Origin of the sequence: Spiroplasma endosymbiont of Melanargia galathea, assembly GCF_964031075.1 — a bacterium.
Lineage (GTDB): Bacteria > Bacillota_I > Bacilli_A > Mycoplasmatales > Mycoplasmataceae > Spiroplasma_A > Spiroplasma_A apis.
The window spans coordinates 980,411-1,038,081 of the sequence record NZ_OZ035000.1 but is presented as its reverse complement, the minus strand read 5'-3'; the positions used below and the strand labels follow the sequence as shown (position 1 = coordinate 1,038,081).

The following is a 57,671-nucleotide window of genomic DNA, read 5'->3' as shown; positions in this document are numbered from 1 at the left end:
TAATGCCATAACTATAGGAACAATTAGTAATTTTAAAGAAAGCGATGTAATTGATGATTCACATGTTTTAATTGATAACTTTATCTTTGTTAAAAAAGGTAAACGACGTTATTTCAGCATCAAGTTACATTAATGAGGTGTTTGATGAATATTCAAAAAATTATTAAGCAAACTATTGAAGATATTGCAAATTATTATAATAATGAGTGTTTTCATAAACACAAAATATACTCCCAAAAGATAGATATAGATACTAAAAAGATAGAGGATTTATCAAATGAATCTATCGATAGCAAACAATTGGAAGATTGTTTGCAAGAAATTATTTCAAAAATATATGAGTTGAGACAATTAAATCAACAACAACTTACAAATGATGGGTTCGATGTAAAAATCTTTGCAAAAAACGAAATACTATTAACATCAGCTTCTAACTCATTTGAAACTGTTAGTAAAGTCTTAAATGAAATTGAATATTTAAAAACTCCCTTAGATTTGCGCAAGCCAAATGATATTAATGAAAAATTTATTGTCAGAAAAATCCACTCAGTTGCTCTAAATTTGTTGACAAAATATGAGAATTTACCAAATAGATTAAAACGTAGTGCGCACTTAGATAGCATAATACGCTCCACCTGTAAAATAACAAAAACAGAAGATTTGAAATTAATTGAGAATTATTCTAAAAAAATTTTAAATAAACACAATGAGATATTAAACTTAGACTATTTCGTTATTATTGATAGTTTATGTGAAGAATACGGATGGATTCATGATGTTGTGAGACTTTCAAAATTAAATTCTTACGTTGTTGGAATGTTGGTTAATGTCGATATATATAGTAACCTATTAAGATGTTCATTATACACTCCTGATAAAGATTAAAGGATAGAAAAAAGTTGCTATTGTTAAGCAACTTTTTTATTTTTTAGATTTTGCTTTCATTTGATTTAGAGATTTAAAATAAGACTTTTTGAATGGGTAATAAATGGTTCCTAAGCTCAGCTTATTTAGTATATCTTTCTTTATGTTTTTTTGATACAACTCATTCTTTGATGAATCAGGGTTATTATAATACGTATAAACTACATGATCTAAGATATCAGCAAAACGTACAACATCTGTTAGTTTACTCGATAAATAATATGTGGTGATATTGAATGGTTTTTCAATGAAATTAGTTTTCAGTAAGTTTTCTAACTGATTTAGGTCTGTTTTTTTTAAGTTACGTTCGTCCATTAAAATAAAAATGTCTCGACAGTAACTTTCAAAATTATAATACTTTGAGAAAAAGTGAATAATGTTGTTTACGAAAAAATCGTATGCCAACATTTCACTAACTGTAAAATGCTCATTTAATTCATTTCTCGACACAACTGAGAATATTGGCTTTATTGCGTCGCCCACTTCTTTAAACACTTTATTGATTAATTCTATGGTTGCCATTTCTTCAAGTTTATTGCCTTTAATTTCAAACTCCTTAGGTATATTATATTTTTGCCGTATCTCACTTTCTGCTTTCTTAATCTTTGATTTCACAAACTCTTTATCTGTATAAATGAACCCACCTACAACAAAATAGTTTCCGACATCGTTTTTATTAAGCTTACCACTCTCATCTAGTGCTAAATAGATTTTCTCTGATAATATATTTGTCATTTCTGGTCACAACTTTCAAAACCCATAATAAAAAAACTATGGTTACTTTTATATATTATAATATTAAAGTAAACAATGAAACGAGGAATTAAAAATGAATTGAGCAAATAGAATTACAATGATCAGGATTTGTTTGATACCGATAATAATAACATTGATGTTACTTACTTCATTTGAAAACACAACACCATTCTACAATGTTTTTAGTAATTATATACAATTAGGAAATTATAAGTTACCTTATGCATATTTGATAGCAGGAGTGTTATTCATAATCGCTAGTCTTACTGATGCACTTGATGGATATATAGCAAGAAAATATAAACAAGTAACAAACTTTGGGAAATTTTTTGACACAATTGCCGATAAGTTACTTACAAACTCTGTGCTTATAGTTTTTGCTTGTGCATCGATCTTACCTATTTGAATGGTAATCATCCTTATTGCTAGAGATTTTATAATAGATGTTGTTAGACAAATATTAGCTAGTTCTAACTATGTTATGGCTGCTAATAAATTAGGAAAATATAAAGCCGCAGTAGAAATGATTTCTTTATCTTCACTTTTTTTTGTAGGTTATAAAATGTTTGATGGAGTTCGCATGGGTACTGGAAAGTTTGATGAGTTTGGATGAATAAATCAACTTCTTATGATACCAATGTATATCGCAACAATTTTATCGATAGTATCAGCTATTAATTATATTTATCTAAATAGAAAAACCCTATTCGATAGAACAGGAAAAGACAATGAAAAAAAATAAAAAAGACTTTAGTAACGAATATGCCTTAGTAACAGGCGCAAGCAGGGGTCTTGGTTTAGAATATTGTAAAGAACTTTTGAGGATTGGTTATAACTTAGTTTGCGTATCACGAAATACTGATAGTCTTAATGATTTGAAGACATCTTTTCCTAATCAAGAAATAGTAACCTACAATTTAGACTTATCTAAATGAGAAAACAACGAGATATTATGCGAAAATGTGAAAAATAAAAACATTACAGTTTTAATCAATAACGCTGGAGTTGGTAAATCTGGAAACTTCTTGGAAGGAAGTTTTGAAAAAGATGAGCAGATGCTATCTTTGAATATTTACTCTTTACAATACTTAACTAGGTTTTTTGTAAAAAAATTTAAAGAAAATGATAGGGGAATAATTTTGAACATTGGATCTATTATTGCCTGACATACTCCTGGTCCTTATTTTGCAACATACTATGCTACCAAAAGCTATGTATATAGTATGAGTGTTGCATTAGATTACGAGTTAAAAAGAAGTAAGTCAAATGTCAGAGTAAAAGTCATAACACCCGGTATTTTGAACACAAGTTTTTTAGTAAGTAAGTTCAATGATAAAGAAGGAAGTAGTTATGAAAAGGGTGCTAACGTAGTAAAATTTGCGAAAAAAAGCCTGAAGATTGGGTTACGTAAGAAAGGTAAATCAGCGATACTAGTCGGAGTAAAAGACAAAGTATCTGTATTTTTTGTACGTAAATTATGAAGAAAATTAGTACTTTGATTCATCTACAACTATCAAAAAAAACGACTTTAGGAATTCATCTAAACAAACCCTAGTTAAATTAAAAAACGCCAAATCTATTTGGCGTTTTTTATAATTTACTTAGTAACAAATTTGAGCAACTTACTACTATTTAATTAACCTATTGTATCATTCAACAATTAGTGATTCATTTATTTCTTGGTTTAGTTCATTTCGCTCTGGAAGTCTTACAAAAGTACCTGACATTTTTGTTTTGTCAAATTTAACGAAGTCCACAGTTGCAACATTACTTGCAAGCGCCTCGACAATTTTATCATTCTTTTGCATTTTATCTTTTACTGAAATGATTTCTCCTGGTTTAACAATATATGAAGGAATATCTAACTTCTTATTATTTACTAAAATATGACCGTGAGTTACTAGTTGTCTAGCCCCTTGTCTAGTTAATGACAATCCCATTCTATAAACAATATTATCTAACCTTGATTCTAACATTTGTAAGAAATTTGTACCGGTAATACCACTTATTTTTTTAGCTTTAGCATATGTATTTCTAAACTGTCTTTCAGTTAAACCATACATGAATTTTACTTTTTGTTTTTCTTGCATTTGTTGTCCATAACCAGACAACTTAGTTCTTCTTCCTCCGTGTTGACCTGGTGCTGTAGCTCTTTTCTTACCTTTTGAGAACTCTTTCCCAGTTTCAAGAATTGAAAAACCGTATCTTCTTGATTTTTTGAATATTGATCCTGTATATCTTGACATTATTTGTCCCTTTCTTTATTTATATATTATGGAAAACCTTTGTAAAGATAAGCTCCATTAAAGGAAGTCAATGATTCGCCCTTATCTGCAAGGGTTACATTTATAAAATCGTGATTTCATAGACTAAGAACTTTAATATGCTTATTTGCAGATTAACCAAAAATTATTATATCTCATTTTTTTAATATAAGGGAGAATAAATCGAAAATAATATCTCTATTTTTCAATGTGCTATAATTAATTTGATTTTAAGGAGGTAGTTTAATGTTTTTGGGTTGAGACTTAAATAATTTGCAAGGCAACTTACCTAACATAGTGTGTTTATCTGTGTTTTTTTTAGCGTTTATAATTGTTAATCTTGTAATGATATTCTTATTTATTTATAAAAAAATTATGCAAACTATCGCTAAAACTCTTGACCTTGTCGATGATATTAAGAAATCACCTTTAAAACTAAACTTGCGTCGAATATCTATTATATTTGAAGAAACAGGGAATTTCGAAAGTGAATTCATGATTTGGAGAACAAAATTCGAGTTGATATATGAAAAAGAACTTCAAAAAACTTTAAAAGCTTTTGGTGAGTTGATTAAGGATAAAAAAAACACTAGACCTTTACTGAAAAATTTTAAAAAGTTTAGTTATATTTGCGAAAAAATGGAATTTATTAATAAAACAATACACGAATTATTCATTGAAACAAGAGATGCTATTGAAATTGAATATATTCAGAGAGATTCATTGGCATTTCAAAGAGAGTTATTTACTAAATTGAAAGAAGAGCTAATAATCCTACAATTTTCTGATATAGATCTAGAAAAAGAAATGTTGAATGAAACTTTAAGTAAGATTGAGCAACTATTTCAAAATTTTTATATTTGTATAGATGATGGAGACTATAAAAAAAGTTGAGATTGTCTTTATAAAATCGAATCCGCATTAATATTTTTGATTGAACTATTAGATGTAATACCATATATTTTATCAACAATAACTACTGTAATACCAGAAATGATGTTAGAGTTAAAAAATAAACATATAACTTTTGGCAATAATTATCGTAAGTCAAATAAAAATGCTGAAAATTATGCAAAACTAGAGGCTAGTGTTGATGCTCTAAGAATAAAAATAAACAAAAATATTAAGAGACTTTTATATAAAAAAGCAATTAAGAATCTTAACAAAGCCTTTAATTATGTTGAAGAATTTAGAATATCTGTGGAGTACGAAGATGATTTGAAACGATTCTTCGAGGAAAATGCTGAAAATATAAGAGAGAATTTTGAACTTATTAATAAAGCATCAAGAGCAATTGAAAAAGCATTCAAAAATGTCAATATTTCATCTAAAACACAATCAAAAGAAAAGTTAGATTTCGAAGAAACTAGAGCACAGTTCATTAAAACAAAAGAAAAAAGTGACTTAATATTTTCTAAACTTGATGTTGCAAAAAATGATGGGCGCGCTGTTGATTTTTTAGAAATTAAAGATAGTTTACTAGATGTAATGCAACAAGCATTAAAAGATATAGAAAAACTTGAAAAATCAGCTAAAGATGCAGAAAAACAAAATACTAACATCGATTCAGTTTACAACCAAGTCATATTTATGCAATCAATACTAAGTCAATGTGAAGTTAAAATAAATCAATATAAATCTATAATGGAACTTAATAAGTTTACAGAGCCAATCAATCAACTATACAAAGAAATAGAATATCTAACAAAAGAAAATCTCTTGAAGATAAAAACAGTTGAGGAAAAAGAGAGAGTAAATAATTATATAAATTTACAACTTGGTAAGGCGTGAGAAATTGCTTCTTCAATAAACGACACTATATTTTTAGATTTTATTTCTCAAGAAATAATAATTTATTTAGAAAGATTTGTTGGGTTAGACAAAAAGATTGATAAAGTTATTAAAGAATGCGAAATGTTATTCCATAATAGAGAGTTAGAACAACTACTTGGTTACTCCTTAAATATTTTAGGAAAAATCAAAGTTGCAAGGAGATAAAATGAAAAATATACTTGTAAGATATGGAGAGTTAACTTTAAAAGGGAATAACAAAAATATATTCATAAATAAGCTGATTCAAAATATTAAATTCAAATTGAAACCATATAAAGACATCTTAGAATATAAAAAAGATCACAACAGTTTAACAATAAAAGTAAATGACGATAGCTTTTTAGAAACAATTTGTGAGTCTTTGACAAAAGTATTTGGAATTTATTCAATATCAGTTGCTGAAATCGTAGAAAGAGATGTTAACAAGGTCTTAGAATATACTTTAAAAGTTGCTCAATCATTCAATAAGGGCACATTCAAGGTAGAAGTTGATCGAAAAGATAAGTTCTTTGAACTTGGCTCAACAGAAATGAAACTAAAAATTGCGGCTAATATTTTAAAAAATTGTGCGGGTTTGAAAGTAGATGTTCATAATCCTGATTTAAAAATAACTGTTATCATTAAACAAGACGGTATTTATATATTTACTTCTAGACAGAATGGTATAAAAGGACTACCAGTTGGGATTGGTGGAAAAGCAATATCATTATTAAGTGGCGGAATAGATTCACCAGTAGCAAGCTATTTGGTTATGAAAAGAGGTATGGTTGTAGATTTTCTACACTTTATGACACCCCCTCATACATCTGTTAAAGCTTTAGAGAAAGTGTTTACACTCGCAAAAAAGCTCCAAACTTTTAACCACTCTAGTTTTATGTTGTATGTTTGCGATTTTTCAATGATTTTACGCGAGCTAATGCATATAAAAGATGAATCTTATAGGATAACTATAATGAGAAGAGTTTTTGTTCGAATTGCAAATAAGTTAGCAACTCAAATTAAGGCCAAAGCCATTATAACAGGGGACAATCTTGGTCAGGTTGCTTCACAAACTATTGAGTCCATCAACACAATTAACGAGACCTCAAATTTAACTATATTGAGACCCTTACTAACATTTGATAAAGAAGAAATAATACATCTTGCAAAACAAATTGGTACTTATGAAACATCAATTTTACCTTTCGATGATGTTTGTTCAATGTACGTCCCTAATAAACCTGTTACAAAACCAAAAGCATACATTGCAAGAGAACAGGAAAAAGATATATTATTAGATGAACTAATTGAATATACTATTAGCAAATTTATTAAATATTATTATTTTAAGGATGGTGAAATGATTGAAAAAGTTGAACAAAATCAAAGAAAAGAAAATTAAGGGTGAGAATAAGTTCGGGGTGTTCAATGGAAACGTTATTAATAGTGAAACTATAGGATACGACCCAGAGTTTACTATTGAAGAATATCGAGATGATTCAATAACAATTACAGAAGTTAAAGAAAAAGATGTAAAACACAAGAAAATCGAAATCAACCCTTCCAAGATTAAAAAAAAAGCAAATGTATGAATATTTAAAGTTATTTCTTATATAGTTATATTGCTTATTATTGTAGGTATGATTACTTGATTAGTTATTGAAAAGGTGTAGAATGAGTTTAAAGGGAGTATTTTTATGGATGACTTAATTAGATTTATCATGAGAATTTTGTATTACGTTTTTATTTTTTGAATTGTGAATCTTATTTTTAATGGATCAGCACGAAGAGAACAAAAATACAGAAAAAATAGTGAAGGACATAATAACTTCGACGAAGGTTTTCAAAATCAAGAAGAATGATCTAACAGGGGTTCGAGAAGTTCAAATAGTTCACACCATACAGGTAGTACATCATTGATTGACGAAGCTTACGTTGTTTTTGGATTAACAAGAAAAGCTTCTGATGCAGAAATCAAAAAAAAATATCGTGAACTAGCAAACAAATATCATCCAGATAAGAATCCCAACGACATTGAAGCACAAGCGGAGATGACTAAAATCAACAATGCCTACGAAATAATTACAGAAAGTAGAAAAACACAAAAACATTAAATCAATTGATGGTAACAAACATTGATTGATTTTTTTTATAAAAATTTGTGTAAAATCAAATTAAAGAGGTGTCTTAAGGGTGGGTTATTTAAATTTATTAAATATTCAAAGTTGTTACAATTTTTTAGAGTCAACCATAAGACCCCATGACTACGTCGAATTTTTGAAGAACCAAAATTTTAATTTTGGTTTCTTAGCAGATTATAATGTTATGTATGGTATTCCTGAGTTCGAAGAACAATGTAGAGCTAATAACATAAAACCAATAATAGGAGTTAGCTTTACAATTTCTTTTGGTCAAATCATCGTTTATGCAAAAAACAACGAAGGTTATAAAAGTATTTCTACCTTTTCTTCTTACGTACAAAGTTTTGATAAGTTAGACATTGATCAAACTGAGAAAAAGTTTTTTCAAACTTTAAAAAATAATGTAGTTGTAGTTTTTGTGCCAACGGTCGAATTTATTGATAACTATATAAATAAATTAAAAGATCATTTTGGTAAAGAATCTTTATTTTTCGGTGTGGACAGTTCTAATCACCATTTTTTAAAAAATGAGGAAAATGTTATTTTCGCACAAGAGGTGAACTTCTTGTATGATTCTGAATACCAAACCTTTTTGTCATTAAAGGCAATTGCATCTGGTGAGCTATTAACCGATGTAAAAAATACTAAAAAAACATTTTATTTAAAACAGGAAAGCATTGCAAACTTCATTGACATAAAAAAACATTTGAGTAGCTTAGATAAAATTGTTAATCAAGTAGAAAACCATGTAAGTAATGACAATAGGAAACATTTTTTAAGTTACCCAAATTCTAAAAAAATACCTTCTGATAATTATCTTAGATTGATATGTGAAGAAGCTTTCGAAAATTATCAACAACAAATAGACTCTAAAAATATTTATATCGATAGGCTTGATATGGAACTTGAAGTCATAAAAAAAATGGGCTTCGCAGATTATTTTTTAATTGTCGCTGACTTTGTCGCTGAAGCTAAAAGAAAAAATATATTAGTAGGACCCGGTAGAGGTTCTGCTGCAGGTAGCTTAGTCGCTTTTTTATTAGGTATCACAGATTTGGATCCTTTGAAATGGGGTTTGCTATTTGAACGTTTTTTAAATATTGAAAGGATAACTCTTCCAGATATTGATATAGATTTCCAAGATGACAGAAGAGAAGAAGTTCTGGATTATTTATTTGAAAAATACGGAAAAGACCATTTCTCAACAATAGTAACTTTTCAAACAATAGGAATAAAAAACGCCATTAGAGATTGTGGAAGGGTTTTCAACGTGCCTATTGAAGAGGTCTCTCAAATGACAAAGCAAATAAGTGACAGGAATGTTAAAGATTTACAATTGGCATTAGATAGTTCGGAGACACTTAGAAAGTATAAAGAAAAATACCCACACATCTTTGAAGTCGTTAGTAAAATTATAGGACTGCCAAGGCAAACTGGTACACACGCTGCTGGAGTTGTGTTTTCTGATACTAAATTATCTGAGGTTGTACCGACGAAGTTGGGAATGAACGGAATAACACAAACTCAGTACTCAATGAGTTATTTAGAAGAAATCGGATTAATTAAAACTGATATCTTAGGTTTAAGAAACTTGTCGATTATTCAAGAAGTTTTAAAAAATATCAAAGAATCTAAAAACAAAGTTATTGAATTGAATAAAATACCAGAAAACGACTTAGAAACTTTTGCTCTTCTGAGAGGAGGAGATACTAGCGGGATATTCCAACTTGAGTCTGAAGGAATGACGGATGTTTTAAAAAAAATGAAAGTAAACTCTATTGATGATATCGCTTTAACTAGTGCATTATTTAGACCCGGTCCACAAGAGAACATTCCAACTTTCATAAAAAGAAAAAACAACATAGAAAATAATTATATTATTGAAGAAAGCTTAAAAGAAATACTAGAAAGCACTTATGGAATAATTGTATATCAAGAACAAGTTATGCAAATATTGAAAAAAGTGGCTAATTTGAGTTTGAGTAAAGCAGATATAATTAGACGAGCAATGAGCAAAAAAGATCATAAGTTAATGGATGCTTTTAAAAATGAATTTATAGAAAAGGCCGTTAATAATAATTACTCCATGGAAAAAGCAATTGAACTTTGAAATTATATTGAAAAATTTGCTGAGTATGGTTTCAATAAGTCTCACGCGGTAGCATATGCAAAAATTAGTTATTGAATGGCATACCTAAAAACTCACTACAAAGCAGAATTTTATTGTGCTTTGCTTAACGGAGTTATTAGAAATGAGATAAAGACTTTCCAATATATAAATGAATTAAAAGCCTCAGGATTTTTTGTTTCGCATCCCAATATTAAAAATCCAAATAGTGTTTATTATTTTAAAGACAACAAAGTTATGATGCCGTTATCAGTAATAAAACACATTGGACCTGAATTTATGCGTAATTTAAAAAAAATATACACCGAAAGTAAGAAGGCTTTTGATAGTTTAATATCTTTACTCTCTTATTTGAAAAAATATAATGCAATTGGAGATCAAAAGTATAACGCTCTTGTGTACTCTGGGGCTTTTGACACTTATGGGTACTCTCGTAAAGACTTAATATCTCAAAAAGAAATGATTTTAAATTTGAGTGATGTATACGGAGAGTTAGGAGACCCTAGTATAACCTTAGATATTGAAAAAAGAAAAGATAATCCAGAAGAGATAATCTCATATGAAAAAGAATACCTAGGTTTTTACATTTCTTCACATCCTCTTTCTATCTTGCGAAACAAGTTAAAAAATAAAGAAAAACTTCGACTTCTTAGTTCGCTAAGGGGTACTCCTGTCGTTTGTGAAACCCTAGTTATTCTAGGTAAAATGATTACAAAAAAAGATAAAAATGGAAATGAAATGTGTTTTGTTAATATTGAAGATGAATCATCAGAGATGTTATTGACCATATTCGCTTCTAGTTTCGAAACTTTAAAAGGAAAAATCAAAGAAGGACAAACCGTTATATTAAGAATTAAGACCCAGTTTTTTAATAACAAGTCTAGTGCTGTATTTCAGGATTTGATTAAAATTTTCTAAATTAATTTTTACTACACATAGGGTTTTACTTTTTTGCTATTATTAAAATGAACGGTGGATAATTATGAAGAAAAAAATTTTATTAGTCGATGGAAATGCTCTAATATTTAGAGCATTTTATAGTCAGTATGGTAGAACACCATTGAGTACAAAAGCAGGTATTCCAACTAATGCTGCTTACTCTTTTATTAATATGATATGTAACATTGCTGCAGAACATCAATATTTTGATATAAAAGTTGCTTTTGATAAAGGAAAAAAAACTTTTAGGCATGAAAAGCTAGAAACATATAAAGCAGGTAGACAAAAAACACCTCCCGAATTGGTTGCCCAATTCCCGATAGTTAGAGAGTTTTTAACTGAAGCTAAAATTGATTGATTTGAATTAGATAATTACGAAGCCGACGATATAATTGGGACAATTTCAAATAAATTAAAAAATGATGAAAATTATATAGTACACATATTGTCTAATGATCAAGATATGTATCAATTAATAGGTGATAATGTTTTTGTGTTGTCGCCTAAAACTGGTACTAGTAGTCTTTTTGTATATGACCAAGAGAAGTTAGTTGAAAAGTGAGGGATCTACCCACAACAAGTTACCGATTATAAAGGACTTAGAGGGGATAGTTCTGATAATATAAAAGGTGTTCTTGGCATAGGAGAAAAAACTGCTAAGGAGCTTTTACAAACATATAAAAACTTAGATGACATTTATCAAAATATCGATGATATCAAAGGAAGTAAACAAGCAAAATTATTAGAAGGTAAAGAAGATGCGTATTTATCAAAAGAAATAGCGACTATCAAGTTAGATATTGAATTAAATAACTTTCATATTAGAAAAACAGATATAGATTTCGATAATCTTAGAGCCTTTTTCATAAAATATGAAATGAACTCTTTGATTAAAAAACTTTGCAGTGAAGAAGTTAAGAATCCTGAAGTCTTAGAATATCAAATATTAACAAAATGAAATCCTAGTTATAGTGATGCAATAAATTATATTTATTTAGAAACTCTTGATCAAAATTATCATAATTCTGAGGTTATTGGAATGGGTATAGTGAATTCAAAAGGAAACTTTTTTTATATTTTTGGTGAATCTGAGGAAATAAACATATTCAATTGACAAGAAGATAAGTATGACGAAGACTTTAGAAGTTTTTTGAAAAAAAATAAATTTAAAACATATGATATAAAAAAGACAATTTATGCTTTAAATAACCTTGGTTATGATGCACAAGTAGATAACTTTATCTATGATATGATGCTGGCTTGTTATGTTTTAAATCCCAATGTAAAATCTAACTTTGAATCTCACCTTATGATGATTAATCCGGAAATCCAAATTGAATCTAGTGATGAAATTTTTGGTAAAGGTGTCAAACGAAGTAAAAACATAGATAAAGATATTAAAGCAAAATATTTAGTAACAAAAGCATCACACATAAAAGAAACCGAAAATAAAATCATACATACTCTAGAAGAGCTTGAACAATTGCGTTTATATGAAAATATTGAATTACCATTTTCTAAAGTATTGCTATCTATGGAACAAGAGGGTGTTTTAATCGACCGTGAAGAGTTGAAAAAACAAACAGAAGAAGTTCTTTTGCTTTTAAATAAAATTGAAGCAGAAGTGAAAGAAGAACTTAAAGATTATATTAGTGAAGACTTTAACTTAGCTAGTCCTAAACAGTTGAAAGAAGTCTTATTTGATAAAATGAAAATAAGAAACTCAAATAAGGGAAGTACTGATAAAGAGGCTTTAACTGACCTTATAAATGAACATCCGGTCGTTGAGAAAATATTAATATATAGGAAGTACTCAAAATTATATTCAACCTACCTTAAGGGGTTCGGAAAGTTTGTACACGAAAACAATAAAGTACATACAATATTTAATCAAACACTGACAAACACAGGTCGATTAAGTTCTTCTGATCCAAATCTTCAAAATATCTCGATCCGTGATGAAGAACAAAAGAATGTAAGAAAAATATTCATTTGCAAACCAGGATATAAGTACATAAGTTACGACTATTCACAAATAGAGTTGAGAGTACTTGCAGATGTCGCTAATGAACCAACACTTATAAAAGCATATGCGAATAACTTAGATATTCACGAATTGGCAGCTAGAAACATTTTTAATATAAATGCCGATGATAAAGTAACTGCGGACCAGCGAAGAGTAGCAAAAGTTTTCAATTTTGGTATCCTTTACGGTTTGACTGATTATGGTCTCTCTAAAGACCTTAAAATACCTTTGAAAGACGCAAAAGAATATATTCAAAAGTATAACGAATCTTTTTCTGAAGTCGATAATTTCAAAAAAAATACTTTAGAGTTTGCTATGGAACATGGTTATGTAAAAACAATGGCTAATAGAAGAAGATATATTTTAGAACTTAAAAATTCTAATCATATGATTAGAGAATTTGGGAAGAGAGCAGCTATTAATGCCCCAATACAAGGTACAGCCGCTGATATTCTGAAGATGGCGATGATTGGTGTTTTTAATGATCTTAATGGACTTGATGTAGATGCCAAAATGGTTGCTCAAATTCATGATGAGATAATCATTCTAGCAAGAGAAGAAACAATTGATACCGTAAATCAGATTGTAATTCGAAATATGAAGGAAGCTTACAATAATATATTAGAATTAGCAAATCACAAAAGAATATCACTTGTACCACTAGATGTTAATTACTCAATAGGAAACAATTGATACGAGCTTAAATAAAAGGAGGGTATTATGCCAGAGTTACCAGAAGTCGAAACTGTAGTTAGATTGTTAAGACAAAAAGTTAAAGGCGAAAAAATAGTAAATGCAAAAATTTTATACCCCAATTTATTAAAAACAGATATTTCTTTATCTGCTTTTGAATTCGATATAAAAAATAGAGTGATAGAAGATGTGTCAAGGATTGCTAAACATATTATATTTCATTTAGGGGACATGGTTTTGATAAGTCATCTTCGAATGGAAGGTAAATGATTTATTTACGATGATGAAGTAAATTATAATAAACATTTGGAAGCCATTTTCGAATTGGAAAGTGGAAAAAAAATGGCTTATTTTGATACAAGAAAATTTGGAACATTTCATTATCAACTTAAAGAAAGTTATAAGGAATTAAAACCCATTAGTAATGTTGGTCCCGACCCATTCAATCCAATAGTGGACGCGAATTTTTTAGTCAAAACTATTGGAAAATCAAATAAGTATATAAAAACAGCATTATTGGATCAGACAAAGTTATCAGGGATAGGTAATATTTATGCAGACGAAATACTTTTTAAAGCTAAAATACATCCTCTAAATCGAGCAACAAGTTTAAAGGCAAATAACTATGAAGATATATTGGTTGCATCAAAGGAAATATTAACTAAAGCAATCGAGCTGGGTGGTTCTACAATAGATTCTTATCAAATGGAAGACGGCATCGACGGTAAGTTTCAAAATGAACTAAAAGTTCATACGCGAAAAAATAAACCTTGCTATGTTTGTGGTACTACTATAGAAAAAATTAAAGTAAACGGTAGAGGTACATATTTTTGTAAAGTATGTCAATTAATGATTTAATATGTGGAAAACTTTAATAAACAAATACGCCTTGGTGTATTTTTGTTTGTCTTTCCCACAAATATTATATTTTTTATTAAAGTTTATCAAAATGATTCATAATAAGGAAATTTGATTTTATTATAAGAATATCAATGAATGAGGAGAAAGCTATGAAAGATTATAAATATAAAATTACACTAAAAAACCGAATAGATTCTTCTGATGATAAAATACTCTCTTATCTTTACCAACCAATAATAGGGTTAAATAGTATGGCTCTCTATAAGTTGCTAATTAATGAAGCAGAAATCAATCGAGAATTTAAATCTGTTTTATTAGAAGAGGAAAGATTATTGAAGCTTTGCGAAACTACAAGTGAAAAATTAATTAAGCAAATAAAGAAATTGGAAGCTACTGGCCTAATTGAAACTTTATACAATAAGCAAAAAAACCTAGCTTGTTTTAATATTTATTCACCTTTAGATGCAAAAGATTTTTTTCAAAACAGGTTATTTAACAACGCACTACTTATCAAAATCGGGGAAAAAAACTATGAGATTGCGAGATATATATTCAGAGATGAAGGTGATCCTTTAACTGAAAGCGGCTATGAAAATAAATCGTCAAAGTTTTTAGAGGTATTTTCAGAGTTTACTGAGGAGTCTAACTATCTTTCATTTAGTAAAATTAAAGTTAAACCAAGAAAATCAAATGTTTTATTGAAAGGTTTTAACTACGAAAATATTATTAAAGAAATGAAAAAGAATAAAATTTTTATATCTCCTACAGATGTCGAAAAGCAAAGGTCTATTGAAGATGTTTATGTTGCCTATAATATAACAATTTCTGAAATCATAAATACAATAAAAAAAATTTACAATGAAGAGATCATGGACTTTAGTTTGTCGGATTTTTATGAAGAGATTTCTAAACTTTATCTAGCTAAAAATAATAGTGAATTGTTTGTACCAAGTGATAATATTGAATTACAAACTAATAAAAAAATTAAGGAAATGGAAACTATTGAACCTTATGATTATTTAAGATTGTTGTTTGGAGATGAAAAAATATTTTCATCTAATGATGAAACTGTTATAAAAACTTTATTGGAAAAGTATAAGCTTAGAAACGGTGTAATTAATTGTTTGCTAGAGTTCTCGTATTATAAAAATAATAAAGATATAGTCGGTAATTATTTATTTAAAATTGCCTCTACTATGAATGAACGAAATATTAAAACCGCAGACAAAGCGATGGAGTTTTTAAAAGTAGCCCACAAAAAAACACCAACAAAAAAAGCAAACGAGTATTTAAGAAATGAAGAAATCATTTGACAAGAAGCGCAAACTAAAAAGACTTATGAAATAAATCTTGATGATAAAGTAGAAAACTCTATTTGAGGAGAAGTTTAAGATGGAACAACTTTCATTAGATTTATTAAAACAAGATAAACAACTCAAAAAACTTGTTGATAAGTATAATATCAGTGATAAGGTTTTAAGTGAAAATATGATTGTTCTTTCAAGATTTAAAAGGGACTTTGTTCTTTGCGAACCTAATCAACCATTGTCAATGTGTAAACAAAGCATCCCGGGTGTTCAACAAAAATTGTCTTTTTTAAATAATACATTCTATGTTACTAGTAAAAATTGTCAACACTGAGTTTTTGAAAATAAAGATTATAAGCTACAAAAAAATATTCTATACGCTGACTATGATTTTAAAGAAGTTCCAGAAACGATAGAAGAATTCTTGAACTCTGATAAAGCAAAAAATCTAGATGGTAATTTAGAAAAACTATTGATCAAATTAAACAAAACCAAAACCGAAAAAGGGTTTTATGTTTATGGAGAACCAGGTATTGGTAAGACATATATTATGAAATTATTAGCTAACACTTATGCTAAATTAGACAAAAAAGTAATTTTAGTCACAGTAAATAAACTAATTAAAAAAGTCAAAGAGACGTTCAAAAGTCTAGAGTCAAATGATTACAACAAGTTTTTTGATCAATGCTGTGATGTCGATGTGTTGATATTAGATGATATCGGTTCTGAGATTGTTAGTGATTGAAGTAGAGATGAGCTTTTATTTGGTTTATTAAATACTAGAATGGAAAATAAAAAACTTACTTTTTTTACATCAAATTTTTCAATACCAGAATTAGAAACACACTACTTAAATAAGAAAATTAGAGATCAAAGTTTAATGAAATTCGAAAAAATGAAAACCTTAAGGTTCACAGAAAGAATTAAAGGTCTATCATTTTGTGTACGTTTACATGGGTCTAACAAGAGGTACTAATGGAAAAACTTCCAATTTTGTATAAATAAATTAGAAAGTGTAGAAAATTTTTTTCATTAGTTTTTAAAAAGCCTTTTTAATGAGTATAAAATAATTAAGTGAAAGGAAACGATAAAAAATGAAAAAAATCGCTATAAACGGATTTGGTAGAATTGGTCGTCTTGCATTTAGACAATTATTTTTATCAGATAATATTGAAATCGTTGCAATCAACGACTTAACAAACGCTAACACACTAGCATACTTATTAGAATTTGACTCAGCACATGGTCAATTTATGCCTGGAAAAATCAAAGCTAAAGACGGGGCTATAATTGTGGATGGTAAAGAAATTAAAATTCTTGCTGAGAGAGATGCTAATAACTTACCATGAGGAGAAATGGGAATCGACCTAGTAGTAGAATGTACTGGTTTTTATGCAGATAAAGAAAAAGCAAAAGCACATATAAATGCTGGAGCTAAAAAAACAATTATCTCAGCACCAGCAACAGGAGATTTAAAAACTGTTGTATTCGGAGTAAACCACAAAACAATTACTGCAGATGATCAAATTGTCTCAGCAGCTTCATGTACAACTAACTGTTTGTCACCTGTTGCTAAAATTTTAGATGAAAAATTTGGTATTGTAAAAGGATTGATGAATACAATCCACGCTGTAACTAATGACCAAACATTATTAGATTTACCTCATGCAGATGTTCGTCGTGGACGTGCAGCTGGATGAAACATTGTGCCTTCTAAAACTGGAGCTGCAGCAGCAGTTGGTAAAGTGTTACCTTCTTTAAATGGTAAATTAGATGGATTGGCTCTACGTGTTCCTGTTATCACAGGTTCAATTGTTGACTTAACAGCTGAATTAAAAACTAACGTTACTGCAGAAGAAATCAACAAAGCTGTTGAAAGTGCAGTTACATCTGATGCAGAATTAGGTAAAGCATTACAATACAACACCCAACCAATCGTTTCACAAGATGTAATTTCATCAACATATGGATCAATTTTTGATGCAACTTTAACAAAAGTTATGGAAGTTGATGGAAAACAAATGGTTAAAGTGTTCGCGTGATATGACAACGAAAGTTCATTCACTTCACAATTTATCCGTACAATTAAATACATGTTATCATTGTAGACATTTAATTTGTATATTAACATATTTAACTTCGATAGTAATATTGGAGGTAAATATGTTTTTTTATTCAAAAAAAGATTTCATTAGTTATTTATTAAACTTAATGAGCAAACTTCAGAGTGAAATGCCAAATCTTAAGATTACTCAAATTCAAATTCAAAAAACTATTTATATTATCTATGCCTATTATTTACTTTACCGTACCCCTATATGTAACATAAACTTCGAAACTTGAAGATGGGGGCCCATAATTTATGAACTATGGAAAGAACAAACAAAGTATAAGGGTAATAATGTACCATTAGATTTTGATGAAAAATTATATGAAAAATATTTTGAGTTATGGAACAATGAAGTAAGAATCTGTGAAGTTATAATAAGATCTCTTATGAAGTTAAAGACTTGAGACATTGTAAAGATTTGTCATGAACAAACACCCTGAAAAAAGTTTTACAAACCTAACAGAAAAAACTTAATGAAAAACGAAGACATAATCAACTTTCATAAAGTGAGTAGTGACAATTTATTTTCCTATCTAAATTTTATTTTAATTAAGGAAAATTTGTTTTAAAATAATATGGTATTAAAGGAGAATTAATATGAAAAAAACATTAAGAGATATACAAGTGGAGGGTAAAACTGTCTTAGTTAGAGTAGACTTTAACGTTCCAATAAAAGACGGAGTTATCACAGACGATAATCGTATCAAAGCAGCAATGCCAACAATCAATTATCTAATAGAAAATAAAGCCAAAATTGTACTATTTTCACATCTAAGTAGAATTAAAGAAGAAGCGGATAAAAGCAAAAAATCACTAGCACCTGTAGCAAAAAGATTAAGTGAAATAGCAGGTAAACCAGTAAAGTTTGTTCCTGAAACAAGAGGGGCAGAACTTGAACAAGCTATAAAAAATTTAAATGAAAGTGATTTATTGTTATTCGAAAATACTCGTTTTGAAGACGTTAAGGACAACGAAGTTGTTAAGTATGAGTCTAAAAATAATGCAGAATTAGGTAAGTACTGAGCAAGTCTTGGAGACGTTTTTGTAAATGATGCATTTGGTACAGCTCACCGTGCACATGCTTCAAATGTAGGTGTAGCGTCTAATATTTCAGAGAGCTGTGTAGGATTTTTAGTACAAAAAGAATTAGAAATGTTAGGAAAAGGTATCGATTCACCAGAACATCCTTTTGTGGCTATAATTGGTGGTGCGAAAGTATCTGATAAAATTGGTGTAATTGATAATTTATTAACTAAAGCCGACAAAATTATTATTGGAGGGGGAATGGCTTACACATTCTTCAAAGCACAAGGCCACAATATCGGAAAATCATTATGTGAAGAGGATAAAGTTGCATTGGCAAAAGAGTATTTAGATAAAGCGAACGGAAAAATAGTTTTACCAATAGATTCTTCAAACTGCGAAGAATTTAAAGATATACAAGGAAGTGTTTCTGGAGTAGATCTACCAAACGATGTAATGGGACTTGACATTGGACCTAAATCTATAGAATTATTCCAAGATATTTTAAAAGATGCTAAAACAGTCGCTTGAAATGGACCGATGGGAGTATTTGAATTTGAAAACTATAAAAAAGGTACAGTTGGTGTTTGTGAAGCAATAGCTGGTTTAGAAAAATCATTTACCTTAATTGGTGGTGGTGATTCTGCAGCTGCAGCTATCCAACTTGGTTTTGCAGAGAAATTTACACATATTTCAACAGGGGGTGGAGCTTCTCTTGAATATATGGAAGGAAAGGTTCTACCAGGAGTTGAAGCAATTCAAAATAAATAAAGAAAAATAGTGAAAGTCACTATTTTTTTTATGTATACTAGAAAAGAATGGAATGCATGATATGAAAAGAAAAATGAGAACGATTGATAATAGCGGATGAATAACAAACTTTTTTTATTGAAACGATCACTTATACTTAGTTGATAGCAGTTTTTTAAATAAAAAAAGCTCACTTTATAGAATTGAGAAAAGTATATTTTTAGAAAACTTAAAAAACAAGCAAGACATTGACAGAGTATTTATGGGTAACCCAAATCCCTTATTATCAAATGCTATTATTGCTTGTTCTAGTGATGTTGAGATTATTGAGGAATATGATTACTATATTCAAAATTACTTATATTTTGAAGGTAAAGAAATCGTCAGTTATTTAATAAAAAATGAAGTGATAACTATGATATTAGGAACAAACACTAAATTTAGTAATTTTCAAATACTAGGTACTGATAATGGTACACTTCTAGGTAAAATAAATGATAAAGTTGCTATTACTAATCCTGATCTTGAGATCCTAAAAGAAGTTAATTTAAATGTAGACCAAATTCTAGTTTATGAAAATAATTACATCATTTTAAGCAATGGTGAGATAACCCTATGTAATAAAAATTTTGAAGTGTTAGATGTATTAGAAAAAGCTAATGAGTTTGTTTCTATTTTTTATATTAATAAAAACAATCTATTAATTTCCTACAAAGAAAGTAACATTACTAAAATTGTCAACTACAAAACAAAAAAAAGTATGATGTTTTTAGAGTTTTATATATTCAGGGCGCTGATTATCGATGATAATCTTTTAATTGCAAAGAAATTATTTGATAGTAATAATAATCAAACTTTAAATTTACCATTATCATTAATCTTTTAATTTTCATCTACCTTTAAGTATGAGAGTAAGTTTTTGATCATTGTAATTAGAATAACTTTATTTGAAAATAAATCAAATAAATGAATTTCTTTAAAAAAGTCTCTAATTACTTAGAGACTTTTTTATAACAGTGTTTCGAAACCCTTACATAAAATTATTTAATTTTATGTATAAAAAAAAGACTAACGTCTTTTTGATTTTATATAACTAATTTCTATTCATTTCGACTGAGTTTTGTTTTTCAGCAAGTTTTGAATAGTTATTGTATTCAACAACTCCTTGAGAATTTCAAATCCCTTTAATTGTTTTGAAAGCTGTGAAAATAACAAATGCCTGCATCATAATTGTAAGTGCCACATAAGCTGTGTTAAATAGTGATGCAAATATTCCTCTATTTCTATCAAATAAACTTCCGATAGCTGATAAAATGTTTATTATTGAAGCTAATATGATATATATTAAAGTTACTGTCGCAAATATTAGGTTCATTGTTGAGACAAAATTCATGAAGCCTCTTCTAAAACCTTTTTGTTCATATTTTTCAATAGCAACTGTTCCCATAAATAAACTTGTATTTAAAACCCCTCAAAATAGAATTAGTGCACTAATTCCTATGGTTGTGTAACCTATAATTTGATTTTGTTGGTTTTCTTGTATAATATTGAATCCGCTTTTTATTGAAATTTGTGTTAAAAACACAATCAATGCTGCGCCACCTGCTATTAGTGCACTTATACCATAACCTCTTGAAATAAATATTCTTGGTGTTATTGTTGATTTTATATCTATATTTGGTAATTTCATTAATATGTATGGCGTAATTAAACCACCAGCAGTTAATGAGAATAATATTAGTATGTATCTATTGTTTATAAATGTGATGTCATCTGTTGTTCTCACAAAATTGATAATAATTGAACAAAAAACAATGTTTGTTACAAGAACTAATGCGATTAATGCATATAGCGCAGCTGCAATAACTGCAGACATTTCATTTTGTCAACCAAGTCTCATGTAGTAAACCAATACTCCACATCCCAATACAGCTCCGATAATACCAAATATATTCGCTATTACTGTTAAAGTACGCAAACCTGATATGTTGTAATCTTTCATTAACTCACCTCCTTTGAAATATTATAATATTTATTCTTACTTATTTATAAGTTATTTATATTAATTCAAGAAGTTTCCTTGAAACTATGTGTGCTCCTAAATAATACCTTACATACGGAAAACTTGTTTCGTTAATTTTAGTGAAAAATAAAAAAATTTGCATAGCAAATTTTATTTATTATAATTTTTTAAAAGCATATAGAATGTACCTATTGCTTCATCTTTGCTTGTAATTGCACAATAGAAATAAGGATATATTGAAGGGTCAAGCTTAGTTAAAGGTGGTAGTTTAGAACCTTTACTAAATTTATCAGAGTTTTTATCATAATTTGCTTCGTAGATGTTTACTTCTTTATCGATTTTTTCCAAATTTATTTTCAACTTACTGTTGATATAATTTAATGTTTCTTGCAATATACCTCCAAAATTATCTTTAAACTTATCTATTATTTGTTCAGCATATCAAACTATACCCTCATATTTAAGGACAATTGGAGCTTCCATTTTTTCATCTGTGTGATCCATATAAATTTGTGTATCTATCTCGAAGGTCAATTTGTTTGTAAATAATTTTAAAAAATCTTTCAATCTATATGGACGATAATTAGGAAAAGAAGAAAGTTTGACACCTTTTACTTGGTTCGGTACCTGATTATTAGTTTTGAAATCTGCTCTTATTGAAAAATAATAAGCATCATCTAGACCTGAATCATCTTTATCGACATCCAAATATTGTCTCTCAACTTTTAAATTATCATCTTTAAGTAAATCATTAACCTTTTCAAACATTGTTTTTTGTTTTGGGTTTGTATCCAAATTAGAAATAAACGACTCAATATTTATTAATTTGTAGTCACTTCAACCTTTGTTTTTGAACTCTTGTTTTATTTTATTAATCAATGGCTCTAATGGTTCGTTATTCATATTATACGTACCTTTCCCATCTTTACTTATATCTAAATAAAAAGACGATAAATCATAACTATACTCATAAGTTTTTATTATTTTTTTTATTGGTCCTTGAGATTTATCTATTTTTGATAATTTAGTCATTTGTTTAGGAAGTAGTGAAGCAACACTGCTTGCAGATAGTGAAATAGTAGATACTAATGCGACAAATTTCTTCATAATTTCCTCCTACTTTAAGTAATATTATATTACTTTTACCTTTAAAAAACATTAAAAAAATTCTCTGTTTTTAAACAGAAGAATTTTTGTTTTTTATAATTGTGTCTTTTTCAAAAATTACAAATACTTTCTCGTATTCTTGTAACTTTTTGAGTTCTTCTTTGTTAGTGCTCAATAACTTCATTTGTTTTTTGTGATAAACAAAGTATAAGTATAAAGCTACTAGAATTATTGCAAACAAATAGACTAATTGGAAAGTGCTTGCAAGAACTGGTTGAATTAAGAATACTCCGTCCTTGTAAGGATTTGCAAGTGTTGAAAATAGATCGATAAAGTACATTACAATAATGAATGTCAACACTCCCATAGTTAAAATTCATCCAATATATTCTCAAATCTTAAGTTTGATTTTTTTCCTAAAGCCTTGAACAAGTACTACTGGAATAATCAAGTAATAAATACTTATAAGAACTATAGATGCGGCGCTCGCTAATGTTGCATAATCAAACGGTGTTGGCTTACCAGTTACACCTTGGATGATATCTGGAATAAATATAAATAAGACTGAAGTTAAAATTGAGATAATTATTGTAGTGATTACACCATTAATAGGTACATTTTCTCCATTTTCTTTTTCTAGTTTTTTAGGGATAAATCTTTGTTTAGCCAATGGTTCTAGAGTTGAACCACCGAATAGTGTTAATTGTAATGATGAATTAAATCTCATTAACAAGGTACAAGCTATTATCATTCAAACACCAAATTTTTTTATGATAACGTTATTTGATAAGTTATCGAATATTTGCAAATTAGGATTTCCTTTGAAGTCACCTGTGACTGCAAACATTATAATCAAAGTGAAAATAATGTAAAACAATGTTGTTGCTATTAGGATTATTATTATCGCTAATGGAACGTTTTTGCTTCTATTCTTGATATTTTTACCTGTAGTAATAAAAGTTTCTATGCCTCCATAAGCTAAGAAACAGGTTGTAAACGCACTACTGAAGTTTTTAAAACCTAATTTTATACCTGTTGTATGATTTAATAAACCATTATTTGGACTACTACCAAATAAATTTAGTCCACCAGCAACAAGTCCTAGAATCATCAATAAAAGAGTAAGTGTTCAAGTGATGTAACCAACAGCTACCCCAACAACCTTATATTTTCTGATTCCAAAAAAGATCACTGTTGAAGCAAATATAAATAGACCAAATGCTATTATGTCTAAGTATAAACTTCCTCAACTTCCTCAACTTCCTGTAAAGACCCCATTTTTAAAGCCTACTAAATCAACTGCACCACCATCAAAATTTTGTCTAACCATTGATACTAATAAATTCATACCAACAAGTGGTATAACTGAGTAATTTAACATACCCATCAATAGTCCTCAAAATTTACCAAAAGCAGTTCTAGCATATTGACTACCACCACCATTTGCTTGAGGGTGGACTTGAACTAATTTACCAAAAGCTCATGCACACATAAATGCTATAAGGCCTTCTAGAGCAAATATTCAGTAGATATGACCTCCAACACTATCTTTACCCAATATTGTTGTAAAGCTTGCAGTGAATGTTATTCCTGCAATAAAGCTAAAACCCATCCAAGTTATACTGAATAAGTTTAATTCCTTATTTTTGATTTTCATATTATTTAACCTCTATCTTCTTATTTAAAATCACCGGTATAATTAAAGGATTTCTTCTCTTATATCTGAAAATGAATGGTGATAATGATTCTTTGATAGCTTTTTTAATAGCTCCAAAAGTTGGTTTTGATGAACTTAAAACGTTTTGAACAGCTTGTGTAACGATATTTATTGATTCAGCAATAACATTTCCACTTTCTCTAACATAGAAACTTCCTCTAGAGACAATTCTTGGTGGTGCAGATAATCTATTTGCTTGTGAGTCAATAGATATTATAACTGCCATAAGTCCGTCACGACTTAGAATATTTCTTTCTCTAATAACATTACTTGCTTTTCCTGTCATATCTTTTCCATCAATAAATATTGCATCTGCAGGTATTCTTTTGCCTAATTCTGCAGTCCCATTATGTAATAAAATTTGATCCCCATTTGCAACAACAAACACATTATGTGGTTTGACATTTACTTTTGTAGCTGTTTCTCCGTGTGTTTTAAGCATTCTAAACTCACCATGCATTGGCATAAAACATCTTGGCTTCAACAATGTGAATAGTAATTTTTGCTCTTCTTGACTGGCATGACCTGATGTATGTATTTTTTGTTCACCATTATTCTCAATCACTATTGCTCCTATTTTTGTTAATTTATTAACAATATTTTCAACGTCTGCTCTATTTCCTGGTATTGGTGACGAAGACATAATTACTGTATCACCCGGTATCAATTTTATTGTTTGGTGTTCAAGACGTGCTATTCTAGATAGGGCAGCCATTGGTTCACCTTGGCTTCCGGTACAAAGAATCATAATTTGATTTTTTGGAAAATTGTCAATATCATTTGCTTTTATGAACATCTTATCGTTTATATTTAAGTGACCCATTTGTCGTATGATTTTGATTATTCTTTCTAAACTACGTCCAATAACTAATATTCTTCTCCCATATTTATTTGCTAATTCTATAATATGTTGAATACGGTGTACATTAGAAGCAAATGAAGCGATTATTATTCTTCCTTTAGCTTTTAAGAAATGGGCATCTATGTTTTGAATTACTTTTCTCTCACCCAAAGTGTAACCCTCAACTTCAGCGTTTGTTGAGTCTGACATCAGCAATTCTATTCCTTCATTACCTCAATTAGCCATTCTTTGTATATTGGCAGAATGACCTAAAGGTGTTCAGTCAAACTTATAATCACCAGTTGAGAAAATTGCTCCATTTGGTGTTGTAACGTGTATTCCGAATGCATCGGGAATTGAGTGGTTGACTGCTGCAAACTGAATTACAAAATTTTTAGTCGAGTACACATCATTTTCAACATACTCTCTAACAACAGTTTTATTTTGCAATTTGTGTTCTCTGATTCTATCTCTGATTAAAGCCGCAGCTAATTCTGGTGCATATATAACAGGTATATCAACTTGTTGTAGTAAATGTGGAATTCCACCAATGTGGTCTTCATGCCCGTGCGTGATAAATAATGCTTTTACTTTTATATTATTTTCCACTAAATAGCTATAATCGGGAATAACCGCACTTACGCCAAGTTGCGTTGCATCAGGAAATTTAACCCCTGCATCCAACATTATAATTTCATCATCATACTCTATACAATAAGTGTTTTTACCAACTTCTTCCAGCCCCCCTAAAGCGAATACCTTAGTCGGAAACGGTGCGTGTTCCATTTTTTTCTTATTAGGTGTTTTATTATCTGCTAATTTTTTTACTTCTATTTTTTTTTCTAGATCTGCTACGATGCTAGATGTTATCTTTTCTTTTTGTTCCATTTTTTCTCCTTCATTAAAAAATAACTAATTCAAATCATTACACACAAAAAAAATAAAATACTTATATTAACTTGTTTTATCTCAATTATTATGTGTTTAATGATTTATTAAGAATTCCGTTAGATTTATTTTAACAAAAATGCATTTTAAAACCTAAGTTTTTTAAAAAAAGTAAAAAAAGTGCAAAGCACTTTTATATAATTATTCACTCATCCTCAACGAAATCGGGATTGTTTTTATTAATTTTGTCATAGTAAAGTTCGCCTTGGTTGTGTTCTATCTCGTGTTGAAACACAATTGCGTGATAACCCCTTAAATCAAGTTCAACTTCTTTTTTTTGTAATCAATCGTAACCAGTAACTTTTATTTTATAATTTCTAGGTACATTTCCTTTTTTGTCTATATCAACGCTTAGGCATCCTTCGCCACCATTTAAACAGCATATTTGCTCACTTCTGGCTATTATTTTGGGGTTAACCATCGCAAATTCTTCAACTTCGTTATTTTGAATATCTCATTCAAAACGAGCAAAGAACATATTTGTATTACTCCCAATTTGAGGAGCAGCTAGCCCAACAGCTGGTCTTAAATAGTCTTCATTTGTCGGATTATTAAGTTCACGATCTTGTGAATATCTTACAAAATCAATCAATTTTTTCATTATAACTTCATTATCTTTAGATAATGGCAAATCCACATCAATAGATTTGTTCCTAATTACTTCTGGTTGTGTATCTTTTCATAACCATTTGTTAGATGGAATATCTTTTTGTAGCAAATCTTTATTTAAATCTAATTTCATAGTCCACTCCTAGTCAAAAATAATTATAACCTATTTTTATTTTTTGATAATAATCATTATAAATAAAGATATTTAGTATAATTATTTAATGATGGTGAAATTATGCATGTAATTAGTGGAAAATACAGAAGAAGAAAATTAAAAACACTTGAAGGGTTGAACACAAGACCAACTACAGCAAGAGTAAAAGAAGATATGTTCAATATCTTAGATAATTATTTTATTATGGATAATAAAATTAGTTTAGATTTATTTGGTGGTAGTGGCGCTCTTTCAATTGAAGGTTTATCACGCGGCATTAAATATGCATACATAAATGATCATTATAAACCGGCTTTAAAAGTTATCGAACAAAATTTGAAAGGCATTGATGCTAATAGTTATAAACTTTTGAATTTAGATTTTGTTGATTTAATGAAATATTTAAAAAAACAGTCAATAAAAGTGGATTTGATATATTTAGATCCTCCGTTTGCCAAAACCGAGTATTACTATACTTTCTTTGAGTTGGTTTTGCAAGATTCGATTTTAAATAATTATGGTATAGTCATTACAGAATCAGAAAACGAATTAGAATTAAATAAAATTGAATTATTAAAACTATTAAAGTTTAAGCAATACAAAAATAAATTTCTTTATGTATTTAGATTAGAAAAAGAGGGCATTAGCGATGAATAAAAAGGGTAAAATTATTATTTTATCAGGACCATCAGGTGTAGGTAAAGGGACGGTCAACAAGGCCATAAGTAAGGATAAGAGTCTAAATTTAGTACAATCTATATCAATGACAACACGTGCTCCAAGACCTGGAGAAATTGATGGTGTGGATTATTATTTTGTAGACAAAGAAACATTTGAGGATGCAATCCAACATAATGAGTTAATAGAATATGCGGAATTTATAGGTAATTTCTATGGAACGCCAAGAAAATCAGTTTATGAGAAAATCAAAAATGGGGAAAATGTTATATTAGAAATTGAAGTGGTTGGTGCTACTCAAGTTTTGAAAAAAGAAAAAAAAGAAGATTTAATTTCTATCTTTCTAATGCCTCCAAGTTTGAAATCTCTAGAGCAAAGATTAAGAAGAAGAGGGACTGAGCAAGAATCTATAATTAAGCAACGTCTAGATAAAGCGCTTCTTGAAATACCTTTAAAACATAAATACCAATATGTAATAGAAATCGATAGTGTGGAAAATGCAGTTGCAAAAGTTAAAGAGGTTTTAACTAAAGAAAATACATTGGATATACCGTACGAAAAAAGTTATTATCACTCATTGAGAAATAAAGTAGAAAAATTAGTAAAAGACCAGTATTCTTTTTTTGTAGAAAATTGAAAAGAAAATGTTGAAAATCTAGGAATTAAACAAAAAATATCAAACTTTAGTTTTCATGACTACCTAGTGGATATACTAACAGATAAAACATATGCACATGTTCTTGCGAGTGAAGACATCGAAATACTTGATAATAGTGATTTTATAGACTCTATCGTTGAACACTTTATGATTGATGTTAATTTCTTTAGTATCGAGCAAAGGGAGTTTTAATATAATGAACCCTCGAAAAGTAGCTTTCGACATTTTAATTGATGTTTTTGAAAAAAAGCAATTTTCAAATAAACTTTTGAACAAAGTTGCCAAAGAAAAAGCTATGTCTAATATTGACATAGCTTTTGTGTTTAAGCTTGTATACGGCACTATTCAATATAAAATTTATCTCGAGTATATTGTCAACAAAATAATAGACCAAGAAAAGACTCCAAAAAATATTCAAATATTATTATGATTAAGCTTATATCAAATAAAGTACCTTAATACTCCAATTCATTCAGTCACTAATGAAGCCGCAGAAATTTGCAAAAAAATTGATTTACGAAAAGTAGGTTTAGTTAACAAAGTAGTTAAAAATCTAAATGACGATAAACTTTATGAAATAAATATTAAGAATAAGCAAAACGTCTTGGCATTAAGAAATGGTTATCCCTTTTGGCTATATAAAAAGTGGAAAGACGATTATGGTGAAGAAATTGCAAATCAGTTAGTTGAATTTTCAAATAAGATTCCACCAATATCTTTTAGAGTAAATGTAACGAAGATCTCTATTGAGGAATTTGTAAGCACTTACAAATCTGTTTTTTCTTTTGAGAAGTCAAATCTTGCAAAAAACTCATTTATTACAAAAGAAAAAGTAATGAATCTAGATATTTATAAAAACGGATTTATTACAATTCAAGATCAAGCAAGTACATTAGCCGTTGAAGTATTGAATCCTAGACCAAAATCTAGGGTTCTTGATATGTGTTGTGCACCCGGAGGTAAGTTAACACATATAGCTGAATTGATGCAAAATGACGGTGAGATAGATGGCTATGAACTAAATATCAAAAAGAAAAAAACCCTAGAGGATAACATCAATAGATTAGATTTGAAAAATATTAAATTGCACTTTACTGACTCAGCACATTTATCGAACATAAAGTATGACTACATATTGCTTGATGCTCCTTGTTCGGGTTACGGTGTTATAAGAAAGAAACCAGAAATAAAGTTACATAAGTTTTCGAAAGAAGAGGTTCAAAAACTTTTGGAAACTCAAAAAACTTTATTGGAAACAGCGTATAGCTGTATGTCAAAAGACTCTACCTTAGTTTATTCCACTTGCACAATTAACAAAGACGAAAATGAACATCAAATAAAAGAATTTATTACAAACCACCCAGATATCAAATTGATTTATGAAAGACAATTATTCGGGTTTGAAAACAATAGTGATGGTTTTTATATTTGTAAACTAGTCAAACAAAAGGTATAACTTCTTAATATTTATTATTAACTTGTTTTTTTGATCCCTGTACCATATAGTTTTTAAGATAAACATCTTTCTTATAAAACATTATTAATAGCGGGAGTAAATGTAATAATCCGTTTAAAGCCTAGGTTATTGTATGTTAAAATATAATTTGGAGCAATTTTATGAGAAAAGAAAATATATTCAAGTACACAATATCAGACTTACAAGATATACTAGAAAAAAATGGGTTTAAAAAATTCTCGGCAAACCAAATTTACGATTGGCTTTATGTTAAATTAGAAACAAATTTTGCTAATATGACAAACTTAAGTAAAGACTTAAGAGATTTTTTAACGAGTAATTTTGAGACCAAACTTTTAAATGATTTAATAACCGAAGAGTCAAAAGATGGAACAATAAAAATATTATTCATGCTAGATGATAAAAAAAGTATTGAAACCGTTTTAATGCCTCAAAAATACGGACAGTCAGTTTGCGTTACTACACAAGTTGGTTGTAAAATGTCATGCAAATTCTGTGCCTCTGGATTAATTAAGACCGAAAGAAATTTAACTGTTGATGAAATAGTGAGACAAATCTATGCTATAAATATTTTACTTAAGGAAAAATATAAAGATGATCCTTTAAATCCTAGGGGACGTGTTAGCCATATAGTTGTTATGGGTATTGGAGAACCTATGGACAATTATGATAATGTTATCAAATTCCTTAAAATTATAAATGACCCTAAAGGCTTTGAAATAGGGGCAAGGCATATAACAGTTTCAACTTGCGGTATTGTACCAAAAATAAAAGAATTCGCAGATTTAAAAACTCAGGTAAATTTAGCTATATCTCTTCATGCTCCTAATGATGAAGTAAGAAACAAAATCATGCCGATTAATAGGGCTTTCCCCATAAATCAACTTCTTGATGCTGTTAAGTATTATATTGATGTTACAAATCGAAGGGTAACATTTGAGTATATACTAATTGATGATGTTAATGATCTTCCAGAACACGCTCATGAGTTAGCGAAATTAATAAAGGGTATAAATGCTTATGTAAATTTAATACCATATAATGAAGTAGAAGAAAATCCATATAGAAAATCTACAAAAGTTGATCAATTTTTTAAGATATTAAAGAAACACGGTGTAAATGCAATCGTTAGAAAAGAGTTTGGTGCGGATATTGATGCTGCTTGTGGTCAATTGAGAGCTAAAAGAGAAGGTGTCATTAAAAATGAAATTTAAACATACATTACTAACTGATATTGGAAATTATCGTAAAGCAAACCAAGACTATCTAGATTTTTGTACAAATAAAAATGGTGATGCTTTCGGAATAGTGTGCGACGGAATGGGTGGACACGCTCATGGAGAGGTTGCCTCAAAAATAGCGGTTGAAAAATTCGTCGATTTATTTAAAAAACAGAACTTTTCAGGTATGAACCAAAAGGCTATAAACAGATGACTAAGAAACTCAGTCAGTGAAATATTAAATGAAATGGTCGAGTACTCTAATGATCATTTCGAAACAAGAGATATGGGAACTACTCTTACAGCTATTTTATTCACTCAAGGTAGTGCATTCGTTATAAATATTGGAGACTCTCGAACATATAAGTTAGTTGATGACAAGCTATTCCAAATATCACAAGATCAAAATCTTTGAAACTCAACGCCAGAGGCCGAGCGCAAGGATATACAAATGTCTGGATTATACGAACGAGCTAATGACATTACTTTTTGAAAAGTTTTAACAAGTGCATTAGGACCGCAAAAAACGTTGAGAATAGATACCTATTATATTGATAGTCCAACCGGTGTTTATATGCTAACTTCTGATGGAGTTCACGATTATATCGATGAAGACATTGTTGCTGCAACTTTATCAAACAGAAAAATAAAATTAAAAGAAAAAGCACATACCATCATAGAAGATGCTAAAGACAATGTTTCCACAGATAATTTATCAATTTTAATTATTGAAGTAGAGTAACACATTAACTCTACTTTTTTGTTATTATAATCTTGACAAAGGGAGGTTTTTGTGTGCGAAATTACGAAGTGGGTCAATTGTTGGCGGAGAGATACGAAGTTGTTTCACCTATTGGTAAAGGTGGAATGGCATCGGTCTATAAAGCTTTCGATATAATTACAGAGAAAATGGTTGCGGTAAAAGTAGTTGCACCCGAAATAATAGTTAAGCAAACTGGCCAAGAAAGATTTGAAATCGAAAAAGAAGCTTTTGCTAAGTTAAGTTCAAATGCTAATGTAGTTCAACTTTTTGATTTTTTTCAATCCGGTGACGAGTGATTTATTATTTTAGAGTGTGTTGAAGGCGGAACTTTAAAAGACAAATTACAAAGACAAGGTGCAATGACACTAAAAGAAATAAAATACTATTTTGGAAATTTATGTGATGCACTTCAGGCAGCTCATAATTTAGGAATTGTTCATCGTGACATAAAACCAGATAATGTACTTCTAACACAAAGTGGCGAAGTAAAATTAGGGGATTTTGGAATATCTGTAATGGAAGGATTCACTAGTGAAGCAGCCAAGGCCATTGGAACACCAAAGTATATGCCACCCGAAGTGATTGAAGCAAAAAAGGCAACACCAAGAAGCGACATCTATTCATTAGGTATTATGTTGTATGAGTTTTCAACAGGGGTTGCCCCGTTTCTAGCAAAGGATGCAAAAAAAATCGCAACTAAGCACATTAAAGAAAAACCTACGGCACCTAGGCTGATTAATCCGACAATTCCTCAAAGTTTAGAAAATATAATACTAAGAATGATTGAAAAAGACCCGGATAATAGATATTTCTCTATGAAAGAAGTTCAGTTGGATTTAATGAGTGTCAAAATTACAGATGCACCAAAACCTTATGTATATCATTTGAAAAATACTATTCATACAGATAGGGGCTCACTACATATTAAGTTAGGAACAGCGGTTGAAAAATTACCATTTATATTGAAAAACAAGTTCATCATAACTTCATTGCTTCTAGCATTATTACTATTGATAGCATTAGTGGTTGCTATGGTTATTTAAATGTTAAAGGGAAGAATTTTAAAAATAGTAAGTGAGTATGCTTACATTAGTTTTGAAGGCAACCTATATGAATGCAAAGCAAAAGGTAAACTAAGACATATCAATCAAACACCAGCAACCGGTGATAATGTTATATTTGAAATTATTGACCAAGAAAACCACAAAGGTCAAATAACTTCAATAGAAGAAAGAAAAAATCAACTATACAGACCAAGGATTACCAATGTAGACCAAGTTGTAATTGTTACATCAGTTAAGGAACCCGATTTCAATTCCTATACTTTGAATAAATATCTTGCTTTTGTTGAGTATTTAAAAATAAAACCAATTTTAGCATTTACTAAAGTTGATTTGTTAGAAAGTTCTAGTGCTGTTTGAGAAATTGCAAAAGATTATCAAAAAATAGGGTATCAAACATTTCTTATAAACAATATGATAGATACTGATACAGAATGAAATAGATTCACTGCCTCATTAGAGGGGAAAGTTTCTGTTTTCACTGGACAAACTGGAGCTGGAAAATCAACAACTCTTAATCATATAATTCCTAATTTATTTGAGAAAACACAACAAATCTCTAAGGCGTTAAATAGAGGTAAACACACTACGACGAAGAATGAGTTATTTACTTATAAAAAAGGCTTTATTGGAGACACACCAGGATTTTCATCATTTGAATTAAAAGATATTGACCGATATCAGCTTGCACATAGTTATGCATTCTTTGCTTCGAATCTGAATAAATGTAAATTTAATAACTGTATTCACATTCCGAATACACCAGGATGTGAGATTATAAAAAGCGTCTTTGAAGATAGGTTTCCAAAATTTATATATGAAGATTATTTAAAAATGCAACAGGAGTTGGCATTGAATGAAAGAAGAAAAGGATTTTAATGAAAAAATATAGTGTAGCGACAAGTATATTAACTGCAGATTTTTTGAATCTTGGTAACGAATTAGAAAAATTACAAAAAGCTGGAATAAAATGACTTCATTACGATGTTATGGATTTTCACTTTGTAAAAAATTTAACTTTTGGTCCTAAAATATTAGCGGATATAAATAAAAAGTATAATTTTAAAATTGATGTTCATTTAATGGTGGAAATATTAAATTGATCTGTAGAGGAATATCTAAAGCCATTCATTGAAGCGGGAACTAATCAAATTTCAGTTCACTATGAATCATTAACAGATTTACAAATAAAGGACTTTATAAAAGTTTGTAAAAAACATAATATAAAATCATCATTGGCAATTAACCCAGATACAGGCGTGGATGAGATACAAAGTTATCTACCAGAATTAGATAATGTTTTAGTTATGAGTGTTTATCCTGGATTTGGTGGACAAGTATTTTTAAATGCATCTATAGAAAAAATTGAATCACTAGTAAAACTTAGGGAAAAAAATAATTATAAGTACTTGATTGAAGTGGACGGTGGTATAAATGCCGAGACTTCAATACTTGTTAAAGAGGCCGGGGTTGATATGTTGGTGGCAGGAAGTTTCTTAGTAAATGGTGATACTGCAGAATTATGTGAAAGAGTTGAGTTACTTGAAAAATAGAGTCTTTATAGTGACCTGTGAGAACAACCTGAATCTTTCTTTAGTTGATAAAAACTCTATTTTTATTGGTGTTGAAAGAGGATGCATTGACATCATCAATAAAAACATAAAGTTGAGTTTTGCTGTTAGCGACTTTGATAATGTTGAAGAAAATGAAATGAAACTAATTGAAAAAAACGCAGAGAGTCTAACTATTTTAGATGCACAAAAGGACTGACTAGATGGTAAAGAAGCTATAAAACTTGCTAAAACTCTTGATTACAGCGAGATAATCTTCATTTGCAAACCCACTAAAAGAATGGATATGAATTTAAGTGTTATAGATTTTGTGCTAAGAGATGATGTTAAAATTTTGAATGACAATAGTTACATTTTTAAATTAAAAGTCGGAAGTAATAAAATATTATTTAACCAATTTCAAGATTATACCTATATAACATTGTTTGCGATCGAAAACACAACTGTAACAATTGAAAACTTAAAATATGAGGTTCAGAATCTTATCTTAGAACCTTATTCAACTCGAGCATATTCAAATTGCTTTAGCATGAATAAAGATGCAAATATTATTGTATCTAAACCTGCCATAATAATTTTTAACAAGTAAGTTTGATTTAGCAATTTGTAATATTTTTTTTCAAATATGTTCATTATTTATATATAATAAATAGGTAATTGCCCTCTTGGCGGAATTGGTAGACGCAGCAGACTCAAAATCTGCCGAGTAAAATCGTGTCGGTTCGACTCCGACAGAGGGCACCATTTTGAAATAAAAAAAAGTAATTCAATTGAATTACTTTTTTTTGCTCTTATTAACCAAATTTAAATTTTTTTCTATTAATATCCAAATAAAAAAAGCTTTTATAAATTGATAAAGTTTTTTATCAATAAATATAAAAGCTTTTGAATAATATTTATTTTGCTAATTGATTATTTTTTTTCAAAGTTCTCAAAGTTCTTGCTGAAACTTTTAAAGTCATAACTTTACCATTTTCGTCCATAACTCGAACTTTCTGCAGGTTAAGGTTTCATTTTCTCTTATTTGAATTCATAGCGTGTGATCTTGAATTACCAGATAATGGTCCTTTTCCTGTTAAACTATCTTTTCTTGCCATATAATTTCACCTCGGACTAATTAATAATACATTATTTAACTCTAAATTGCTATAAATATAAGAAAATTTTGTTATTTTTACAAAATTAAAATTATCTTGAACTTTTTTACAAAGTTAGATAAGTATTTACGATTAGTAAAAAAATCACAAATAACCTATTTTATTTGACTTTAAAGTGCTAAAATAATTTAGTACTAGTTTGAAGCTGTGATATTCATGATTTCGATGTAGCCTTGCAGTAACGAGGGTTTTTGGGGGATTTGCTTATGGAAAATAAAGCAATATATGAAGCAATAAAAGATGCTGTTGTAACTGTTCCGGGTGTTGTATCTTTTGCCAATTATTCTGCAAAGTCTCATCTAGATATTAGAACTAACGATATTAATAAAGCTGTTGAGATGTCTATGACAGATAACATTTATAGAACAAAAATTCACATTATCTTAATTAATGGCGTTAACATCCGAGACGTTGTCAATGAGGTTCAAATACGTGTAAAGTACGAACTGGAAAAGTTAAGTCAGTTTGTGCGAAATTATATAGTAGATATTGCGGTTGATGATTTAGAAATCATCTAAAGAACTAGATAAATACCATATACTTGCAAAAGAAAATTTTGCAACTTTTTTAAAATTAATTTTATTTAAAACAAAATATAGAAGGTGACAATACTATGAAAGAAGTGCAATTATTAAAAGGCATGATCACGAGTGGTGTAAATAACATTTACAATAATTACCCTCACATCGATAAATTAAACGTTTTTCCTGTGCCAGATGGAGATACAGGAACAAACATGAATTTAACTTGTACTAATGGTTATTCAGAAATTAGTCAAGGTGACTTTGACAGTATCGGGTCATTAATGTCAAAGTTTTCAAGGGGTCTAATTATGGGAGCTCGTGGTAATTCAGGTGTTATTTTTTCACAAATTATCAAAGGATTCTCAAACGGGATGAAAGATAAAGAACAACTTAATCTTGAAACATGAAAAGTAGCATTTAAACAAGCTAAAGAAGTAGCTTATGCAGCTGTTATGAAACCAGTTGAGGGTACAATTTTAACTGTTATAAGAGAGACAAGTGATTTTGTTAATTCGATCGAAGACAATGAGATGGACATTAAAGAGTTTTGAGATAAAACTATAAAAAGAGCAAACACATCACTAGAAGGTACACCCGACTTATTACCACCATTGAAAGAAGTTGGTGTTGTTGATAGCGGTGGATACGGGCTAGTAAAATTTTTAGAAGGTATGCAACACTTCGCTAAAACTAACAAACCGATCGCTAAAACAAAAAAACTTGAAGAAAATACTGGTGGAAATATCGATATGGTTATCGAAGATGAGTTTGGCTATTGTACTGAGGCAATTGTTATATTAAATGATGAATTGATTGATAAATTGAACGTAAATACAGTTAGAAGTACATTCGAACAATACGGTAACACTTCTATAGTTGCTGTAATAGACAATGACATTTTAAAAGTACACACACATGCACTTATGCCAGGACAAATACTTACATATCTTCAACAGTTTGGTGAATTCAAGACCATTAAAGTGGAAAACATGAACTTGCAGGCTGAAAAACACGTAAACGATACTTCTAGTAATGGAAGCGAAGCTAATAAAGCAGCACAAGGACAACGTATGCTTTCTAATCCATTCGCAACAATTGCGGTAGTTCGCTCAAAAGAAATGCAAAAATACTTCAAAGAAGAACTGAATATTGATTTTGTAATTGACGGTGGTCCTAAAATGAACCCTTCAACACAAGATTTTCTAAAAGCAATTCAAAAAGTAGACGCAAAAGTAGTTTATATTTTTCCAAATGATGCAAACGTATTATTAGCAGCGAAACAGGCAAAAGATTTGGAAAAAATGTCTAAGGTTGTTGTTTTAGAAACTAAAACTATTCCCCAAGGAATTACTGGGTATTTATCATTAGATCCTGATGAAACTCCTAAGAAAAACGAATCAAATATCAATAAGGCAATTAAGTCTGTTACTTCCGTATCAATAAACAAAGCTGCTAGAGATGCAGTGATCGATGGTGTTAAAATTTCTAAAGATCAATACATGATAATTGTTGATAAAAAAATTACATTTGCAGCTAATTCATTAAAGGATATTTTTACAAAGTCATTAGCAAAATACATAACCTCTAAAACTGAGATAATTACCATCTTCACTGGATTAGATGCTTCATTCAAAGACATAAGTGATCTAAGGAAATATTTAGATGAGAACTATGATGTTGAATACGAAGTAGTCGAAGGTGGACAAGAAGTTTACACATTTATTATGGGTATAGAATAATTTCAAAAACTTTTTTAACAGAAAAAGTTTTTTTTATACACAAAGTTAAGTTTCTAATCTACTATATAATATAATTAAATAAGCGAGAGGCAATTTTATGAAAAATATTTTTAAATCTTATATGAAACTATTTATAAGATCTTGAGTTGAAACTTTGGGTACAATTATTTTTCTAACAATATTTACCATGATTGTGATGGGGATGTTGGCAACACCGTTGCAGCTATCACTTCATGCCTTGTCTGTAAGAAATAATACAAATATTTGACAACAACAAATGCAAGGTTACAAAGATCTTGATGATAATTTTGTTTATAACAATATTTTTTCTTCCAAAAAGGGAGACTCTAAATTTAGGTTAAAATATAATGATTTCGAAGACGTGAACTTGGAAGTTTTCAAAGATTCATGATTTACTTGTGAAGCTCAGAAGATCATAAATAACTACGTTAATGATATGGAAATCAAAGATAACGAAAATAAAGAACAAAAAGAAAGAGAAGCCGTAATAAGAATGGCGAATTTTTTAATTGATGCTTACAAAAGTAATGGGGATGAGATTGAAGTTGATATTACTTATGAAACTAAAAATAGTAATCAAAAAACTTATAAAACAGAAAAAATTAAAAGTAAAGAAATTTTTACAACAGATGTTAAAAATGCATTGAAAAAATTCAATGCGGGTAGAGATGTAAACTCTTATTTAGTAAATAGTTTTTTGAAAGAAGTATCCAAATTAAAGGAAGAAAAAGATTTAAAGTATGACGTAATCCAAAAAATTAACATTATAGATCAAGCCTCAAACTTCTCTAAAACTTATAATTACACTATCGAGTCAACATCTTCATTGTATTCAAATACTGTTGATGAAAATAAACAATTGAACAACTTGGTTTTAAGATCTGGTAGACTACCAAATAAAATTGTATGAGATAGAACTTCTAATCCTACAATTGAAGTTGTTATAAACGACAATTTTGCTCGAAAGCAACAAAAAATGATCAATAATAATATCTTTCAAATAAATTTACCTACATCAAATGACGAAAAAAAATGAGTTCCTGTGAATTTTAAAATAGTAGGGTATGCCGAAAAATATTCTGCACTTGCACCTGTAAAACTAGGATACACATCTAGCGTTGATAATTATGCCCACATTTTTGTAGACAAATCATTTTTTATCGGTGACTCTTCAAATAGTGATAATAGCCAAACTTATTTTAATGATTTTATTTTAAAAGACTTTAAAGAAAACTCAAATTTCAAAATATCACAAGATAGAATGGTTTCAAACTATTCGAAGCCACTCAATGAATCCTTAGTAACTAATAGTAATGAAGAGAAAAATGCAAAGCTATTCGATGTTGGTACAACAGTGTTTGAAGATTTTTCATCTCATGACTCAATAAAACTCTTAACTAATTTGTATGTGATGACTTACATATTTCTTGCAATCGGTATAATTTTATTTTTACTTGCGTTCTTCTTTATTATCTTTGTACTAAAAAAAGAAATAAATAATACAAGAAGACAATTAGGGGTTTTCAAATCAATTGGTTATAAAACCAGAGAGTTAACTTGAGTATTCTCTGTTAAAACTTTTATTTCTATGACTATTGGAATCGGAATCGGGTACTTTTTATCAATCCCATTTCAAATTGAAGCCTCAACTAAAAGTTTTGCTAACTGGGTTGTATTCAGTTTTGATAATGTTTATTCAAATCCAATTTTTCTAACTTGCTTGATTATTCTAGTCCCACTTTTATTTGCTGGTTTATCTTATCTGATTATTTATTCTTATCTATCAGAAAATGCTCTTGCATTATTAAGTACTGGTGTCAAAAAGAAAAAATGGGGTTATGTCATCTGAATTATTTATGTTATTTTCTTTCCTTCATTATTATTTATAGGAATCAACAAGATTTTATTACTAGTATTGAAGAAAAAAAATCAAGGATTTACTTATAGAATGCAAGAAGCATTTGTTTCTAGTGCTAAAGGGAAATTTGTTTTAATATTAACTCTAATTGGATTTAGTGGTTTCTTATTTATGTTGCAACTACAATCAATCCCAATATTAAAAAATATGATAAATGGAAGTTTTGGTTACTTGAACAATAAAGTTGACCACTATTACAAATATTCTAAATCAAGCACGTTATCATTCGATGGCAAGATTAAAGATACAAGAAAAGCAGAAAGCAGCGAATTAAAATATATAGATATAAAAGGTCACGATTCAGTTGAAAGTTATTTAAATAACGATAATCAAAATACAATTATTGACTATAATAATATATCAACGCTATTATATAAGCTATCTGATGTCAGAAAAGAAGTCATTAAAAATCCTATTGATGTTTTTTCAAAAATTCCACTACCGCTATTGTTCAACTTTATTTCATTAACTTATCCTTTAAAAGAAGTAGATGATTTAAATATAGATAAGCTAAAAGTAATGTATTCTAAATTGATAACAGACCCAGACAATTTACCAGAGTTTTTGAGTGAACAAAACATTTTAAATATGAGTAACAATAAAACTGATAAACATTCAGCGATCAAAATAAACGACATCGGAAAGTATTTTTGTTTATCATTCAAAGACAAGGATTTCGAGGACTGTAATGACACAAAAACATTTAAAAAAACCATGAGAGACACATTACTCGAAGGAGTTGCCCCAAGAGGTATTACCAATTTTGCAAGCGATACAAGTGGTCTATCTAATATAAATACAAATTTTAGAAGTCTTATTACAGAGTTTTTACTCGCTTCTGATGATGTAAATACATTATTGACATCTAATTCTGTATTATATGATAGTTCAAAAGAAGCACTTGTTCTTGATATACCTTACTTTATCGAGGGAAACAGTGAAGTTGATAAATTAAAATCTAAAATATTTGCAATAGATACAACTAATAAACATGGTGATATTAACAATATTTTCAATCTAAGTTCAATAACCCAAGATACAATTAAATCGTTGGGAACCGCAGTTAACGAAAGAATACCAGTAATCATATCTTTCCGTCTCGCAAAACTATTGGACGCAAAAGTTGGAGATATCATAAATAATCTTAAAATTGGTAAAAAAGGGAATATAATCGGAGATTTTGTGGTTGTTGGAATAAATAATGCCGACACATTTCAACAAACAATTTATGCAGATTATAATTTATTACTCAACAAATACAAAGATGATTCAATTGTTGAAAATGGTTCTTTAAAGGAATACTTTACATCATTTTATAGTACTAAAAAAAGTCTAAGTGGTAAACTTAACCTTGAAAATATTCAAAATCTTGTCACATCTTTTACTAACCATTTAGAATCAACCACTATATCAACTTCTACCAAAAACTCGTGATTGGGTACAATATTAGATATATATTTAAGAAAAGCAGTTGGTAATAATAGTCATGGACTTGGCAAAGACTTAGCAGACATCATAAAAAAAGTCCTAAAAAAAGTTAACTTTGTACGAGACGAAAATTTAAATTATGTCCTATCGGGTACATTCGGAAAAAGTTTAATGGTAATGCCAATTATAAAATCCGCAATAGACGCACTAACTGGTACAATAATTTGATCGATGGTAATGTACGTTATTATCGATATGATTTTATTAACAATCCTATTGATTGTTATAATGAATATTATAATTGTTGATGCAATAAACATTATAACTATAATGCGTTCATTAGGATATTCGAATGCAAAGGTTAATTGGATGGTAATGGGAAGATATATCACAGGTGGAACCATAGTATTTATCTGTGCATACATTGTCTCAATTCTTACTTGAAATTTATTACAAACTATAGTTTGAAATAAATTTGGTGTCTTGGTTCTAATCCCATCGCTGCCTTGGGTTCCTTTCCTTGCTTATGGAATACTTTCGCTAATAATGTTATTCGGATGGATTGCAGCTATGGCACAAATAAGAAAACAACCATTAACATACTTGGTAAGCTAGAACTTTTTGAGTATAATTAGTTAACAAAAGGAGGCGAACTTATTAATATGGCAGAAAATAAATCAATTACACCATCGGAAGTTTGTTGCCCAGGTGGAGCACATAATTGTTATACTTGTAGGGTTTGTAGCGGATCTTTTCATGGGTGTCAAAGTTGCTTAAAATGTATCAGTTGTCAAACTTGTCTATCAAAAAAATGTCCTTGTTGCTCAGATGGAAGCGCACGTCAAAAGGAAAATAAAGAAAAATATAAAAAATAAAGAATAAAAAAGCACTTTCAAAACTAGAGTAGATGATACTTAGCTTTGGTAAAGTGCTTTTTTTGTATGAAATAAAACTTTAACTTCTTAATAAATTTCAACAAATAAAGGTGTAGTTTCTTTAAAAACCAAATAAATAATCTTGCAAAGAGAAAAGTAAGCACATCAGAGCAGCAACAAAAAATATTATTGGTAAAATATCTCGTCTTTTGTTAGAGAAAGAGCTCTTTTTACTAGTTTTAAAAATTATAAAACTCAGGACAAAGAAAAATATACAAGCAGATAATCCAATACCTAGTTTAATATACAAAATCAAACACCTCAATAAATTTTGGTCCAAAGCTTATTTTGCTTGCGTCTATTTTTTTAAAAAAGTTGTGCAATTTTTTAATAGAGCTTTTAAACAACTCTGAGATATTCGAAATCTCTATATCAACTTCTTGTCCGTTTAAAATAGATCGCGCAACTATGTTAAGGGAACTTGTATCATTCTTTGTTTCTCTAATTAAAGATTCAATTTTACTTGTGTTTAATGTGACATTGTAATTATCATTTAAATAATAATTTATGTTTTTGTAAATATCTTGTAGCCCTCATGTGATTACTTTAAGCTGATTTTTTTGTTTATCATATAAAATACTCTCAGTACCTCTTATCTCAAAAAAATAATCACTACTTGAAAACTTATGTAAGAAACTCTTCCCACTTATTGATGGATAGTTTTTGAACTTATTTATATATTTGTAAATTATCAACTTTGCTTCGGATTTATTTATTCTGTATTTTCTTAAAATGAAACTTATGTAATCATTTAATATTTTCTCACTAACTATTTTAGAATTTTCTATTGGAATATAAACTAAAAAATTTATATCGCATTTTAGTTTATGTCTTGCTTCTTCCCCCATTGCAATTAGTTCTAAACTTTTCAAATTATAGAGACAATAAGTGGGCTCCTTATGCAATAACTGACCATCTTTGTATATGTATAAAACTCTATAATCGAAGTCTAAGTAGTACATTAAATTTTCACGCTACTTTCATTTAAACTATTTTTTAATTCTTGAAAAGGAAAGTTCTCTTTTAAATATAAATAAATACCAGAGTTTAATTTCATATAAGGGTAGAAATTATCAATAAAGTGATTCAAGGCTAAGTTAAAGTCTTCAATATTGAGGATATTTTCTATAATTAAATAAATGAAAATCAGTGAGGCACTTCTACTAACTCCTAATTGACAATGAACATACACACGCCTTTGTTTTATATTTTGTTTTATAAAGTTAATTGCAAATAGAAAATAATGTTTATTTAAAATAGTTGGATGATAACAATCTACAATGTTAGCTGCTAATTTATCTTTCGTTATTACTACGTTGCTATTTTTAAATATGATGTTTTCTCGTTTGCAAAGATTCCTGTAGAATATATCACTCATTTTGACTTCACAATCTATTTTTAGTGTGTTAGAAAATTGATCGCCTAGATATAAGTTATCTAAAATTTTTTTGAAAGGCATTACTCAATCACCCCTAGAAACTCTCTTAAATCTGTTGCTAAGTTTACTACTTTTGGACCATAAATAATATGAATTTGATTATTACCAATGTCTTTGATTCCATAAGGTTTTGTTTCTTCTAACATGTTTTTATTAATTTTATTTATATCTTTTACTGTTACTCGAAGCCTTGTAATACAGTTACCCATAATTATTATGTTTTCTTTTCCGCCTAAACCTTCTATAATTTTTGAAATATGTTTTTCTTCATTATCTTTTATTTCTACTTTGTTTGAATCTTTTGTTATTGCATCTACTCTTCTTGGAGTTTTTAAATTGAATTTCAATATACAGTAATAAAAGGTTATAAAGTATGTTCCGAATGCAATTGGTCCGATTATGAATAGCCCTCAAACATTTTGTATTTTATTTCAGTTTATTCCATTTACAACAATTCAAGTTATTAAACCTGATCCTCTTGTTGATACTTGGGCAAAATTACAAAGATACATAGACATATAAACAAAACCAGTAAAAAAGATGTGAATAATATATAAATATGGTGCAGTAAATATGAACGTAAACTCAATTGGTTCTGTTGTTCCGGCTAGAAAAGATGCTAAAGCAGCCGAGATAATTGCACCACCAACTACTTTACGACTTTGTTTTGGTATTGTAAAATACATAGCTAAGGCTGCACCAGTTAAACTAAACATATTTGTAGGAAACGTTCCGTTAACAATTCATGTATCTTTCGCATAAATCATTTCATTTAAACCAAGTTTTGCTATTGCTATATTGTAGATACCATTGATGATTTTTCCATCAGGAGCTATTCAAGATGCACCAACCTCTGTATAATACAAAAAGTAATTCATGACTTGATGCAATCCAAATGGTATCAATGCTCTATTTGCAATTCCATATAGGAATGGCGAACCAGCACCCATATATTTTCATCCTTCTCCAACAGCTACTAAACCTTTAGAGATATATATCCATACTACTCCGAGTGGCATTCCTATTATTCAAGCAGCCAATGTACTTGCAACAGGGGAAAATCTCGGCCCTCCAAAAAATGATAGAAATTCTGGAAACTTCAGTTTATAAGTTCATTTATGTACTTTGTATCCTATAATCCCAGCAATCATACCTCCAAAGGCACTATACTGAAACGACATAACTCCAAATCTAAAAGCCAACCCAGCTTCTTTTGGATTTTGTAACATATTTGGTTGTAAAACTTGGAGCATCAAGTTTGCAGCAAAACATAATGCAGCATAAGCCATTAAACCAGATAATGCAGCTGCTACTTTTTCACTTTTGGCTAGACCAGCTGCTAAACCGATAGCAACTAAAAAGTCTATGTTTGTTATTGCAATCATACCAATATTTTTTATAGCATCTACTGCAATTTTTACATTCCCTTGGTAGGTACCCACTTCAGTTGCAATTGCTTGGCCCGCATAACCAATTGCTCCTATTAAAGCTAGTAAAGGAATTACAGTGACAGGTACCAATATGGCTCTTCCAAAGTCTTCTAAACTTTTTCTTAAATTAGATAAAAATTTCCTAATAGGAATATTTTTTATTTTCAAATTTGTTCACCTCCATTATTATTTCATTTAGTTGTCACTAACTTAAATTTCTAAATAATTTAATTATTTCAGTCTTTTCTTTAAATATTTAAAATTAACAAATAATTATTCAATGTATTTAACCACTCAAAAAATTTTTTCTTTTAACACGTTTGTGTTACATATGAAAAAGGGAGGGAATAAAATGAAAAAAATAATTAAATATATTAGGGAGTTTGTCTATGACTATACTGCCTGTAACTTCGATTGTTTCATGTAAAACTAATAATGAATCAAGTGAAAGTAAACCAAATTCAGAAGAAAAAGAGGAAGCTCAAGACTTTTCTTCTTTAATTTCGCAGTTTAAAAAAGATGTTTCTACTATAATATCTGAAGAATTATTCAAAACAAGAGAAAAACTATTCGAATTAGAGAAAAATGCTAAATTTAGAAATACATTTCTAGTAAAAGAAAGCATTGAAAAAAACTCAAAGCAAAAGAATTTAAGTGAAGATGACAAAAATAAACTTGAATATTACAGAAAAACATTATTATTAATAGATATTATCAAAAGTAAACTAAACAAATTAAGAAATAAACCATAATATAACGTTATCCTAGATGGTCTAGAGGACATTTTTGAAAATATGAATGTAAATTATTAACTGGCTATTTAGTAAATAAGAACGATAATTGTGAAGCTAATAAATATAAATCTATTGAAGAATTAAAAACAATTGTTTCTGTTTATAATAATGCTAACAAGGAATCGATGCCTATATTGAAACTTTTGGTATAGGAAAAACAGATAATACAAAGATCTTAGCTACATTTAGTGGTAAAACTCCAACTATGGGAAGAAACTTGTGAGAAACTATACAAAACACAAGAGATTTTAATAAGCAAGCTCTTAACTCCTCTTTATCTTTAAAAAATGATTCACAAGATTAATTTAATCAAAAAGCTTACAGAGATTACTTATTAAAAAAAGGGAATCAAGAAACTTTTGGTTGAAGATTTGTTAGAAACTCATTCAACATGATATTCAACATTAATAATACAGGTGTAGTATACGAGTATAGAACTTATCAAAGTGGTAGGTATACAAAAGAAACAGGTGAAGAGAATCTTGAAATAAACTTTGCATTAGATTTTGTTAATATAATATTTAATGTTGATAAAATTTGATTAGAAAAAGAATTGACAACTTTCTTAGTAAAACAACCTTAATAGAAAAATAAGAAACTAAAAAAACTTATGTTTTTCTCGAAACAAACATAAGTTTTTTTAATGTCTATCTTTCTTTTAATCTTAAAACCACTTGAAGTGAAAAAACTATATTTTCAAATAGATTAAAAATAAGTCAATTATCATTCAAATAGGCATTTTTTCGCCAATAGGAAAAACCTTTCCATCCTTGCTAAAATATGTTGAGCAACTTCCATATATATGTAAATCAAGAAATTCCTTGAAGTTACAACTAAGTGTTGAGGTGATTGAAGCTATAACAAGGGGATTTTGTTGTTTTACCAGTTTTAAAAATCTTGAGATTTTATTATTATTACCAGAGATACTAAAAACTATTACTATTTTTGATTCGACATCTAAAAGTTCAGAATCATATAGTGAAGAAAAAACCTTACAATTAATGTTATTTTCTAATAAATTGAAGTATAAAAAATCTACAATTTTTTTCGTTTTGCCTGTCGAGTAAAGTATTATTTGTCTGTAGTTTTCTGTTTTTATGATGTTGATTAATTTTAATAACTGATCTCTAGTTTTGAGTAAACTTGAAGTATTTTTTATATCTTTAATAATTTGTTTCTCGTATGTATCAATGATATTTGAAGTTTTGATATGTCCTTGATAGCATTGATTATCAAGAACATATCTAAAATTTTTAAATCCACCTAAACCTATTTTTTGAAGCATACTAGATATTACAGATTTCTGTATTTGTAGTTTGTTTGCAATTGCTTTTAATGAAGAAGTGCTAATGGTTGATAAATTATTTAATAAATAGTCAGCTAGTTTTTTTTCTTGTGGAGAATAATTACTCATACCTTGCAAGATAATACCTCTTATATCCATGGTTATATCCTCAACTAAACTTCTTATAAAATAGACTACACATAATATAAAAAAATACTAGAAATAATATCTCATTTTTTTTATATTTTTGAAAACCTTGTTTATCATAAATCAACTTTTAAGTTATTTTATGGTATTATAAATTGGCAAAAGGAAAAAGTACAAAGTGTGAAAAAATTATTAAACATATTAGGAAGTTTGTCGTTAACAGCTTTACCTGTAACAACCATTATATCATGTGGTTCTAAAAACAAAGGTACTGAAGAAACACCCGAACCAGGTACACAAGAAGAAAGACCTGATTTTGCATCAGTTATTGCTAATTTCAAAAAAGAAGTAAGTACTATTGTTTCAAACGAATTGATTAAAGCTAACAAAAACTTGATTGAGGTAGAAAACAAAGGTCAAGCAGTTAATAACGAGTTCTTAAAGAAAGATGTAATACAAAAATATAAAGGTGATGAAGCAAAAAAAGTAACAGACGAAGACAAAAACAAACTAAAAAACGATATAAACAAAAAATTAGCAATAGATAATATCAAGAACGAATTAAATAAATTAAAGGAAAAAAGTGAGTATGATATCATTTTAAAAGGTGTAAAAAATGTTTTTAAAGATTTTACATTAGATTTTGATAATTTGAAAATAGACTATAAAAGCTTTAAAGACCAAGAAACTATGCAGAGGGACGGTTCTGAAGTTCAACCAAAAGAATCATTTACTTCAAATATAAAAATTCCCTTTAAAATAAAAGCACTTTTCAAAGATCAAGAGTCTAAAGATGATGAAAGCACACTTATAGAAAGTAACTTTATTTATTCTTTAACAGATTCTAATAATATAGAAAAGTTGGGGAATTCTATTGTACAAACTTTACAAAACCAATTTTTTAAAGACAAAAAGGATGATAATAGCAGTGCTTGATTAGATGCTAATTCATTAAAAATCTCTGAAGATGATAAGTTATTACTTGATAATAATAGGGTATCTAACTATTTTAGCAACGCGAGTTTTAAAAATGGACTTGTAAGTTATATACAAAGAGACTTAGAAGAAATAAAAAATAATGAATTTGCAAAAACCTTGACATTTGCTGAAGGGGTTGAAGTTTTATCAAAGATTGAATGATCACATTCAATCGAAAATAAAAAATCAACTTTATACGATTGAAAAGATGAAGTAAATAACGGTAAAAAAATGATGGATTTATTATTCAAAGGACTTAGCGATAAAAAGACAAAATCATTAGGTTCATCAGAACAAGAAGTAGAAGAATCATTATACAATTATATTCAAGAAAACTCTAATAATTTATTCGAAAATTACAAAAGTAACACAGAAAGTTGAGTTGCAAACTTAAAAGATGATGCCATCAAAGGAATTGATTTATCTTCAACATCAAAAATTGGATACGCATACTTAAAAGGGTTACAATTCAAAATTGGAGATGATTATACTCAAGAATTACCTGAGTTTAAAATTCTAACAAGTTACTCAGTTGATAAAAATGAAAAAAATTGAGAAAATGATACTTTTAGTGCAATAGAAAAATCAAAAACTTTGGAAGCAATATATCATAATTCGTTAAAAGGTATAAACAGCTTTAAAAATAATTTTGGTATTACTAATACAACCGATAACAATGCAATTGCAGCGTTTAGTGGTATTAAACCAAACAGAACTAAAAACCTATGGGATACATTGAAAAATACAGGGAATCAATATAAATATGCAATAAACTCATCATTATCATTAAAAGATGACGATCAAAAAGAATTTAGAGAAATATTACTTAAAGAAGGAAACCAAGAAACCTTTGAGTGAAAATTTGATCGCACAGTATTTAATATACTTTTTGATATTGATGAACAAGGTTTATTTAATAAAGTGGTTTACTATAGTGGTGAAAAATATCTAGATATCAATTTTGCGTTAGATTTTATTAATATTAACTTTAGAGTTGATGGAATTTGAACTACAAAACATAAAAATCAATTTATATTTCAAAAAATAGCATAAAAAACTGGTAAAAACTAAACTGGGAAATTTAAATTCCACAGTTATTAAATAACAACGCTGGCATTAGCTGGCGTTTTTTAATTCAATACTTTTTGTATTCTTTTGTTCTTATATCAATTTATATATCAATTTATGTGCTCATTGATTTCGTTGAACTTCATCTTATGAGTATCAATATGATTTAAATACTCACCTTTTAAGCGCCCAAAGAAATATTCTATTTCTCTATTGTCTAAAGAATTGCCTATTCTGCTCTTTGATATTTTTCTATTCATTTTTTTAACTAAAGTTCTTACATTATAAGTTGAGTATTGAGAACCATGATCTGAGTGCCTTATAAAACTTGTTTTGTTTATTTTATTCAACGTATCGAGCACTAATTGAGTATTATTTTTATTTCATAGGCATGAAGCTTCTATTTTTTTAGTATTATGACTAATTGCTGCTGATAAGTAATAATTATTTCCGTCTACCAACTCAGGAAAATAAGAAACATCAGTTGCTATAATATTGTCGTTTTTAGGATTATAGTCACGCTTTATTAGTCCTTGAACTTAACGTTAGTGTTTTTTGATTTTTGTTTACGTTTTTTAACCATTATTTTAATAATAAAACCTCAGCTTTTTAGATAATGCCTTAGGGTTCTATCGTTCATTTTAAACCCTTTTTGTTTTAGTGTGATAGTAATTTTTCTACTCCCATAGATGAATTTTGAATCACTTAGAATATATTCAACATCACTTTTAAAATAGTTAAATTATAATTTCTAACATTTTTTGTAAAAGGATTCTATATGCATTAAAATAAGTCTTGCTTTTAATTTTGTGTTTAGAGATCGTATTTTATTAAACTATCTAATTCTTTTTAATCTTTCTTATTTTTAATTCTATTTTCTATAATTTATCTTTTTTTGTTCTTCATTTAAACCATTGATTACTAATGGTACATCGGATTTATCTCTTTTTATGAGTTCGATATTCTTTTTTCTAATTAAAACTCTCATACCCTAATTATCTAATAATTTAGCTTTTCTTCTAATTTTAAATAAGAGTTATAATTTTAGTTTTTAAAATCTATATTCCAGTTCAGAAACTCTTATTCATTAATTTTTTTAAATTTCTACTCTTTTTAACCGTTGTTCAGCTGCTATTTTTTGGTCATAAAAAAACTGCCCCTCTTTCGAGTAAACTTATTCTGTCAAGTATAGAGTATGGTTTTTATTCTAAAATGAGTTTCCAGCTTCTCAAGGAGTTAATTCATTTTTTATCATAATTCTATTAAAATTATAACAGTGTAAATACTCTAAGACGTTATTGTATACAGACTGAAAATCGGGTTGCTTTTTTAAAATCCTTCAGTTTTTAGAGAAAAAAACGTCTCACATGCAGCATTATCAAGAGAGTCGGCCGGATTATTAAGTGATATTCTAATATTGTTTTGTAAACTAAAAAATTTACTGTAATTGGATGTATATTGGAAGTAGTTATCTGAGTGAATGATAAGGTTTTTATTTTTTGTCATGTATTTTTTTGCCATATTCAATGTATTAACAAAGATTTTATTATCCTTTCTCATTGAAATGTCATAACCACAATAAAGCTCGTCTTAACGTCTTTCATTACACATAAATATGCAAATTTTTTTGACCATATGGAAAGTAAACAACATCTGTAACAAATAGTTCACCTTTATTATAAGCGTCTCATTTTCTATTAATTATGTTTGGTATCATTATATTTTTAACTTTGATCTCTTTTGGTTTTTTTCTTTTTGGTCTTATTTTTGATTTAATACCTAAAAGCAACATATATTTATAAACTAGTTTATTAAACACTATTTAATTATAATCTCTTTTTAAGACTATTTTGATTCTTGGATACCCATATATTTGATTATGTTAATCAAATATTTTTTTGATACTATCGGCTAGTTTTTCATCAAACTTATATTTGAACATAGGTTTTCCCCTCTTTAACCACCTATAATAACTTGCTTGTGTTGTTTTTGAAGCAAAACATAGAAACTTAATAGACCAATCTTTTTTGTTGTTTTTGCTGTATAAATATTTTATTTATTGGGTTTTTCGAAATCCACTAGGAACTGATTAAACTTTTTTAAGATATCATTCCCCATTTCTAATAACTTATTTCTCTTTTTTAGTTCTTGGAGCTCTTTTCTCAAAGAATTACTTATTAATTCTTTATTTCCTTTACTTAGTCCCGCACATTGGCCAACCCTTGCAGATATTTTTCTTAAATATTCTTCACCATACTCTTCATATCCAAGTGCTCATTTTATTGCAGGTGAATATGAAACCTTATAATTTTTAGCTAACTTTTTTCAAGGTTGCTGGTTTATAGATCAATCCTTTGCTATTTCCAACTTTTGTTCAAAACTTAAAATATTTAATTGGTTTCCTTTTAAATTGGCCATATAAAAACCCTCTTATATATAGATTATATTAGAATTTTTTTATTCTAACTCTATACATAGAGGTTTATATTCAGCCCCTCTTTCGAGTGTGAATTTATTTTACTCAGTTTAAATTAAGTTTTATTTTAATTAATATAAAAACATTTATTTATTAAATTATATAAAATTCTTAATCATAAAAGTAACACTTTTTTTCATATTTAACACTTATGTGTTATTATAAAAAAAAGGAGAAATGATAATGAAAAAATTATTAAATATATTAGGTAGTTTATCTATAACTATATTACCCGTAACTTCTATAGTTTCTTGTAAAACAAAAAATGACGGAAGTGAAACTATACCAAATATTGAAGACAAAGACGAAAAACCTGACTTTGCATCTTTAATAGCAGACTTCAAAAAAGATGTTTCAAATATTATTTCTGAAGAATTGAATGAAACAAGGGAAAAATTATTTGAGTTAGAGGAAAATGCGAAACAAAAAAATAAATTCCTAAATGAAGAAAACATTAAGAAGAAGTCAGAAAACAAAAATCTTGATGATAAGGAGAAACAAAATCTTGAATATGATATAAAATTAATATTATCCATAGATAATATTAAAAATAAACTTGATAAATTGAAAGACAAAGTTGAGTATAACGTCATATTAGAAGGTTTAGATAACATTTATAAAAATATAGAAATAGACTTTGATAACATAGATTTTAGATACAAATCATTAGCAAATCAAGAAGAACAGCAAACATTAAAAAGCAATTATTATGAAGAGAAAAATGATTTTTTTACATCAAATGTAATAGTTGATTTTTCTATTGTTACTAATTATAAAGATCAAACTAATCAAGTGGCTGAATATAAAATTACAAGTAAGTTTGTTTATTCTCTAACAAGTGACAAGGATTTAGTAAATTTTGGTACTAACTCTATTAAAAATTTACAAAACAAGTATTTCTTATCAGAAAAGGAAAGTTCTGTAGACGGGATTTGATTAGACGCTAAAGGTTTAGACCTTTCCGAAAATGATGGATTATTATTAGAAAATAATAATAATATACAAAATTATTTCAAAAAAAAGGAATTTGGTGATAACTTTTTAAGTTATATTAAAAAAGAAGCCTTAGAAAACTCAAAAAATCCATTTATAAAAAAATTGAACATATCATTAGATAATCTTAATGCATTTTCTAAATTAGATTGAAAAGTTAAATTAGAAAATAAAACAACCACTAAATATGAATGGCGAGATGAAAGTGGTAATGGTAAAACAATGTACAACGAAATATTCAAAAATAATATAGTGCAGGAGGAAAGAAGTTTAGCTGGAAATAACACTAAAGTTAATAGAGGTTTATATAATTACATATCAAAAGAGTCAAATGGTTGGCTAAATAAGTATAAAGATGGCATAAACGAGTTTGCAAAAGCTAATAACATAGATTTTGGAGATAAAGACTTATCGTCTACATCTAAATTGGGGTATGTTTATTTAAAAGGTTTAAGGTTCCAAATAGATGATTATATTCAGGAATTGCCAGAAATTAAATTATTGACTGGTTACTCAATAAATAAAGAAGAAAAAAATTGAGAATCAGATAGATTTAAGTCAATTGATCAATCAAAAACATTGACATCTATATATAATAATGCTAAAAAAGGGATTGAAGCATATGTAAAGACTTTTGGAATTGTGAAAAAAGATAATGATAACATATTAGCTACATTTAGCGGAAAAACCCCTAATTTAGCTACGAATTTATGAAAAACTATTGAAAAACAAAATGGTTTAAGTATAGCATGAATTAACTCATCACTATCATTAAAAAATGATGAAAACGATGTCTACAATCAAAAACAATTTAGAGATATTTTATTAAAAGAAGGAAACCAAGAAACTTTTAGTTGAAGATTTATTAAAAACTCATTTAATATGGTATTTAATTTTAATGATTCAGGTCTAGTTTACGAGTTCCGTAGATGACAAAGTGGTAGGTATACAATCGAAACAGGGGTTGATAATCTAGAAATTAACTTTACAATAGACTTTGTTAATATCACATTTAATGTTGATAAAATTTGACGAAGCAGGGAAACAACAACTTTCATAGAAAAACAACGTTAGTAATTAGAAATTATTTCAAAAGCAAAAAATAATTCAAAGATCTTTATATCTTTAAATATAATTCTCTAAGTATACATTATGTTAAAAAAACATAAAATTATACAAGGAGAATTTTTTATATGAACATTTAAAAGAAAGTAAATAAAACATTCTTAATTCTTATGCTAAAAAAGAGTAAATAATTAAGCACTGTAATCAAAATTTATCTTATAAAGATTTATCATAAATGTAGAACATATCTTATTCAACAGTTAGAAGAATGTGTTTAGAGTGAGAAAATTTGGGGTGATGAGCACTTATTTCAAAAACCAGAAAGCATAATAATCTCATTATAAAGATTAGAATTAATTCAAAAGACTCAAAAAAAAGCAAAATCTAACAAAAAATTGAATTAACTAGAAATGGAAAATGAGTTTTAAAAAGTTTAAGAAACTGATGAACATTTCAAAAAAATAATAAAGTATTACAAAACTATAGATAAATATCTTAACCAATACACGTTTTTTTCTTTATGTAATTATGCAATTTACAAGATCTACTTATTATCTTTAGTCTAGTAAAAATAAACCAGATTATGAACAAAAATTTATATGAACTTATTATATAAAGTAAAAAAAATTTTTTTAGATAGCAGTGGAGTTTATAGTGCACCGATAATAAAAATTATTTTGAATAATAAGGGCATAATAGAATTCAATATAAAGTTGCTAGAACAATCAAATTATTTAACTTATTTAGTTATAAAAAGGAAAAAAATTATAGAAAACTAAGAGAAATAAAAAAATAAGCATGGTCATAATTATGTAAATAGAAATTGATATTGTATCCAAAAAAAAGAATTTTAGGTTATCGATATTACATAGATCTTTTTAACAAAATTTTTCTTATTTGAGCGTTATAAAAGATGCAAACAATTTATTCATAGTTGTTCATGAGGTATATTTAAAAAATGATATAGATATTTATAAAAATTATTTGAGAAAAGCGTCGTTTTATATCTAGATCTGTTTAAAAAAATGCTTATCGTTTTGATAACTAAAATCAATGTATATCTACATTTGCAAAGTGTTATGCTAAAAAATAATAGCATAATATTGTCATCTAGACTGAGTAATTCTATTGATAATGCAATGTGCAAAACATTTTTTCACCATTAAAGACGAACGAAAAATAAAACTAAAACAAAGTAATTTCGCACGTTGAAAATAGAGATTGACAACTATATAAAGTTTTACAATTATGCAAAGATAATGACCAAACACAAGAGTCTTCCAGCATATCCCTATTTAGATTTTAAGCATCCAAAAAAAATACTTAAACTTTATTATAGTATTCTTTTAAAAAACGTTTTGTATACTTGACAAATTATATTTAATATTTGAATCATTTTTCTTTATTTTATATTCCTTAAAATAACTTATATTCAAAATAATTTATTAAAATATTTTATTTCATATTAAGCCCATATTTATCTTATATAAATAAACTTTTAAGGTACTAAATATCAAGGAATTTCTACAGAACCTTTTTATTAAATATTAGAATAAAAAATAAGCTTAAATAACCATATATTATTGGTTATTATTATGAATAATCTTGAGTTTATTTAGGAAAATAAAAATTTAGTAAAAGTCTGCTTATGATTGCTTTAAAAATTAAATTAATAAAAATATAAAGTTATAAAATGGCCATTATTATCTAATAAATTCAATACAACATGTAGCATTGCTTTATAAAAAGTAATTTATAATAAATTTCTAGATACTTTCCTATTTGTTATAAATATATTTATAAGACTGATTTCAAGATTTCTTTTGTGTATTTTTTCAATAATTATAGAAAAATTATTGATGATTTTCAGAATCATATTTATGAAAAATTTAAAAAATAAAAGTTTAACAAATTCAACTTTCTAAATAACTAATGCTTGGAACGTCTAAATTAACTATAAACATTAAAACTATCATTTATGTAAATTTAATAATCTAAATTTTGGTTATTATAAATATTAATATTTATAATAAAAACTTCTAAAATAATATTTAATATAACATTAACCTAACAAGATTGTCTTTTTATTTAATATTTTTTTAACAAGAAATGTATATAATAAATTTACTTTTATGGAGTTGAATATATTTTTAAAATTTGCACTTTAAAGTTATATAAGTTGTATCTGCAACTTTACACTATTTTTTTTATATTGTCCAACTTCGTTACAAAATTTTGTTGTGAATTACATTTATAACTTTAAATATATTTTTACAATTATTATTGTTTGATATAAGTTAAGTTTTTAAATATTTTGTTTGAATTATTATTTTTGTTTGACTTAAGACTATTTTTATTCTTCTATTTAATATATTCAATAATTTTTTATGAATATATTATTTGCTTTATAAGATAAACAAAATTCTCTTTATACACAATAATTAAAAATTTTATAAACATCAAATATAAAATTTTGTTTTGATAATAACAAGTGATCCATATAATAAATTATTATGTAAAATTTTTTATTTTCAACTACAATTTTATAAGAGTTTTTTTTTTGCTTGCTCCATTAATCGGTTTAACTTTTTATCTACATTTTAATGTTTAAATATTTTAGTTCTTATTTAACTATGCATTTTTTCTTTCTCTTAGATTATTTCCTTTATTTTGCACTACGAAAAAAGTTTATTGAGTTTTACTGTATTGTAAACCATGGTGTCATCTCCAATATTTCTAAATTAATACAAAATATTTTACTATTAAATAAGATATTTGAAATCGTTTAGTAATTTATAAAAATGTTTTTTGAAATTTATTTTATGAATTTTTTTAGTGTCTAATCATAATAAATTAAATTTCTTATATTGTAAATATTCTAAGTAGATTATTTTTACTCTATTAACTTTCTTAAATAAAATGAGTACTTAGAGAGTTGTATTTAATCCTTTTTTGTTATACAAAAATAAACATGAGACATAAATTGTGGACTGCTATTTTATCTAAATCAAAAAGACTTGTACTTATTTTAATTTAGAAAATAAGGTAACTAATTTAAACAAAAAAATCTTTAAAATTTAATTTTCAGTAAAGTTTATGTTTTTAAGGGTGTGTTTTAAATTGTTAGAGCAAGGGTTTTAGAAATGGTTTAATTTATTACCAATAAATAAATTATAAGGTAGTGCAATCAAATTAAAATTCCTAATTATTTTTTTGCTAAATTTAAAGATTTTTTTAATCTCTTCTCTGTTATGATTAAATTTTTATATCAAATTATTAAATAATAGTAAATAAGAATTTATATCTTAAAAAAACATCTTTTAATATAATGAATAAAATTAGATTAAATTTAGTTACCAATATTAGGGAAAAAATGAGGATATAATTTTAAAGATTTGAGTAGTATTTTAGTTAAAGGATAATTTAAGAAGAAAAATAAATAAAAATATACTTAAAATTAATAATACTAAAATTTAGAAACTTGATAATTATTTTATGACCATTAATCTATTTTTTTCAATAGCGTTCATTCTATGTTTGGTATTTTAAAGAAATCATTATATTTAATGATTCATTTTTACAAAGTTTATTCTTACAATAATTTGACAAATATTTTTTATAAGAATAGGTATGTTTCTAAAAGAAGTTTTTCTATTTTTAAATAGTTTTAGACTCCCTTGCATACAGGCCTAAAACAATGTCATCAATGATCTT

General features: G+C 27.9%; 48 protein-coding genes and 1 tRNA gene (1 of these 49 cut by a window edge). 33 read left to right on the top strand and 16 right to left on the bottom strand.

Annotated elements, in window-relative coordinates; all coding sequences use genetic code 4:
* Positions 1 to 133: the 3' portion of a tyrosine--tRNA ligase gene (gene tyrS / locus AAHM92_RS04635; protein ID WP_500222312.1), read on the top strand. 1,112 nt of this gene lie to the left of the window's left edge; 133 of the gene's 1,245 nt are visible here — the last part of the coding sequence; its start codon lies beyond the left edge, outside the window; it ends in the stop codon at positions 131 to 133.
* 11 nt (positions 134 to 144) lie between these two features.
* Positions 145 to 885 carry a hypothetical protein gene (locus tag AAHM92_RS04630; RefSeq protein ID WP_500222311.1) on the top strand — a complete coding sequence of 247 codons (741 nt, stop codon included), beginning with the start codon at positions 145 to 147 and terminating at the stop codon, positions 883 to 885.
* 36 nt (positions 886 to 921) lie between these two features.
* Here the strand turns inward: AAHM92_RS04630 and AAHM92_RS04625 are convergent, their stop codons facing one another.
* The gene (locus tag AAHM92_RS04625; RefSeq protein WP_500222309.1) at positions 922 to 1,659 is read right to left on the bottom strand and encodes a DUF3800 domain-containing protein; all 738 of its coding nucleotides are present in this window, start codon (positions 1,657 to 1,659) and stop codon (positions 922 to 924) included.
* Positions 1,660 to 1,753: 94 nt separating this feature from the next.
* On the opposite strand from AAHM92_RS04625, the gene pgsA reads away from it, so the two are divergent.
* A complete protein-coding gene (gene pgsA, locus AAHM92_RS04620; RefSeq protein WP_023790066.1) occupies positions 1,754 to 2,422 on the top strand; it encodes a CDP-diacylglycerol--glycerol-3-phosphate 3-phosphatidyltransferase in 669 nt (222 codons plus the stop codon).
* The gene (locus tag AAHM92_RS04615) at positions 2,409 to 3,212 is read left to right on the top strand and encodes an SDR family NAD(P)-dependent oxidoreductase (RefSeq protein ID WP_500222308.1); all 804 of its coding nucleotides are present in this window, start codon (positions 2,409 to 2,411) and stop codon (positions 3,210 to 3,212) included. The genes pgsA and AAHM92_RS04615 overlap by 14 nt, the downstream gene beginning before the upstream one ends.
* 96 nt (positions 3,213 to 3,308) lie before the next feature.
* Here AAHM92_RS04615 and rpsD read toward each other — a convergent pair whose 3' ends face one another.
* Positions 3,309 to 3,926 carry a 30S ribosomal protein S4 gene (gene rpsD, locus AAHM92_RS04610; RefSeq protein ID WP_500222306.1) on the bottom strand — a complete coding sequence of 206 codons (618 nt, stop codon included), beginning with the start codon at positions 3,924 to 3,926 and terminating at the stop codon, positions 3,309 to 3,311.
* A gap of 264 nt (positions 3,927 to 4,190) precedes the next feature.
* Between rpsD and AAHM92_RS04605 the strand changes: the two genes are divergently transcribed.
* The 12 genes from AAHM92_RS04605 (at position 4,191) to AAHM92_RS04550 (ending at position 20,620) form a co-directional block, all read left to right on the top strand.
* Positions 4,191 to 5,942 carry a hypothetical protein gene (locus AAHM92_RS04605; protein ID WP_500222305.1) on the top strand — a complete coding sequence of 584 codons (1,752 nt, stop codon included), beginning with the start codon at positions 4,191 to 4,193 and terminating at the stop codon, positions 5,940 to 5,942.
* 1 nt (position 5,943) lies between these two features.
* Positions 5,944 to 7,158, top strand: a complete 1,215-nt coding sequence (gene thiI / locus AAHM92_RS04600) for a tRNA uracil 4-sulfurtransferase ThiI (RefSeq protein WP_500222303.1) — start codon at positions 5,944 to 5,946, stop codon at positions 7,156 to 7,158.
* Positions 7,121 to 7,429, top strand: a complete 309-nt coding sequence (locus AAHM92_RS04595; protein WP_500222302.1) for a hypothetical protein — start codon at positions 7,121 to 7,123, stop codon at positions 7,427 to 7,429. Before thiI ends, AAHM92_RS04595 begins: the two co-directional genes overlap by 38 nt.
* A gap of 24 nt (positions 7,430 to 7,453) precedes the next feature.
* A complete protein-coding gene (locus AAHM92_RS04590; RefSeq protein ID WP_500222300.1) occupies positions 7,454 to 7,870 on the top strand; it encodes a DnaJ domain-containing protein in 417 nt (138 codons plus the stop codon).
* A 79-nt stretch (positions 7,871 to 7,949) separates the two neighbouring features.
* Positions 7,950 to 10,943 carry a DNA polymerase III subunit alpha gene (gene dnaE, locus AAHM92_RS04585; protein WP_500222299.1) on the top strand — a complete coding sequence of 998 codons (2,994 nt, stop codon included), beginning with the start codon at positions 7,950 to 7,952 and terminating at the stop codon, positions 10,941 to 10,943.
* A 64-nt stretch (positions 10,944 to 11,007) separates the two neighbouring features.
* Positions 11,008 to 13,698, top strand: a complete 2,691-nt coding sequence (polA, locus tag AAHM92_RS04580) for a DNA polymerase I (protein ID WP_500222298.1) — start codon at positions 11,008 to 11,010, stop codon at positions 13,696 to 13,698.
* A 12-nt stretch (positions 13,699 to 13,710) separates the two neighbouring features.
* The gene (gene mutM / locus AAHM92_RS04575) at positions 13,711 to 14,541 is read left to right on the top strand and encodes a DNA-formamidopyrimidine glycosylase (RefSeq protein ID WP_500222296.1); all 831 of its coding nucleotides are present in this window, start codon (positions 13,711 to 13,713) and stop codon (positions 14,539 to 14,541) included.
* A 152-nt stretch (positions 14,542 to 14,693) separates the two neighbouring features.
* On the top strand, positions 14,694 to 15,935 hold the full coding sequence (locus AAHM92_RS04570; RefSeq protein WP_500222295.1) for a DnaD domain protein: 1,242 nt from the start codon (positions 14,694 to 14,696) through the stop codon (positions 15,933 to 15,935).
* A gap of 1 nt (position 15,936) precedes the next feature.
* The gene (locus AAHM92_RS04565; RefSeq protein WP_500222293.1) at positions 15,937 to 16,827 is read left to right on the top strand and encodes a DnaA ATPase domain-containing protein; all 891 of its coding nucleotides are present in this window, start codon (positions 15,937 to 15,939) and stop codon (positions 16,825 to 16,827) included.
* 118 nt (positions 16,828 to 16,945) lie between these two features.
* Positions 16,946 to 17,959 (top strand): type I glyceraldehyde-3-phosphate dehydrogenase, encoded by a 1,014-nt coding sequence (gene gap, locus AAHM92_RS04560; protein ID WP_023790043.1) that lies wholly within the window; start codon positions 16,946 to 16,948, stop codon positions 17,957 to 17,959.
* 599 nt (positions 17,960 to 18,558) lie between these two features.
* The gene (locus AAHM92_RS04555; RefSeq protein WP_500222292.1) at positions 18,559 to 19,755 is read left to right on the top strand and encodes a phosphoglycerate kinase; all 1,197 of its coding nucleotides are present in this window, start codon (positions 18,559 to 18,561) and stop codon (positions 19,753 to 19,755) included.
* A 61-nt stretch (positions 19,756 to 19,816) separates the two neighbouring features.
* Positions 19,817 to 20,620, top strand: a complete 804-nt coding sequence (locus tag AAHM92_RS04550) for a hypothetical protein (RefSeq protein ID WP_500222290.1) — start codon at positions 19,817 to 19,819, stop codon at positions 20,618 to 20,620.
* 207 nt (positions 20,621 to 20,827) lie between these two features.
* Here the strand turns inward: AAHM92_RS04550 and AAHM92_RS04545 are convergent, their stop codons facing one another.
* The 5 genes from AAHM92_RS04545 to def all read right to left on the bottom strand — a co-directional run bounded on the left by AAHM92_RS04545 (position 20,828) and on the right by def (position 27,112).
* Entirely contained in the window at positions 20,828 to 21,736 is a 909-nt protein-coding gene (locus AAHM92_RS04545) for a hypothetical protein (RefSeq protein WP_500222289.1), read from the bottom strand.
* A 171-nt stretch (positions 21,737 to 21,907) separates the two neighbouring features.
* Positions 21,908 to 22,864: a hypothetical protein gene (locus AAHM92_RS04540; protein ID WP_500222288.1), complete on the bottom strand. Its 957-nt coding sequence runs from the start codon at positions 22,862 to 22,864 to the stop codon at positions 21,908 to 21,910.
* A gap of 70 nt (positions 22,865 to 22,934) precedes the next feature.
* Positions 22,935 to 24,521, bottom strand: a complete 1,587-nt coding sequence (locus AAHM92_RS04535) for an APC family permease (RefSeq protein WP_500222286.1) — start codon at positions 24,519 to 24,521, stop codon at positions 22,935 to 22,937.
* Position 24,522: 1 nt separating this feature from the next.
* The gene (locus AAHM92_RS04530; RefSeq protein ID WP_500222285.1) at positions 24,523 to 26,310 is read right to left on the bottom strand and encodes a ribonuclease J; all 1,788 of its coding nucleotides are present in this window, start codon (positions 26,308 to 26,310) and stop codon (positions 24,523 to 24,525) included.
* Positions 26,311 to 26,503: 193 nt separating this feature from the next.
* On the bottom strand, positions 26,504 to 27,112 hold the full coding sequence (gene def / locus AAHM92_RS04525) for a peptide deformylase (RefSeq protein WP_500222284.1): 609 nt from the start codon (positions 27,110 to 27,112) through the stop codon (positions 26,504 to 26,506).
* Positions 27,113 to 27,214: 102 nt separating this feature from the next.
* Here def and rsmD point away from each other — a divergent pair, with 102 nt between their 5' ends.
* The 10 genes from rsmD to AAHM92_RS04475 all read left to right on the top strand — a co-directional run bounded on the left by rsmD (position 27,215) and on the right by AAHM92_RS04475 (position 35,305).
* Positions 27,215 to 27,790: a 16S rRNA (guanine(966)-N(2))-methyltransferase RsmD gene (gene rsmD, locus AAHM92_RS04520; protein WP_500222283.1), complete on the top strand. Its 576-nt coding sequence runs from the start codon at positions 27,215 to 27,217 to the stop codon at positions 27,788 to 27,790.
* On the top strand, positions 27,783 to 28,661 hold the full coding sequence (gene gmk, locus AAHM92_RS04515; RefSeq protein WP_500222281.1) for a guanylate kinase: 879 nt from the start codon (positions 27,783 to 27,785) through the stop codon (positions 28,659 to 28,661). The genes rsmD and gmk overlap by 8 nt, the downstream gene beginning before the upstream one ends.
* A gap of 4 nt (positions 28,662 to 28,665) precedes the next feature.
* Positions 28,666 to 29,925 carry a 16S rRNA (cytosine(967)-C(5))-methyltransferase RsmB gene (gene rsmB / locus AAHM92_RS04510; protein ID WP_500222280.1) on the top strand — a complete coding sequence of 420 codons (1,260 nt, stop codon included), beginning with the start codon at positions 28,666 to 28,668 and terminating at the stop codon, positions 29,923 to 29,925.
* A 161-nt stretch (positions 29,926 to 30,086) separates the two neighbouring features.
* Complete coding sequence (rlmN, locus tag AAHM92_RS04505; protein ID WP_023790019.1) at positions 30,087 to 31,160, top strand: dual-specificity RNA methyltransferase RlmN; 1,074 nt, start codon at positions 30,087 to 30,089, stop codon at positions 31,158 to 31,160.
* On the top strand, positions 31,150 to 31,908 hold the full coding sequence (locus tag AAHM92_RS04500; RefSeq protein ID WP_023790017.1) for a PP2C family protein-serine/threonine phosphatase: 759 nt from the start codon (positions 31,150 to 31,152) through the stop codon (positions 31,906 to 31,908). The genes rlmN and AAHM92_RS04500 overlap by 11 nt, the downstream gene beginning before the upstream one ends.
* 53 nt (positions 31,909 to 31,961) lie before the next feature.
* Positions 31,962 to 32,972 carry a serine/threonine protein kinase gene (locus AAHM92_RS04495; protein ID WP_500222278.1) on the top strand — a complete coding sequence of 337 codons (1,011 nt, stop codon included), beginning with the start codon at positions 31,962 to 31,964 and terminating at the stop codon, positions 32,970 to 32,972.
* A complete protein-coding gene (gene rsgA, locus AAHM92_RS04490; protein WP_500222277.1) occupies positions 32,973 to 33,869 on the top strand; it encodes a ribosome small subunit-dependent GTPase A in 897 nt (298 codons plus the stop codon).
* Positions 33,869 to 34,543, top strand: a complete 675-nt coding sequence (gene rpe / locus AAHM92_RS04485) for a ribulose-phosphate 3-epimerase (protein WP_500222276.1) — start codon at positions 33,869 to 33,871, stop codon at positions 34,541 to 34,543. The genes rsgA and rpe overlap by 1 nt, the downstream gene beginning before the upstream one ends.
* A complete protein-coding gene (locus AAHM92_RS04480; RefSeq protein ID WP_500222274.1) occupies positions 34,533 to 35,150 on the top strand; it encodes a thiamine diphosphokinase in 618 nt (205 codons plus the stop codon). Before rpe ends, AAHM92_RS04480 begins: the two co-directional genes overlap by 11 nt.
* Positions 35,151 to 35,220: 70 nt before the next feature.
* Positions 35,221 to 35,305: transfer RNA gene (locus AAHM92_RS04475), tRNA-Leu, on the top strand.
* A gap of 152 nt (positions 35,306 to 35,457) precedes the next feature.
* Here AAHM92_RS04475 and rpmB read toward each other — a convergent pair.
* Complete coding sequence (gene rpmB / locus AAHM92_RS04470) at positions 35,458 to 35,658, bottom strand: 50S ribosomal protein L28 (RefSeq protein ID WP_500222273.1); 201 nt, start codon at positions 35,656 to 35,658, stop codon at positions 35,458 to 35,460.
* A gap of 266 nt (positions 35,659 to 35,924) precedes the next feature.
* Between rpmB and AAHM92_RS04465 the strand changes: the two genes are divergently transcribed.
* The 3 genes from AAHM92_RS04465 (at position 35,925) to AAHM92_RS04455 (ending at position 41,963) form a co-directional block, all read left to right on the top strand.
* Positions 35,925 to 36,236, top strand: a complete 312-nt coding sequence (locus AAHM92_RS04465; protein ID WP_023790005.1) for an Asp23/Gls24 family envelope stress response protein — start codon at positions 35,925 to 35,927, stop codon at positions 36,234 to 36,236.
* Between the two features lie 95 nt (positions 36,237 to 36,331).
* Positions 36,332 to 37,981: a DAK2 domain-containing protein gene (locus AAHM92_RS04460; RefSeq protein WP_500222272.1), complete on the top strand. Its 1,650-nt coding sequence runs from the start codon at positions 36,332 to 36,334 to the stop codon at positions 37,979 to 37,981.
* A 121-nt stretch (positions 37,982 to 38,102) separates the two neighbouring features.
* A complete protein-coding gene (locus AAHM92_RS04455; RefSeq protein ID WP_500222270.1) occupies positions 38,103 to 41,963 on the top strand; it encodes an ABC transporter permease in 3,861 nt (1,286 codons plus the stop codon).
* A gap of 559 nt (positions 41,964 to 42,522) precedes the next feature.
* Here AAHM92_RS04455 and AAHM92_RS04450 read toward each other — a convergent pair.
* The 3 genes from AAHM92_RS04450 to AAHM92_RS04440 are packed head-to-tail and all read right to left on the bottom strand — an operon-like array spanning position 42,523 to position 45,319.
* Complete coding sequence (locus AAHM92_RS04450) at positions 42,523 to 43,245, bottom strand: hypothetical protein (protein WP_500222269.1); 723 nt, start codon at positions 43,243 to 43,245, stop codon at positions 42,523 to 42,525.
* Positions 43,245 to 43,742 (bottom strand): dual specificity protein phosphatase family protein, encoded by a 498-nt coding sequence (locus tag AAHM92_RS04445; RefSeq protein WP_500222268.1) that lies wholly within the window; start codon positions 43,740 to 43,742, stop codon positions 43,245 to 43,247. Before AAHM92_RS04445 ends, AAHM92_RS04450 begins: the two co-directional genes overlap by 1 nt.
* Entirely contained in the window at positions 43,742 to 45,319 is a 1,578-nt protein-coding gene (locus AAHM92_RS04440) for a PTS transporter subunit EIIC (protein WP_500222266.1), read from the bottom strand. Before AAHM92_RS04440 ends, AAHM92_RS04445 begins: the two co-directional genes overlap by 1 nt.
* Before the next feature lie 221 nt (positions 45,320 to 45,540).
* On the opposite strand from AAHM92_RS04440, the gene AAHM92_RS04435 reads away from it, so the two are divergent.
* Both AAHM92_RS04435 and AAHM92_RS04430 read left to right on the top strand, forming a co-directional pair.
* The gene (locus AAHM92_RS04435) at positions 45,541 to 45,903 is read left to right on the top strand and encodes a hypothetical protein (RefSeq protein ID WP_500222265.1); all 363 of its coding nucleotides are present in this window, start codon (positions 45,541 to 45,543) and stop codon (positions 45,901 to 45,903) included.
* A 433-nt stretch (positions 45,904 to 46,336) separates the two neighbouring features.
* Positions 46,337 to 46,528, top strand: a complete 192-nt coding sequence (locus AAHM92_RS04430; protein ID WP_500222264.1) for a hypothetical protein — start codon at positions 46,337 to 46,339, stop codon at positions 46,526 to 46,528.
* A gap of 105 nt (positions 46,529 to 46,633) precedes the next feature.
* Here the strand turns inward: AAHM92_RS04430 and AAHM92_RS04425 are convergent, their stop codons facing one another.
* Entirely contained in the window at positions 46,634 to 47,389 is a 756-nt protein-coding gene (locus tag AAHM92_RS04425) for a MurR/RpiR family transcriptional regulator (RefSeq protein WP_500222262.1), read from the bottom strand.
* A gap of 168 nt (positions 47,390 to 47,557) precedes the next feature.
* Between AAHM92_RS04425 and AAHM92_RS04420 the strand changes: the two genes are divergently transcribed.
* A complete protein-coding gene (locus AAHM92_RS04420) occupies positions 47,558 to 49,408 on the top strand; it encodes a lipoprotein (RefSeq protein ID WP_500222261.1) in 1,851 nt (616 codons plus the stop codon).
* Between the two features lie 77 nt (positions 49,409 to 49,485).
* On the opposite strand, the gene AAHM92_RS04415 is transcribed toward AAHM92_RS04420, so the two are convergent.
* From AAHM92_RS04415 to AAHM92_RS04400, 4 genes are all read right to left on the bottom strand, one after another.
* Entirely contained in the window at positions 49,486 to 49,884 is a 399-nt protein-coding gene (locus AAHM92_RS04415; protein WP_500222259.1) for a transposase family protein, read from the bottom strand.
* An 868-nt stretch (positions 49,885 to 50,752) separates the two neighbouring features.
* Positions 50,753 to 50,944, bottom strand: a complete 192-nt coding sequence (locus AAHM92_RS04410) for a hypothetical protein (RefSeq protein ID WP_500222258.1) — start codon at positions 50,942 to 50,944, stop codon at positions 50,753 to 50,755.
* 82 nt (positions 50,945 to 51,026) lie between these two features.
* The gene (locus AAHM92_RS04405) at positions 51,027 to 51,215 is read right to left on the bottom strand and encodes a hypothetical protein (RefSeq protein WP_500222257.1); all 189 of its coding nucleotides are present in this window, start codon (positions 51,213 to 51,215) and stop codon (positions 51,027 to 51,029) included.
* A 260-nt stretch (positions 51,216 to 51,475) separates the two neighbouring features.
* The gene (locus AAHM92_RS04400) at positions 51,476 to 51,841 is read right to left on the bottom strand and encodes a hypothetical protein (protein WP_500222255.1); all 366 of its coding nucleotides are present in this window, start codon (positions 51,839 to 51,841) and stop codon (positions 51,476 to 51,478) included.
* Between the two features lie 241 nt (positions 51,842 to 52,082).
* Between AAHM92_RS04400 and AAHM92_RS04395 the strand changes: the two genes are divergently transcribed.
* Positions 52,083 to 53,966 (top strand): lipoprotein, encoded by a 1,884-nt coding sequence (locus AAHM92_RS04395; RefSeq protein ID WP_500222254.1) that lies wholly within the window; start codon positions 52,083 to 52,085, stop codon positions 53,964 to 53,966.
* Positions 53,967 to 57,671: the final 3,705 nt, after the last annotated feature.